This is a genomic window from Mycobacterium sp. P2_H7, from assembly GCF_056403275.1.
This window is the reverse complement of sequence record NZ_JBFUFU010000001.1, coordinates 1-55690: the sequence shown is the minus strand read 5'-3', so window position 1 is coordinate 55690 and position 55690 is coordinate 1. Positions and strand designations below refer to the sequence as shown.

Annotated in this window: 59 protein-coding genes, 3 pseudogenes and 1 riboswitch (1 of these 63 cut by a window edge); of the genes and pseudogenes, 26 read left to right on the top strand and 36 right to left on the bottom strand. The window is 68.4% G+C overall.

What is annotated here, in order from left to right; genetic code table 11:
- On the top strand, positions 1 to 269 hold the end of the coding sequence (locus tag AC1DY7_RS00310; RefSeq protein WP_477491651.1) for an AAA family ATPase. It extends 1888 nt beyond the left edge of the window; the window shows 269 of its 2157 coding nt (coding positions 1889-2157); the start codon falls outside the window, past its left edge; the stop codon is at positions 267 to 269.
- Here the strand turns inward: AC1DY7_RS00310 and AC1DY7_RS00305 are convergent.
- Both AC1DY7_RS00305 and AC1DY7_RS00300 read right to left on the bottom strand, forming a co-directional pair.
- Positions 266 to 709 carry an SRPBCC family protein gene (locus AC1DY7_RS00305; protein WP_477491943.1) on the bottom strand — a complete coding sequence of 148 codons (444 nt, stop codon included), beginning with the start codon at positions 707 to 709 and terminating at the stop codon, positions 266 to 268. The two genes, AC1DY7_RS00310 and AC1DY7_RS00305, sit on opposite strands and share 4 nt — an antisense overlap.
- Positions 704 to 1273 (bottom strand): annotated as a pseudogene (locus AC1DY7_RS00300) (TetR family transcriptional regulator); the annotation flags it as partial. The gene AC1DY7_RS00305 and the pseudogene AC1DY7_RS00300, both read right to left, overlap by 6 nt.
- Before the next feature lie 21 nt (positions 1274 to 1294).
- Here AC1DY7_RS00300 and AC1DY7_RS00295 point away from each other — a divergent pair.
- The 8 genes from AC1DY7_RS00295 to mnhG all read left to right on the top strand — a co-directional run bounded on the left by AC1DY7_RS00295 (position 1295) and on the right by mnhG (position 8266).
- A complete protein-coding gene (locus AC1DY7_RS00295; protein WP_477491650.1) occupies positions 1295 to 1645 on the top strand; it encodes a hypothetical protein in 351 nt (116 codons plus the stop codon).
- Positions 1646 to 1701: 56 nt separating this feature from the next.
- On the top strand, positions 1702 to 2121 hold the full coding sequence (locus AC1DY7_RS00290; protein WP_477491649.1) for a DUF1707 domain-containing protein: 420 nt from the start codon (positions 1702 to 1704) through the stop codon (positions 2119 to 2121).
- Positions 2122 to 2268: 147 nt separating this feature from the next.
- Complete coding sequence (locus AC1DY7_RS00285) at positions 2269 to 5127, top strand: Na+/H+ antiporter subunit A (RefSeq protein WP_477491648.1); 2859 nt, start codon at positions 2269 to 2271, stop codon at positions 5125 to 5127.
- Entirely contained in the window at positions 5124 to 5579 is a 456-nt protein-coding gene (locus AC1DY7_RS00280) for a Na(+)/H(+) antiporter subunit C (RefSeq protein ID WP_477491647.1), read from the top strand. The genes AC1DY7_RS00285 and AC1DY7_RS00280 overlap by 4 nt, the downstream gene beginning before the upstream one ends.
- The gene (locus AC1DY7_RS00275; protein WP_477491646.1) at positions 5576 to 7135 is read left to right on the top strand and encodes a Na+/H+ antiporter subunit D; all 1560 of its coding nucleotides are present in this window, start codon (positions 5576 to 5578) and stop codon (positions 7133 to 7135) included. The genes AC1DY7_RS00280 and AC1DY7_RS00275 overlap by 4 nt, the downstream gene beginning before the upstream one ends.
- Complete coding sequence (locus AC1DY7_RS00270; RefSeq protein ID WP_477491645.1) at positions 7132 to 7653, top strand: Na+/H+ antiporter subunit E; 522 nt, start codon at positions 7132 to 7134, stop codon at positions 7651 to 7653. The genes AC1DY7_RS00275 and AC1DY7_RS00270 overlap by 4 nt, the downstream gene beginning before the upstream one ends.
- Positions 7650 to 7943, top strand: a complete 294-nt coding sequence (locus tag AC1DY7_RS00265) for a monovalent cation/H+ antiporter complex subunit F (protein WP_477491644.1) — start codon at positions 7650 to 7652, stop codon at positions 7941 to 7943. Before AC1DY7_RS00270 ends, AC1DY7_RS00265 begins: the two co-directional genes overlap by 4 nt.
- Positions 7940 to 8266: a monovalent cation/H(+) antiporter subunit G gene (mnhG, locus tag AC1DY7_RS00260; protein ID WP_477491643.1), complete on the top strand. Its 327-nt coding sequence runs from the start codon at positions 7940 to 7942 to the stop codon at positions 8264 to 8266. Before AC1DY7_RS00265 ends, mnhG begins: the two co-directional genes overlap by 4 nt.
- Here mnhG and AC1DY7_RS00255 read toward each other — a convergent pair whose 3' ends face one another.
- From AC1DY7_RS00255 to AC1DY7_RS00230, 6 genes are read right to left on the bottom strand one after another with little or no spacing between them, the layout of a single operon-like run.
- A complete protein-coding gene (locus AC1DY7_RS00255) occupies positions 8267 to 8884 on the bottom strand; it encodes an LON peptidase substrate-binding domain-containing protein (RefSeq protein WP_477491942.1) in 618 nt (205 codons plus the stop codon).
- Positions 8885 to 8895: 11 nt separating this feature from the next.
- Positions 8896 to 9324 carry a hypothetical protein gene (locus AC1DY7_RS00250; RefSeq protein ID WP_477491642.1) on the bottom strand — a complete coding sequence of 143 codons (429 nt, stop codon included), beginning with the start codon at positions 9322 to 9324 and terminating at the stop codon, positions 8896 to 8898.
- Positions 9321 to 10481, bottom strand: coding sequence for a glutamate--cysteine ligase (locus AC1DY7_RS00245; RefSeq protein ID WP_477491641.1), 1161 nt, complete (start codon positions 10479 to 10481; stop codon positions 9321 to 9323). Before AC1DY7_RS00245 ends, AC1DY7_RS00250 begins: the two co-directional genes overlap by 4 nt.
- Complete coding sequence (gene sodC / locus AC1DY7_RS00240; RefSeq protein ID WP_477491640.1) at positions 10438 to 11109, bottom strand: superoxide dismutase[Cu-Zn]; 672 nt, start codon at positions 11107 to 11109, stop codon at positions 10438 to 10440. The genes AC1DY7_RS00245 and sodC overlap by 44 nt, the downstream gene beginning before the upstream one ends.
- A gap of 10 nt (positions 11110 to 11119) precedes the next feature.
- Positions 11120 to 11584, bottom strand: a complete 465-nt coding sequence (locus tag AC1DY7_RS00235) for a LytR C-terminal domain-containing protein (protein ID WP_477491639.1) — start codon at positions 11582 to 11584, stop codon at positions 11120 to 11122.
- 19 nt (positions 11585 to 11603) lie between these two features.
- Positions 11604 to 11912 carry a DUF3263 domain-containing protein gene (locus AC1DY7_RS00230; RefSeq protein WP_477491638.1) on the bottom strand — a complete coding sequence of 103 codons (309 nt, stop codon included), beginning with the start codon at positions 11910 to 11912 and terminating at the stop codon, positions 11604 to 11606.
- A 128-nt stretch (positions 11913 to 12040) separates the two neighbouring features.
- Here AC1DY7_RS00230 and AC1DY7_RS00225 point away from each other — a divergent pair, with 128 nt between their 5' ends.
- Genes AC1DY7_RS00225 through AC1DY7_RS00200 form a run of 6 tightly spaced genes read left to right on the top strand, consistent with a single transcriptional unit; the run spans position 12041 to position 19689 of the window.
- Positions 12041 to 12634 carry a peptide deformylase gene (locus AC1DY7_RS00225; protein WP_477491637.1) on the top strand — a complete coding sequence of 198 codons (594 nt, stop codon included), beginning with the start codon at positions 12041 to 12043 and terminating at the stop codon, positions 12632 to 12634.
- A complete protein-coding gene (locus tag AC1DY7_RS00220; protein ID WP_477491636.1) occupies positions 12634 to 13512 on the top strand; it encodes an N-acetylglutamate synthase, CG3035 family in 879 nt (292 codons plus the stop codon). Before AC1DY7_RS00225 ends, AC1DY7_RS00220 begins: the two co-directional genes overlap by 1 nt.
- Positions 13505 to 14911, top strand: coding sequence for a DUF3375 domain-containing protein (locus tag AC1DY7_RS00215; protein WP_477491635.1), 1407 nt, complete (start codon positions 13505 to 13507; stop codon positions 14909 to 14911). The genes AC1DY7_RS00220 and AC1DY7_RS00215 overlap by 8 nt, the downstream gene beginning before the upstream one ends.
- Positions 14908 to 15576, top strand: coding sequence for a DUF4194 domain-containing protein (locus AC1DY7_RS00210; RefSeq protein ID WP_477491634.1), 669 nt, complete (start codon positions 14908 to 14910; stop codon positions 15574 to 15576). Before AC1DY7_RS00215 ends, AC1DY7_RS00210 begins: the two co-directional genes overlap by 4 nt.
- Entirely contained in the window at positions 15569 to 18928 is a 3360-nt protein-coding gene (locus AC1DY7_RS00205) for an ATP-binding protein (protein ID WP_477491633.1), read from the top strand. Before AC1DY7_RS00210 ends, AC1DY7_RS00205 begins: the two co-directional genes overlap by 8 nt.
- A complete protein-coding gene (locus tag AC1DY7_RS00200; protein ID WP_477491632.1) occupies positions 18919 to 19689 on the top strand; it encodes an exodeoxyribonuclease III in 771 nt (256 codons plus the stop codon). Before AC1DY7_RS00205 ends, AC1DY7_RS00200 begins: the two co-directional genes overlap by 10 nt.
- On the opposite strand, the gene AC1DY7_RS00195 is transcribed toward AC1DY7_RS00200, so the two are convergent.
- The 9 genes from AC1DY7_RS00195 to AC1DY7_RS00155 all read right to left on the bottom strand — a co-directional run bounded on the left by AC1DY7_RS00195 (position 19679) and on the right by AC1DY7_RS00155 (position 28630).
- Positions 19679 to 20314, bottom strand: coding sequence for a class I SAM-dependent methyltransferase (locus AC1DY7_RS00195; protein WP_477491631.1), 636 nt, complete (start codon positions 20312 to 20314; stop codon positions 19679 to 19681). The two genes, AC1DY7_RS00200 and AC1DY7_RS00195, sit on opposite strands and share 11 nt — an antisense overlap.
- A complete protein-coding gene (locus tag AC1DY7_RS00190) occupies positions 20311 to 20637 on the bottom strand; it encodes a hypothetical protein (protein WP_477491630.1) in 327 nt (108 codons plus the stop codon). The genes AC1DY7_RS00195 and AC1DY7_RS00190 overlap by 4 nt, the downstream gene beginning before the upstream one ends.
- Entirely contained in the window at positions 20634 to 21389 is a 756-nt protein-coding gene (locus tag AC1DY7_RS00185; RefSeq protein ID WP_477491629.1) for a MerR family transcriptional regulator, read from the bottom strand. The genes AC1DY7_RS00190 and AC1DY7_RS00185 overlap by 4 nt, the downstream gene beginning before the upstream one ends.
- A gap of 9 nt (positions 21390 to 21398) precedes the next feature.
- The gene (locus AC1DY7_RS00180; RefSeq protein ID WP_477491628.1) at positions 21399 to 22883 is read right to left on the bottom strand and encodes a flavin-containing monooxygenase; all 1485 of its coding nucleotides are present in this window, start codon (positions 22881 to 22883) and stop codon (positions 21399 to 21401) included.
- Entirely contained in the window at positions 22883 to 23803 is a 921-nt protein-coding gene (locus AC1DY7_RS00175; RefSeq protein WP_477491627.1) for a ferritin-like domain-containing protein, read from the bottom strand. Before AC1DY7_RS00175 ends, AC1DY7_RS00180 begins: the two co-directional genes overlap by 1 nt.
- A gap of 14 nt (positions 23804 to 23817) precedes the next feature.
- Positions 23818 to 24657 carry an SDR family NAD(P)-dependent oxidoreductase gene (locus AC1DY7_RS00170; protein ID WP_477491626.1) on the bottom strand — a complete coding sequence of 280 codons (840 nt, stop codon included), beginning with the start codon at positions 24655 to 24657 and terminating at the stop codon, positions 23818 to 23820.
- Positions 24657 to 25625: an alpha/beta hydrolase gene (locus AC1DY7_RS00165; protein WP_477491625.1), complete on the bottom strand. Its 969-nt coding sequence runs from the start codon at positions 25623 to 25625 to the stop codon at positions 24657 to 24659. Before AC1DY7_RS00165 ends, AC1DY7_RS00170 begins: the two co-directional genes overlap by 1 nt.
- A gap of 79 nt (positions 25626 to 25704) precedes the next feature.
- Complete coding sequence (locus AC1DY7_RS00160) at positions 25705 to 26502, bottom strand: DivIVA domain-containing protein (RefSeq protein ID WP_477491624.1); 798 nt, start codon at positions 26500 to 26502, stop codon at positions 25705 to 25707.
- 388 nt (positions 26503 to 26890) lie between these two features.
- Positions 26891 to 28630: an MFS transporter gene (locus tag AC1DY7_RS00155; protein WP_477491623.1), complete on the bottom strand. Its 1740-nt coding sequence runs from the start codon at positions 28628 to 28630 to the stop codon at positions 26891 to 26893.
- 222 nt (positions 28631 to 28852) lie between these two features.
- Between AC1DY7_RS00155 and thiC the strand changes: the two genes are divergently transcribed.
- The 6 genes from thiC to AC1DY7_RS00125 are packed head-to-tail and all read left to right on the top strand — an operon-like array spanning position 28853 to position 33540.
- On the top strand, positions 28853 to 30409 hold the full coding sequence (thiC, locus tag AC1DY7_RS00150; protein ID WP_477491622.1) for a phosphomethylpyrimidine synthase ThiC: 1557 nt from the start codon (positions 28853 to 28855) through the stop codon (positions 30407 to 30409).
- Positions 30406 to 31242 carry a bifunctional hydroxymethylpyrimidine kinase/phosphomethylpyrimidine kinase gene (gene thiD / locus AC1DY7_RS00145; protein ID WP_477491621.1) on the top strand — a complete coding sequence of 279 codons (837 nt, stop codon included), beginning with the start codon at positions 30406 to 30408 and terminating at the stop codon, positions 31240 to 31242. The genes thiC and thiD overlap by 4 nt, the downstream gene beginning before the upstream one ends.
- Positions 31232 to 31861 (top strand): alpha/beta hydrolase family protein, encoded by a 630-nt coding sequence (locus AC1DY7_RS00140; protein WP_477491620.1) that lies wholly within the window; start codon positions 31232 to 31234, stop codon positions 31859 to 31861. Before thiD ends, AC1DY7_RS00140 begins: the two co-directional genes overlap by 11 nt.
- Positions 31858 to 32409: a septum formation family protein gene (locus tag AC1DY7_RS00135; protein WP_477491619.1), complete on the top strand. Its 552-nt coding sequence runs from the start codon at positions 31858 to 31860 to the stop codon at positions 32407 to 32409. The genes AC1DY7_RS00140 and AC1DY7_RS00135 overlap by 4 nt, the downstream gene beginning before the upstream one ends.
- Before the next feature lie 19 nt (positions 32410 to 32428).
- Positions 32429 to 32698, top strand: coding sequence for a hypothetical protein (locus tag AC1DY7_RS00130; RefSeq protein WP_477491618.1), 270 nt, complete (start codon positions 32429 to 32431; stop codon positions 32696 to 32698).
- Between the two features lie 8 nt (positions 32699 to 32706).
- Complete coding sequence (locus tag AC1DY7_RS00125; protein WP_477491941.1) at positions 32707 to 33540, top strand: hypothetical protein; 834 nt, start codon at positions 32707 to 32709, stop codon at positions 33538 to 33540.
- A 120-nt stretch (positions 33541 to 33660) separates the two neighbouring features.
- Here AC1DY7_RS00125 and AC1DY7_RS00120 read toward each other — a convergent pair.
- Positions 33661 to 33876 (bottom strand): annotated as a pseudogene (locus tag AC1DY7_RS00120) (SulP family inorganic anion transporter); the annotation flags it as partial.
- 17 nt (positions 33877 to 33893) lie between these two features.
- Between AC1DY7_RS00120 and AC1DY7_RS00115 the strand changes: the two are divergent.
- Entirely contained in the window at positions 33894 to 35159 is a 1266-nt protein-coding gene (locus AC1DY7_RS00115) for a uracil-xanthine permease family protein (RefSeq protein ID WP_477491617.1), read from the top strand.
- On the opposite strand, the gene AC1DY7_RS00110 is transcribed toward AC1DY7_RS00115, so the two are convergent.
- The 13 genes and pseudogenes from AC1DY7_RS00110 to thiO form a co-directional block, all read right to left on the bottom strand.
- Entirely contained in the window at positions 35140 to 36156 is a 1017-nt protein-coding gene (locus AC1DY7_RS00110; protein WP_477491616.1) for an NAD(P)/FAD-dependent oxidoreductase, read from the bottom strand. The two genes, AC1DY7_RS00115 and AC1DY7_RS00110, sit on opposite strands and share 20 nt — an antisense overlap.
- Positions 36153 to 36647: an isoprenylcysteine carboxyl methyltransferase family protein gene (locus AC1DY7_RS00105; protein WP_477491615.1), complete on the bottom strand. Its 495-nt coding sequence runs from the start codon at positions 36645 to 36647 to the stop codon at positions 36153 to 36155. Before AC1DY7_RS00105 ends, AC1DY7_RS00110 begins: the two co-directional genes overlap by 4 nt.
- 4 nt (positions 36648 to 36651) lie before the next feature.
- Positions 36652 to 37740: a type III polyketide synthase gene (locus tag AC1DY7_RS00100; RefSeq protein WP_477491614.1), complete on the bottom strand. Its 1089-nt coding sequence runs from the start codon at positions 37738 to 37740 to the stop codon at positions 36652 to 36654.
- Between the two features lie 49 nt (positions 37741 to 37789).
- Positions 37790 to 38324 (bottom strand): annotated as a pseudogene (locus AC1DY7_RS00095) (MMPL family transporter); the annotation flags it as partial.
- A gap of 53 nt (positions 38325 to 38377) precedes the next feature.
- Positions 38378 to 38650 (bottom strand): hypothetical protein, encoded by a 273-nt coding sequence (locus AC1DY7_RS00090; protein WP_477491613.1) that lies wholly within the window; start codon positions 38648 to 38650, stop codon positions 38378 to 38380.
- Between the two features lie 8 nt (positions 38651 to 38658).
- A complete protein-coding gene (locus tag AC1DY7_RS00085; protein ID WP_477491612.1) occupies positions 38659 to 40074 on the bottom strand; it encodes a M28 family peptidase in 1416 nt (471 codons plus the stop codon).
- Entirely contained in the window at positions 40071 to 41570 is a 1500-nt protein-coding gene (locus AC1DY7_RS00080) for a M28 family metallopeptidase (RefSeq protein WP_477491611.1), read from the bottom strand. The genes AC1DY7_RS00085 and AC1DY7_RS00080 overlap by 4 nt, the downstream gene beginning before the upstream one ends.
- Positions 41571 to 41595: 25 nt before the next feature.
- Positions 41596 to 42291: an ABC transporter permease gene (locus tag AC1DY7_RS00075; RefSeq protein WP_477491610.1), complete on the bottom strand. Its 696-nt coding sequence runs from the start codon at positions 42289 to 42291 to the stop codon at positions 41596 to 41598.
- The gene (locus AC1DY7_RS00070; RefSeq protein WP_477491609.1) at positions 42288 to 43184 is read right to left on the bottom strand and encodes an ABC transporter ATP-binding protein; all 897 of its coding nucleotides are present in this window, start codon (positions 43182 to 43184) and stop codon (positions 42288 to 42290) included. Before AC1DY7_RS00070 ends, AC1DY7_RS00075 begins: the two co-directional genes overlap by 4 nt.
- Complete coding sequence (locus tag AC1DY7_RS00065) at positions 43181 to 43942, bottom strand: SGNH/GDSL hydrolase family protein (RefSeq protein ID WP_477491608.1); 762 nt, start codon at positions 43940 to 43942, stop codon at positions 43181 to 43183. Before AC1DY7_RS00065 ends, AC1DY7_RS00070 begins: the two co-directional genes overlap by 4 nt.
- Positions 43939 to 44703 (bottom strand): thiazole synthase, encoded by a 765-nt coding sequence (thiG, locus tag AC1DY7_RS00060; protein ID WP_477491607.1) that lies wholly within the window; start codon positions 44701 to 44703, stop codon positions 43939 to 43941. Before thiG ends, AC1DY7_RS00065 begins: the two co-directional genes overlap by 4 nt.
- Positions 44696 to 44893: a sulfur carrier protein ThiS gene (gene thiS / locus AC1DY7_RS00055; protein ID WP_477491940.1), complete on the bottom strand. Its 198-nt coding sequence runs from the start codon at positions 44891 to 44893 to the stop codon at positions 44696 to 44698. Before thiS ends, thiG begins: the two co-directional genes overlap by 8 nt.
- Entirely contained in the window at positions 44877 to 45893 is a 1017-nt protein-coding gene (gene thiO / locus AC1DY7_RS00050; RefSeq protein WP_477491606.1) for a glycine oxidase ThiO, read from the bottom strand. The genes thiS and thiO overlap by 17 nt, the downstream gene beginning before the upstream one ends.
- A riboswitch (TPP riboswitch) is annotated at positions 45883 to 45994 on the bottom strand. Its footprint overlaps the gene before it by 11 nt.
- 34 nt (positions 45995 to 46028) lie before the next feature.
- On the opposite strand from thiO, the gene thiE reads away from it, so the two are divergent.
- Positions 46029 to 46664: a thiamine phosphate synthase gene (gene thiE, locus AC1DY7_RS00045; protein WP_477491605.1), complete on the top strand. Its 636-nt coding sequence runs from the start codon at positions 46029 to 46031 to the stop codon at positions 46662 to 46664.
- Here thiE and AC1DY7_RS00040 read toward each other — a convergent pair.
- Positions 46654 to 47136, bottom strand: coding sequence for an NUDIX hydrolase (locus tag AC1DY7_RS00040; protein WP_477491604.1), 483 nt, complete (start codon positions 47134 to 47136; stop codon positions 46654 to 46656). The two genes, thiE and AC1DY7_RS00040, sit on opposite strands and share 11 nt — an antisense overlap.
- Before the next feature lie 92 nt (positions 47137 to 47228).
- Here AC1DY7_RS00040 and glnX point away from each other — a divergent pair, with 92 nt between their 5' ends.
- From glnX to AC1DY7_RS00025, 3 genes are read left to right on the top strand one after another with little or no spacing between them, the layout of a single operon-like run.
- Positions 47229 to 48545 (top strand): protein kinase G-activating protein GlnX, encoded by a 1317-nt coding sequence (glnX, locus tag AC1DY7_RS00035; protein ID WP_477491603.1) that lies wholly within the window; start codon positions 47229 to 47231, stop codon positions 48543 to 48545.
- Positions 48545 to 49504, top strand: a complete 960-nt coding sequence (locus AC1DY7_RS00030) for a glutamate ABC transporter substrate-binding protein (protein WP_477491602.1) — start codon at positions 48545 to 48547, stop codon at positions 49502 to 49504. The genes glnX and AC1DY7_RS00030 overlap by 1 nt, the downstream gene beginning before the upstream one ends.
- A complete protein-coding gene (locus tag AC1DY7_RS00025; protein WP_477491601.1) occupies positions 49504 to 51777 on the top strand; it encodes a serine/threonine-protein kinase PknG in 2274 nt (757 codons plus the stop codon). The genes AC1DY7_RS00030 and AC1DY7_RS00025 overlap by 1 nt, the downstream gene beginning before the upstream one ends.
- Here the strand turns inward: AC1DY7_RS00025 and gloA2 are convergent.
- From gloA2 to AC1DY7_RS00005, 4 genes are all read right to left on the bottom strand, one after another.
- Positions 51774 to 52160 carry an SMU1112c/YaeR family gloxylase I-like metalloprotein gene (gene gloA2 / locus AC1DY7_RS00020; RefSeq protein WP_477491600.1) on the bottom strand — a complete coding sequence of 129 codons (387 nt, stop codon included), beginning with the start codon at positions 52158 to 52160 and terminating at the stop codon, positions 51774 to 51776. The two genes, AC1DY7_RS00025 and gloA2, sit on opposite strands and share 4 nt — an antisense overlap.
- A 2-nt stretch (positions 52161 to 52162) precedes the next feature.
- Positions 52163 to 53278 carry an acetate kinase gene (locus tag AC1DY7_RS00015; protein WP_477491599.1) on the bottom strand — a complete coding sequence of 372 codons (1116 nt, stop codon included), beginning with the start codon at positions 53276 to 53278 and terminating at the stop codon, positions 52163 to 52165.
- The gene (gene pta / locus AC1DY7_RS00010) at positions 53275 to 55338 is read right to left on the bottom strand and encodes a phosphate acetyltransferase (protein ID WP_477491598.1); all 2064 of its coding nucleotides are present in this window, start codon (positions 55336 to 55338) and stop codon (positions 53275 to 53277) included. The genes AC1DY7_RS00015 and pta overlap by 4 nt, the downstream gene beginning before the upstream one ends.
- A gap of 39 nt (positions 55339 to 55377) precedes the next feature.
- On the bottom strand, positions 55378 to 55690 hold a 313-nt coding region (locus tag AC1DY7_RS00005), incomplete at its 5' end, for an HNH endonuclease signature motif containing protein (RefSeq protein WP_477491597.1).

Genomic DNA, 55690 nt, shown 5'->3' with positions numbered 1-55690 from the left:
AGGCCCGCAAGGACATTCTGCGCACGGCAGGCAAGTCGATCCCGCTGGCCCCCGACGTCGACCTGGACGCGCTCGCCGAGGAGCTGGACGGTTACAGCGCCGCCGATTGCGTGGCCCTGCTGCGGGAGGCGGCGCTCAGCGCGATGCGCCGTTCCATCGACGCGGCCGACGTGACGATGGAGGATGTGGCCAAGGCCCGCGACACCGTGCGGCCGTCGCTGGATCCCGAGCAGGTGGCGTCGTTGCGGGCGTTCAGCGAGAACCGCTAAGACGCGCTGACCGCGGCCAAGCGGTCGATCGAGGCCAGCAGTTTGCCCGCCGTCGCGTCCCGCGCTTTGGCCAGCCGCTTCTCGTCGGTCAGCCGGGTCCAGTCATAGGTGTGGGTGACGCGGGTCGTCTCGTCGTCGATCGGCTCGAGCTCCCATCGCCACAGATGTCCCGGCGGTTCCTTGCCCTCCTCCGACGGCAGCCACGCGATCCGCTGGCCTTCCTCGAATTCGACGATGTGGTTCTCCCGGATGGCACCGTTGGTGATCTTCATCTGGAACACGTCGCCGACGGCGTGCACCCGCTGACCGGCGACGGCCTCGGCGAGGTTGTCGTTACCGTCCCAGCGCGGCTGCTGCGCCGGGTCGGCGATCAGTTCGAAGATGGTTGCTGCCGGCGCCTCGATGGTGCGGCTGACGGTGACGATTGTGCTCACGCTCAAGAGCTTACGGATGGAGTCGGCCAGATCGGCCTCCAGCCACGCGGGTGGTCGGCCGACGTGGCGCCGCACGGCGGCGTAGGGCAGATCGACCACCGCACGTGCGACGGCGTCGCGCCGCCGGGCATCCCGGCTGCCGTAGAGCCGCTCGGTGAGCTCGTCGATACGTGCGAACAACGGGGCGTTCATCGCGGCGAGCGTCTGCTGGAACGCCGCGTCGGGAGCGTCGTCGAGCAGATCCGCCGCCCTGATGGTCAGCAGCAGCCGGGCATCGTCGGGAGCGTCGCGGGCGAAGCGGACCGCGGCGACGCCCATCCGCACCGCCAACTCCAGCGCCGCGTCGGCAGATGCGTCCATCACCCCGGCCTGGAATCGCCCGAGGGCCCGCAACCATGCTGCGGCGACGATGCCGTCGCGGTTGCCGAAACGGTGATACAGCGTTCCCGCCGGGGCGCCACTGGCCGCCGCGATCGCCGAGACACTGGCCGCGCGCGGTCCTTCGCCGAGGACGAGTCCGCGCGTGGCATCGAGGATCGCGTCGGTTCCATGCTTCCGCGGAGGCGCCATGATCTAGTACATTCCCTCTATATGAAACGATTGCCCTATATCGATGAGCATGCCATAACCGTCGAACACGACCGGGCCGACACGTGGGCCGCCCTACTGCGCCGCCTCGGCGGCCCGCCGGTCGGCTTCGCCATCGGCGAGCGCACCGCGCCCGAACGCCTGGTCCTGCAGGGGCGCCACCCGTTCTCGACGTATCAGTGGATCTTCGAGCTGGACGAGGTGACACCCGACCGCACCCGGCTGCGGTCGCAGACCTGGGCGGAGTTCCCCGGCCTGCACGGCAAGATCTACCGCGCCCTCGTCATCGGTTCGGGTGCGCACCGCATCGTCGTCCGCCGAATGCTCCGGAAGATCGCCGCCGCGACATCTTGACGGTGCCAAGATCCGGTGCCATAGTGAACTAGTCACTGACTAGATGTGAGGACACCATGGCCACCTTGGTAGGCGATCGGGAACGTGAACGCACCGCAGGCGATCTCGGCCTGGCACTGACGCAGGGCTACCTGCCGATGACCGATTACGAGGATCGGCTGCACCGGGCCTTCGCCGCGCAGACCGCCGACGAGCTGAACGCGCTGACGGCCGACCTGCCGACGGCCCGCCTGCGCCACCATGACCCGCGCCGCAAGGCCGCTTCGCAGCGGGCCGCCCGGCTCGGCATGCAGATCCACCTCGGCGCCTACCTCGCCGGGTCGGCCATCATGCTCGCCATCTGGTTGATCGTCGGATTGACCGTCGGTCAGTGGTACTTCTGGCCGGTCTGGCCCATCCTCGGCTGGGGCATCGGCGTCGCGTCGCACATCGTGCCGGTCTGCTCCGTCCGCCGCGGGGTGGCCCAGCCCCGTTGATCGTCAAGGGCTTTCGCCGCTCTGCCGCTCAGGCTTAGGTCGACGGCAACGGCCCACGTAGACTGCGTGTTAAGACAAAGTCAGTTGAACACGCGGTCAGTTCCATAGCTCTTGGCTGACACCCCGACCCAGTCCGATCGGAGTGCCATGCTCGCCGTCTTGCTCGCCCATGCGGTCGCGACCGCTCTGGCGCCACTTCTGGTGGCCCGGTGGGGTCGAGCGGCGTTCTACCCACTCTCGCTGGTCCCGCTCGGCTCGCTGATCTGGGTGGCGCAGAACTGGCCCAGTGACTCCGACGTCCCCACCCTGAACCTGCCGTGGGTACCGGAACTGTCGATGGACATCACCCTGCGCTTCGACTCGCTGGCCGCGATCATGAGCGTGCTGGTGCTCGGCATCGGCGCGCTGGTGCTGTTCTACTGCGCCGGCTACTTCCACCATCACGACGGCCACACCGAGAAGCGGCTGCCCAGTTTCGCCGCGGAGCTCGTCGCCTTCTCCGGCGCCATGTTCGGCCTGGTGGTCAGTGACAACATGCTGGTGCTCTACATCTTCTGGGAGACCACGACCGTCCTGTCCTTCCTGTTGGTCGGCCACTACGCGGAGCGCGCCACCAGCCGCCGGGCCGCCACCCAGGCGTTGTTGGTGACGACGCTCGGCGGGCTGGCCATGCTGGTCGGCATCATCGTGCTGGGCCAGCTGGCCGGCACTTATCTGCTCTCCGAACTGGTCGCGGCGCCACCCACCGGCACCGCCGCCTCGGTCGGTATCGCGCTGATACTCGTCGGTGCGCTGTCCAAATCGGCGATCGTGCCGATGCACTTCTGGCTGCCCGGCGCCATGGCCGCCCCCACTCCCGTCAGCGCCTATCTGCACGCCGCCGCGATGGTGAAGGCCGGTGTCTATCTGGTCGCGCGGCTGACGCCGGGCTTCGCCGACAACCCGCTGTGGCGGCCGATGGTGATCGGGCTGGGCCTGCTGACCATGCTGATGGCCGGCTGGCGGGCGGTGCGCGAATACGACCTGAAGCTGATCCTGGCCTTCGGCACCGTCAGTCAGCTGGGGCTGATCACCGTCATGGTCGGCGCGGGCGGACCGGACATGATGTTGGCCGGGCTGGCCATGCTGTGCGCCCACGCGATGTTCAAGGCGGCCCTGTTCATGGTCGTCGGCGTCGTCGACCACGCCACCGGTACCCGTGACATCCGCAAGCTGGCCGGGCTGGGACGGCAGTACCCGCCGCTGTTCGTCATCGCCGTTGGTGCCACCGCCAGCATGGCGGCGCTGCCGCCCTTCTTCGGCTTCATCGCCAAAGAGGCCGATCTGGAAACCGTGCTGCACAGCGCGTCGCTCGGCTCCGCGGCGCCGTTCGTGCTGGCCGGCATCGTGATCGGATCGGTGTTCACCACCGTGTACAGCCTGCGCTTCCTGTGGGGCGCCTTCGCGGGCAAAGGTGCGTCGGCACCGAGCGTGCGTGTCGCCGAGATGCACCGGCCGTCGGCGGGTTTCCTGGCCTCCCCGGCCATCCTCGCCGCGGCCGGACTGCTGTTCGGGCTGTTCCCTGCCACGCTGGACGACAAGCTCGACGACTACGCCGACACCATCCCTGGTGAGTCCGATTACTACCTGGCGCTGTGGCACGGCCTCGGGGTGCCCCTGCTGCTGTCGGCTCTTGTGCTGGCCACCGGCGCCGCACTGTTCTTCGGCCGCAACCGGTTACCCCGCAGCCGCATCACCTATCTGCCACTGGGCAACGCCGACCGGATCTACGACGCGGTGATGCGCGGACTCGATGTGGTCGCCGTCCGGTTGACCGCCCAGACCCAGCGCGGCTCCATCCCGGCAACCCAGGCCGTCATCCTGTGCACCCTGGTCGTGCTCCCGACCGTCGCGCTGCTCGCCGGCGCCCGCGACCGGCCCGAGCTGCGGCTGTGGGACTCCCCGCTGCAGGCGGTGGTGGGGGTGCTGATGATCTCCGCCGCGATCGGTGCGACCGTGATGCGCAACCGGCTGGCCGCCGTCCTGCTGGTCGGGGTGACCGGGTACGGCTGCGGTGTCATCTTCGCCTTCCACGGCGCCCCGGACCTGGCGCTGACGCAGTTCCTGGTCGAGACGCTGGTGCTGGTCATCTTCGTGCTGGTGCTGCGCACCCTGCCCGCCGAAGCGGATCGCTCGAACATCAAGCGGCACCGGTTGCCCCGCGCCGCACTCGCGCTGGCCGTGGGTGCGTCGGTCACCGGGCTCGCGGTGTTCGCGATGGCGGCGCGGCGCACCACCCCGATCGCCGCGCTGCTGCCCGACGCCGCGTACTACCGCGGGCACGGCGCCAACACCGTCAACGTGCTGCTCGTCGACATCCGCGCCTGGGACACCATGGGTGAGGTCTCGGTGCTCCTGGTCGCCGCCACCGGGGTGGCCTCGATGGTGTTCCGGCACAGGAGGTTCGGGGCCGCGCCGCGGGTATCGCAGGCGTCGGCGGGGCAGCCCGACATCGGTCCGGTCAGCGCCTACAGTCCGGCCGTCGGCGATATCACCTGGTTGCGCGGCAGCGACCTGCGCGACCCGCAGCACCGCTCCCTGGTGCTGGAAGTCGCGACCCGGCTGATCTTCCCGCTCATCATGGTGCTCTCGGCGTACTTCTTCTTCGCCGGGCACAACACCCCCGGCGGCGGTTTCGCCGGCGGTCTGACCGCGGGGCTGGCGCTGGTGCTGCGCTATCTGGCCGGCGGCCGCTACGAACTCGGCGAGACGCTGCCGCTGGACGCAGGCAAAATACTCGGCACCGGCCTGGCCCTGTCCGCCGGAACCGCAGTCACCTCGCTCTTCCTCGGCGCACCGGTGCTGTCCTCGGCGGTGATCCACCTCGACATCCCGGTGCTGGGCCCGGTCAAGCTGGTGACGGCGTTGTTCTTCGACCTCGGCGTCTACCTGATCGTGGTGGGCCTTGTCCTCGACATCCTGCGCAGCCTGGGTGCCCGTGTCGATGTGGAGATGGTTCGGACATGACCGCTCATTTGCTGCCCCTGCTCATGATCGGCGGCCTCACCAGCGCCGGGGTGTATCTGCTGCTGGAGCGCAACCTGACCCGAATGCTGTTGGGGCTGTTGCTGATCGGCAATGCGGTCAACCTGTTGATCCTCACCGTCGGTGGCGACGCGGGCAATCCCCCGATCCGTGGACGCACCAGCGACGGGCAGAGCACCACCGCGGATCCGTTGGCCCAGGGCATGATCCTGACCGCCATCGTCATCAGCATGGGCATCGCGGCGTTCGTGCTGGCGCTGGCCTACCGGTCCTATCAGCTGACCACCATCGAAGATGTGGAGACCGATCCGGAAACCGCGCGGGTCGCCGAGGGCGCCGACGTCGACGACGACCTGCCTGACGTCGTGCCGTCCCGCGACACCGACGAACCCGACGAGCTCGACGCCCTGCCCGGTGCGGAGGGGTCACGATGAGCCTCTCGCAGATCCTCACCCCGTTGCCGGTGCTGATCCCGACGATCGCCGCGGCTGTCACCCTGTTCGCCGGGCGCACCCCGCGGCTGCAGCAGCTGGTGGCGTTGGGCTCGCTGACGGCGGTCGTCGCGGTGTGCGGCACCCTGCTGTACCTCGTCGACCGTGACGGTACCGCGGCCGTGCAGGTCGGTGGCTGGGGGCAGAGCGAACCCGGGATGGGGCCGCTGGGCATCACCCTGGTCGCCGATCGATTGTCGACGCTGATGCTGGTGGTGTCGGCAATCGTGTTGCTGGCGGTCGTCTTCTACGCCATCGGGCAGGGTATCCGCGACGGCGACGAGCGCCAGCCGGTGTCGATCTTCCTGCCCACCTATCTGATCCTGTCGGCCGGCGTGTGCACCGCATTCCTGGCCGGCGACCTGTTCAACCTGTTCGTCGGGTTCGAGGTGCTGCTGTCCGCGAGCTTCGTGCTGCTGACCATCGGCGGCAGCGCCGACCGGGTCCGCGCAGGCATCGCCTACGTGATGGTGTCCATGGTGTCCTCACTGGTGTTCCTCATCGGCATGGCCATGGTCTACGCGGCGGCGGGCACCTTGAACATGGCCGAACTGGCGGTGCGCCTGGACGACGTGCCGTCCGGTACCCGCACGGCGTTGTTCGCGGTACTGCTGGTGGCGTTCGGCATCAAGGCCGCGGTGTTCCCGCTGTCGGCCTGGCTACCCGAGTCCTATCCCACCGCCCCGGCCCCGGTGACGGCGGTGTTCGCCGGTCTGCTCACCAAAGTCGGTGTCTACGCGATCATCCGGGCCCATTCGCTGCTGTTCCCCGGTGGCGCGCTCGACAATGTGCTGCTGGTCGCCGCGCTGCTGACCATGGTGGTCGGCATCCTCGGCGCGCTGGCCCAGAACGACATCAAACGGCTGTTGTCGTTCACCCTGGTCAGCCACATCGGCTACATGGTGTTCGGCATCGCGCTGTCCAACCAGCTCGGAATGTCCGGCGCCATCTACTACGTGGCACACCACATCGTCGTGCAGACCACGCTGTTCCTGGTGGTCGGGCTCATCGAGCGGCAGGGGCTGGCCGCGGCCAGCCCGCTGCTCGCTTTCGTGTTCGTCATCCCCGCGTTGAATCTCGGTGGCATTCCGCCGTTCTCCGGGTTCATCGGCAAGGTCGCACTGCTGGAGGCCGGTGGCGCGGCCGGTTCCCCACTGGCCTGGGTGCTGGTCGGTGGCAGCGTGGTGACCAGTCTGCTGACGCTGTACGCGGTGACGCGGGTGTGGACGAAGGCCTTCTGGCGGGCGCGCGCCGACGCCCCCGAGGGCAATCTGGCCGCGGCCACACCGATGGCGTTGATCGACGACGCCGACGACATCGAATTCGTCGACCGTGACGATGTCGGCCGGATGCCGGTGGGGATGTTGATTCCCACCGGAGCCTTGATCGCGGTCGGGTTGGTGCTCACCGTCGCAGCCGGGCCCATCTTCGCCTACAGTGAGCGTGCCGCGGCCCAGGTGCTGGACCGCGGGCAGTACATCTCGGCGGTGTTGCGATGAGACGCCTGACGCTACGGGTCTGGACCCTGCTCTGGCTGACGTTGGTATGGATCCTGTTGTGGGGCACGGTGTCCGCGGCCAATGTGCTCAGCGGCCTGGCGATCGCCCTGGTGATCACCTTGCTGCTGCCGCTGCCCGCGGTGCCCGTCGAGGGCCGGTTGCGGCCGCTGTCGTTCGCGATGCTGGTCGCCTACGTCAGCTGGTCGCTGGTGGTGTCCTCGACCCAGGTGGCCTGGCTGGCGATCAAGCCGGGAGCGCTTCCGCCGACGGCCGTCCTGCGGGCCCATCTGAACATCAAGTCCGATCTCGTGCTGGCGTTGGCGGTCAACGTGCTCAACCTGATTCCGGGTTCGATCGTGCTGGAGATCGACCAGACCCGCAGGCTCATCTACGTGCACGTCATCGACGTCGGTTCGCAACGGGCGGTGGACCGGTTCTACCGCCAGACCGCCACGGTGGAACGGCTGATGGTGGCGGCGTTCGAGCGGGACGCGGATTGGCAGGGTGCGGCTTCATGAATTGGGTTTGGATCATTGCTGCGGTGATGCTGTCCGCCGCGGCGGCGGTGACGATGTTCCGGCTGCTGTCCGGGCCCAGCACCCTGGACCGGCTGGTGGCCCTGGATACCTTCGTGGCCGTGTCCATGTGCGCGATCGGCACCTGGGCGGCATTCAGCCTGGACACCACGGTGACCTACAGCCTGACCGCGCTGGCGTTGATCTCATTCGTCGGCTCGGTCAGCGTGGCCCGGTTCCGCGTTCCTGACGACGGTCCCTCCGACACCGCAGACAAGGACGACCGCTCATGATTCTGGATGTGCTCGCCGCAGTGCTGGTGCTGGGCGGTTCGGCGCTCGCGTTGACCGCCGCCATCGGTGTGGTGCGCTTCCCGGACACCTTGTCGCGCATGCACGCCGCGTCCAAACCGCAGGTGCTCGGCCTGCTGCTGGTGCTGGCCGGAGCGGCAATCCGGTTGCGCGGCAACGCCGATGTCGGCATGGTCGTCCTGGCCGGGCTGTTCACCCTGATCACCGCGCCCGTGGTCGCGAATCGGGTGGGTCAGCTGGCGTACCGGGAGCAGAACCTGAAGGACTCGCTGGCCGCCGATGAGTTGGGTGAGTTGTCGGAGTAGCTATTCCGATAGCTGGAATTCCACCATCGCCCGCAGCGTTTCGACGGCTTCCTGCAGCACGGCCAGCCGGGCGGACGCCGACGGCGCGGACAGCACCGCGTAGCGGTCGGCCTGCCCGATCGGGATCCGGGCGGCCAGCGCGAACAACCGGTCCCCCGCTTCCTGCGCCGGCTCGACCGAACCCAGCAGTTCCTCCCGGGTCGGCAGTCCCTCGTTGCGCGCCGAGGCCACCAGCGAGAACACGCTCAGCACAGTGTCTTCCACGTCGATGATGTCGGAGCCGGTGACCGGAGCCCCCGGCTCGTCGGGCCAGTGCACCGTCTCGGCACGCGGGTACGGATCGTCGTCGAGCCAGCGCGTCACCCGGAACCGGTAGCCCAGTTCGCAGCGCAGCCGGTACCGGCCCTCACCCTGGTCGGCATGCTCGACGATCCGAGCCAGCACCCCGACGTCGTTGCGCGCGTCCCCGCCACCGACTTCGCGGCCGGCGGCGATCAGCACCACCCCGAACGCTCCGTCGGCCGCCAGGCAGTCGGAAACCATTGCCGAATAACGGGGTTCGAAGATGCGTAGCGGCAGCTGCTCGCCGGGCAGCATCGCCACCTCGAGCGGGAACATCGGTGTGGGGCTCACCGGAAGCCCTGGCCCGCCACCGCATCCTTGACCAGGGTGGTCTTCGGGGTGAACGCACACATGGCGCTGGCCAGCCCGAGCCACAGTTCCGGATTCATCTGGATCAGCTGATTGTCTTTGCCGATGGCGTCGATCACCTGACGCTGCTGGGTCTTGTCCATGGTCTGGTAGTCACCGCACGTGGTGGCGGCCATACCCGTCGGCGGCGGCCCACCCGTGCTCGGGCTGGGGAAGGTCGGGATCGGCAGGTTGGGGAACGACGGGATCGGGATCTGGATCGTCCTGGAAGGCTTTGTCGCCGTGGGTGTCTGGGCTGCGGTCGCGGCCGGATCGGCCATCGGGGTTCCCGTGATCTCGTTACTACAGCCCGCCAACCCGACGGCGGCGACCACCGCCACCATCCCGACCAGAGCCGAAACCTTCATAGCACCAATTCCCCGATCAGTCCGTCGACGACGGCCCGCAGGTCTCCGTCGTGTTCTTCGGCCACCCGGCGCTGCCGCTGGTAGGACCCGCCCAACCGGTAGATCGCCTCGACGCGGGCGAGCTCGTCGGCACAACCCAGCGAGGCCGCCACCGGGTCCAGCCGGGTGAGCAGATCGTCGAGGTCGTCGGTGACGAGGCGCTCGTTACTGTCGGCGTCCAGGATGATCTCGGCGTCCAGCCCGTACCGGGCGGCCCGCCACTTGTTCTCCTGCACATGCCACGGCGGCATGGTGGGCAGCTGTTCACCGGCGTCCAGGCGGCGGTCCAGGTCGACGATCAGGCAGTGCGTCAGCGCCACCAGCGCGCCAAGCTCCGCCAGGTTGGACACGCCGTCGAACACCCGCACCTCGATGGTGCCCAGATGCGGCGAAGGCCGGATATCCCAACGGATCTCGTTCATGTGGTCGATGATGCCGGTCTTCTTCTGGTCCCCGACGAACCGCTCGAAGTGCGACCACTTCTGGAAGTGGAACGGCAGGCCGGCCGTCGGCAACTGCTGGAACATCATCGCGCGGTTGCTGGCGTACCCGGTGTCCTCACCGTCCCAGTAGGGCGACGACGCGGACAGGGCCAGCAGGTGCGGGTACTGGTTGAGCAGTGAGGTGATGATCGGCATCACCTTGTGCGCCGACGAGATGCCCACGTGCACATGCACGCCCCAGATCAGCATCTGCCTGCCCCACCACTGGGTGCGCTTGATCAGCTCGGCGTAGCGCGGACCTTCGGTGAGCTCCTGCATCTCCCACTCGGCGAACGGGTGGGTGCCCGCGCAGAACAGCTCCATGCCGCGGGACCGGACGATCCGCTGCACCGTGGCCAGCGTGCCGTCCAGGTCGTTGATCGCCTCCGGGACGGTGTTGCAGATCCCGGTGACGATCTCGACGGTGTTGCGCAGCAGTTCCTTGTGCACGTGCGGGGTTTCACCGACCTCGTCGATCACCGCGGCGGCCCGGTTGGCCAGGTCGCGGGTGACGGGGTCGATGAGAGCGAACTCCCACTCGACACCGAGAGTCGGCCGGGGTGACCCGGCGAAGTCGATACGTGCCCTGGCGCTATTGCGCGGCGATGACACCGCAAGCCACCCGCTTGCCGGCATCGCCGGTCGCCATGGTGGTCTCGTCCGGACCGGGGGTGCCGTTGACCTGCTGGTAGCGCTCGGCAGGAATGTTGGCGAAGTTGTCGGCCTTCTCGTGGATGACGATCGCCGTCTGGGTCCCCGAGAGCAGTTGCTCGGCGGTGAACGCGTCCGTCGTCGTCACCACCTTGCCGGAGCCGTCACTGCGCACCTGAAGCGAGCTCAGGTCGCCGCTGGCCGGATGCGTGGTGTGCCCGGGCACCTGCAGGTGCGCACCGGCGCTGGTGAAGTCGCCCTCACACTTGCCGACCGAATGGATGTGCAGCCCATGGAAACCCGGGGTGAGCTTGCCGGGGGCGGTGGTCTCGACGGTGACGGTCGCGACGCCGTCGGCGAAGACGAAATCGGCGGTCGCGACGGCGGTGCCGTCGGCCAGCTTCAGCTGTGCGGTCAGTGTTTCGCCGGATACGGCGGCGGGAGTCTCGGCCTCGCCGTGGCCGGCCGCAGCCGACGGGGCGGGCGATCCGGTCCAGACGGGCGGCGGGGTGCCGGGCTGGGTGGCAACGGGCTCGTAGGGCGAGCAGGCACTGGCGATCGGCGCAATGACCGCGGCAGCGGCGAGTAGACGAAGCGAGGCTGAGATCGGCATGCCCGAGAGCCTAGCCGGTGACCGCCACGATCACGCCTGGTGGTTGCTCTGCGAGTCCGGGTACCCGCGGTTCGACGGGAACGTTGAGAAGCTTGCCCACCTCTTCGGCGGCTTCCTTCTCCCCGGGCGCCTCACCGAAGTACGCCGTCGTGGCGGTGACACCCTCCAACGTGAGGTTCCCGGTCTCGGTCACGTTCCACTGCGCGTCGCGCAGTTTGGTGGCGGTGTTCTCGGCGGCACCGGCCACCTCGGAGATGTTGAACACCCGCACATCGGCCTTGGCCGGCGCGGCGTCCGCCGAGGTCTTCGTCGGTGTGGCACTGGTGGTCACCGTCGCCGAGGTCGAACCACTGCTGTCGCTGTCGTCGTCGGGGCCCATGTACTGGAACGCGATCAGCAGGAAGACAACACCGAGGAACAACAGCACCATGACCATGGCGCGCAGGGGCAGCCCGGAGGAGTCTCGCTGATTCATCGGTGCCCAGACTAGCGGTCTAGGTGACCTCGAAGCCCAACCGCCGTGCGGCCTTGGCCTTCTGTCGGCTGGCACGCACCCGGCGCAGGCGCTTGACCAGCATCGGGTCGGCGGCGAGCGCCTCCGGCCGCTCCACCAGTGCGTTGAGCACCTGGTAGTAGCGCGACGGCGACAGCCCGAACAGCTCTTTGATGGCTTCTTCTTTTGATCCCGCGTACTTCCACCACTGGCGTTCGAAGGCCAAGATGTCATGTTCGCGGCGGCTCAAACCGTCCGCGGGCTCGGAACCATCCCCGGATTGCTCAGTCCGCGCAATAGCGCCGTCCATATTGCTCCTTGGGCCCTTCCGACTTCACCGTGAATCACAAGACTGTTGTTCGGCGCTCATTCAATCACGGCAGCGGTAGCGCGGGCGTGATCGTTACCCGCGAGTCGGCTGACTTAAGCTTGCCAACCGTGGCTGTTGTTCCAATTCGCATCGTGGGCGATCCCGTACTGCACACCTCGACCAACCCGGTGCCCGTCGAACCCGACGGTTCGCTGCCCGCGGCGCTGGCCGATCTGATCGCCGACATGTTCGAGACCATGGACGCCGCAAACGGGGTTGGCCTGGCCGCCAACCAGATTGGCCGCACCGAGCGCGTGTTCGTCTACGACTGCGCCGACGAGCGCGGCAAGTCGGCGCGTCGCCGTGGCGTCGTCGTCAACCCGGTGTTGGAAACCTCCGAGCTGCCCGAGACGATGCCCGACCCCGACAACGACGACGAAGGCTGCCTGTCGGTGCCGGGCGAGTCGTTCCCCCGGGGCCGCGCCGACTGGGCCCGCGTCACCGGCCTGGACGCCGACGGCACCGCGATCACCCTCGAGGGCAACGGCCTGTTCGCCCGGATGCTGCAACACGAGACGGGTCACCTGGACGGTTTCACCTACCTGGACGGGCTGATCGGCAGGCACGCCCGCGCGGCGAAGCGGATGGTCAAGGCCAACGATTGGGGCGTGCCCGGGCTGAGCTGGCTGCCGGGCGAAGATCCCGACCCGTTCGGCCACTAGTGCCTTCGGTCGGTGACCGGGTCTCGCTGCGCTATCGCCTACCCGATGGCCTCACCGACGTCGTAGGTGAGTTGGAAACCACGAGCCCGCTGGTCACGGTGCGCACCAAGTCCGGCGAGACGGTCCAGATCAACCCCGCCGACGTGGTGTCCGTGCGCGAACTCTCGCACGTCACGGTGCGCAACTCGCAGATCCGCGACCTCGAGCACGCCGCGGCCCTGGCCTGGCCCGGCACCGAACAGCACTGGCGCGACGGCTGGCTGCTGCGCGCCGGTGGCGGCCACACCAGCCGGGCCAACTCGGCGGTGCCGCTGCTGTTCGAGGCCAATGTGCACGCACTGCCCGCGATCGTCGACTGGTACGCCGCGCGCGACCTGCCCGCCTGGCTGGCCCTGCCCGAACGGCTGCTGCCCGTCAAGAACCCCGGCATCAAGGACACCCGGGTACTGGTGCGTGAGGTCGAACCCTCTGACACCTCGGACGTGACGTTCGCCGCCGATCCCGACGCCGAGTGGCTGCGCCTCTATGAACGCCAGGTCCCGGCTGACGTGCTGACCGCCGTCATCGACGGCGAGGTGACCTTCGCCGCACTCGAGGGCGTCGCGGTCGGCCGGGCCGCGGTGACGACGGCGCCGGACGGCACCCGCTGGGCCGGGCTGTCCGCGGTCCGGGTCACCGAGCAATCGCGGCGCCTCGGCCACGCGCGCACGGTATGTTCGGCTCTGCTCGGTTGGGCGGCCACCCGCGGCGCCACCCGCGCGTACGTGCAGGTGCTCGCCGACAACGAGCCCGCCGCCACGCTGTACCACTCGATGGGTTTCCGCCTGCACCACACGCTGCGGTACCTGCGCGCAGAAAGTCTCCTGCCCCATGCATGAGTTGCTCCAACTCAACCGGGACGTGCAATCGTCACGCGCGGTCCGGCTGCTGGCCACCCAGAATCTGGGGGTCTACGCCACCCTGATGGAACGCCACCTGCTCGACGGTGTCGTCGCCGAGACCGATCTGGTGGTCCGGTTGGACCGCGACCTGGAGACCCTCGACGAGGGTGAGCAGTCCGGGCTGACGCTGATCAAGACGTGGGCCAGCCAGGGCTGGCTTCACCGGGTGCTCAAGGGTGACCGCAACGTCTGCTACCTGACCCAGGACGCCCGCCGGGCCCTGGACTTCGTCCGCGGGATGCGCCGCAATGACTCCATCGCGACCGGCGGCTCGATCAACGGCATCGCGTCGCGGCTCAAGCAGGTTGCGGTGCGCGTCGACAACGATCCGGACCGCATCCGCGCCGGCATCGAAGCCGAGATCGGGGCGCTGCACCACGAACTCGACCAGTTGGACGCGGGGCTGCGGCCCGAACCCGACGTCACGTCCATGTACGACGAAGCCCGGGCCATCGCCCTGCAGATGGAACGGTTGATCACGGATATCGGCTTGTACGGCACCATGATCGAACAGGCCACCCAGGCGCTCGACGACCCGATCGAGACCAACATCGAGTACCGCGACCGGCAGCGCCGGATGTACGCCGACTACCAGGAGGCCTGGGAGTCGGCCGGCCGCGATTCGCACCGGGCGTTCCTGCGGATGATCAACGACCCCGACCAGCGCTCCGCCTTCGAGGGCGATATCGCGGCGGTCGCCGGCGCCCTGCCCGACCTGGATCCGGCGCTGCGCAAGGTGATGGCCGGCTTCTTCGAGTTGGTCGGGCATCAGATCGACGAGGTGGAACGCATCCAGCAGCGCTGCGCGCAGCGGGTCAAACGGTTCACCGCCTTCGGCACGCTGGAGCAGAGCCGCGGCGTGGCCCGCCAACTCAACGAAGCCATCGGCGCGGCCAGGGCCCTGCTGAAGGTGTCGCTGACCGATTCGCGTCTGGACATCGACGTGCCGCTGGCCCGGCACACCATCAGTTCGGTCGGCGCGCTGAGCTTCCGCATCAACGACCTGTCGGCCCCCAAGCCGGCGGTCGTCGCCGACGGCGATGTCGACCTGTCCACCTTCGCCTCGCTGACCACCCAGGTCGATGCGCCGGCGATGTCGGCCATGATCAACACCGCCCTGCGCGACGCCCCGCTGTCCCTGCCCGAGGCGGTGTCCCTGTTGGACACCGCGTATCTGGGCCATGTGATCGTGTTGTGGTCGTGGGCGCTCAAGCAGCCCGGGCAAAGCACGTCCGAACCGGTACGAGTCCGGTTCCATTCGCTCGACGGCCGCGACCGCGAGATGGAGGTTCCGCGCCTGATGTTCACCGAACCGATCGTGGGGGTTGCGTCGTGAGCGAACCGCCGGTTGATTTCGCCTCCCTGCCCGAGGTCGACCGCACGGGCCGCCCCACCCAGCCGCAGCAGCGCCGGCCCCGCTTCGACGGGGACGTCAGCGCGCTGCCCGACCGCGCGTGCTGGGCGTTGCAGCACCTGCTGACCCGCCGCTACGTGAGCAACGAGTCCGACAGCGACATCTACAGCTGGATCAAGGAGTACCGCGCCGACCTCGCGGTCCGGCTGTCCGAACTCGACCTGCAACTGCAGATCGTCGAGAGTGTCGAGATCGCGTTCATCGAACAGGCCCGCTACGAATCGGCGCGCGGGGTCAAGCTGCTGCGCCGCGAACCGCTGGGCACCTACGACTCCATCCTGGGGCTGCACCTGGCCCAGATGATGCGCGCCGGCGGCGACACCAGCTTCGTGATCAGTCGCGACGAGATCCACGGCCTGTTCTCCGGGGTGCTCAACGACACCGACCGCGACGCCGTCACGTTCACCGCCCGCGTCGACGCCGCCATCGCGCGGCTGGCCGGCCTGGAGATCCTGCGCAAGACGCGGGACGACGAGGACAGCTACACCGTCAGCCCGGTGATCAGCGCCATCATGACGGCTTCGGTGATCACCGAGTTGCAGCAGCAGTTCGAGGAACTGCGCAAGGGAGGCGCCACCGATGAGTGAGCAGTTCCATCTGTCCCGGCTCCAGGTCATCAATTGGGGTGTGTTCGACGGCTACCACTCCATCGGCTTCGGGCCCGGCGGCGCCCTGATCGCCGGGGCCTCGGGCAGCGGCAAATCCTCACTGCTGGACGCGATCTCGCTGGGGTTCCTGCCGTTCAACCGACGGAACTTCAACGCGTCCGGTGACAACACCGCCGCCGGCTCCAGCGCGGGCCGGCGCACCGTCGACAAGTACGTGCGCGGCGCGTGGGGACAACGCAGCGACGCAGGCAGCAGCCAGGTGATGTACCTGCGCGGGGACGGCACCACCTGGTCGGCGATCGCCGTCACCTATACCAGCAACACCGGGCGCGCCATCACCGGCCTGGTGCTCAAATGGCTCACCGGCGAATCCCGTTCGGATTCCTCCAGCCGCTACGTGCTCGGCGACGGCGATCTGGATATCGAAGAGGTCTGCAACCGCTGGGCCGCAGGGCGTTTCGACGCGAATGTCTTCAAAGATTTCCGGGGCGAGCGAAGCGACGGGATAAACGGCTGGCGATTCTCCAGCAAAGTCGAATCGCAGTATCTGGCGCAGCTCTATTCGTCCATCGGGATCCGAGCCTCCGACGCCGCCCAGCAGCTCCTCGGCAAGGCCAAGTCGCTGAAAAGTGTTGGCGGGCTGGAACAGTTCGTCCGCGACTTCATGCTCGACGAACCCGACAGCCTGGCCCGGCTACCCGAGGCCCTCAAGCAGATCGATCCCCTGGTGGAGGCCCGCGAACTGCTGGCCGTCGCGCAGCGCAAACGCAAGATCCTCGGCGACATCGAGACCATCCAGGTGCGCTACGCCTCGGAATCCAGCGATCTGGGCATCATCGATCTGGTCGATCTGCCGATGGTGCGGGCCTACACCGATCACGTGCGACTGCGGGATTCCCCGGCCCAGGTCGAGAGCCTGGACACCAGCATCACCCAGTTGGACAACGAGTACGCCGACCTGACCCGCCAGCTCAATCTGGCCAAGGCCGAGGGTGATTCGCTGAACGCCCAGATCAGCGGCGCCAGCGCCAACGTGGGTCCGCTGCAGGCACAGGTGACCGCGGCCGAGTCCCAGGCGGAGGAGGTCTCCCGGCGCCGCGCGGCCTTCGAGGAACTCGTCACCGCGCAGGGTATCGAGATCCCGGACAGTGCGGACGAGTTCTGGGAGCTGCGTGAGGATCTGACCAAGCAGGCCACCGAGATGCTGGGCAAGCTGGAGTGGGGTCGCGAGGGCTCCACCGATGCCGAGTACGCCCAGAAGTCGGCCCGCATCCTGCGCGACAACGCCGCCAAGGAACTCAAGCGGGTCGAGCAGGTGGGTTCGGCACTACCCGAGTTCGCCGTCACCATGCGCGACCACATCTGCTCGGCGATCGGCGTCGATCCGACCGAACTGCCTTATGTGGCTGAGCTTTTCGACCTGCGGGCCGACCAGCAGCGCTGGCGCGTCGCGGTGGAGAAGGTGCTGCGCGGCGTCGGCCTGCGGCTGCTGGTTCCCGACCGTCACCACGCCAAGGTGCTGAAGTTCGTCAATGAGACGAACATGCGCGGCCGGCTGGCGCTGCACCACGTGCGCAACAGTGCCAGCGGGACCGTGGCAGAATCGAACACTTTGGCGGGCAAGCTCTTCCTGGTCAACCCCGATCACGCGTGTGCCGCCGAGGCGCTCGACGTCATCGCCGCCGCCGGTGACCACATCTGCGTCGACACCCCGGATGTGTTCGCCCGGTTCCGCCGCGCCGTCACCGACGCGGGCCTGTACAAGGACTCCGACCGGCTGGCCATCAAGGATGACCGGCGGCCGCTCAAGCCGTCCGAGTTCATCTACCAGGGTGACATCAGCGCCAAACTGGAGGCACTGCACACCGAGCTGGCCGAGGTCGAGGACACCTTCGCGCGGGCCCGCAAGGCGGCCGATGACATTGCGGCGCAACGCCAGCAGTGGCGCGACCGGGCCACCGCATGCAAGGCCATCTACGAACAGTTCCCGCAGTGGAGCCAGATCGACATCGAGACGGCCGACGGGCACGCCGACCGGCTGCGCGACCAGTACGAACTGCTGCTGGCCGACCATCCGGACATCGAGGCGCTGAGCGCCCGGGCCGAGGAATGCTGGACGGGCATCCAGACGCTGATGACGAAGCGCGGTGCGATCCAGACCCGGCGCGACGACCTGGACGGCCGGCGCACCCGGCTCCTCGAGCTGGCCGACCGGCTGGCACCCGCGGCAGTCTCCGAGCCCGCGACCGAGCTGCTGCGCCGGTACGCGGCAGAGGTACCGGTTGCCCTGGAGTTGCTCAACCCCGAACCGCACCGCGACGCGTTGTTCTCCGCGATCCGCCGCGAACGCGACCAGCTGACCGAGAGCCGCCGGCGCTCCTACGACGAGTTGTCCCGCATCATCGCCACCTTCGACACGTCGTTCCCCGACGCGATTCCCAACGACTCCGATGATCTCGACGAACGGGTGCACGACTACGTCGCGGTGTGCCGTCACATCGACGAACGCGAACTTCCGGATGCCTACGACCGGATGATGCGGCTGATCACCGAGCAAGCCCCGGACGCCATCCTGACCCTGCACCGGGTGGCCGAGCAGGAGACCCGGCGGATCAGCGAGCAGATCGAGCGCGTCAACGGCGGTTTGAGCGCGGTCGAGTTCAACCGCGGCACCCGGCTGACGCTTCGCGCCATCCCGCGCAGCCTCACCGCGGTCGCTGAGCTCACCGAGATCGTCAAGGCCATCTCCCGCCGGGTCACCGAGGTCAGCATGGGTGACAAGAAGGCCATCCTGGACCAGTACGCGGACATCCTGCGCCTGCGAAACCGGTTGGCCAGCACCGCACCCGAGGACCGCAACTGGACGCGCGACGCGCTGGACGTGCGCAACCGGTTCACCTTCGACTGCGCCGAATGGGATGTGCGCAGCGACGAGTTGATCCGCACGCACAGCAACGCCGGCGACAACTCCGGCGGCGAGCAGGAGAAGCTGATGGCGTTCTGCCTGGCGGGCGCCCTGAGCTTCAACCTGGCCAACCCCGAGAGTGGCGACAACACACCGGTTTTCGCGCAGCTCATGCTGGACGAGGCGTTCTCCAAGTCCGACCCGCAGTTCGCCTCCCAAGCCCTGGAGGCGTTCCGCAAGTTCGGATTCCAGCTGGTCATCGTGGCCACCGTGCAGAACGCCACCACCATCCAGCCCTACATCGACGGGGTGGTGATGGTGTCCAAGACCGAGGCGACCGGCCGCAACGCCCGTCCCGTCGCCTCCGTCGCCACCAAGACCATCTCCGATTTCACCGCCCTGCGAAAGGATCTCGCGTGCGTGTAGCCACCTGGAACGTCAACTCCATCCGGACCCGCGTCGACCGCGTCACCGACTGGCTGGCCCGCGCCGACGTGGACGTGCTGGCCATGCAGGAGACCAAGTGCACCGACGCGCAGTTCCCGTCGATGCCGTTCGCCGCGCTGGGCTACGAGGTCGCCCATGTCGGACTGAACCAGTGGAACGGGGTGGCGATCGCCTCCCGGATCGGCCTCGACGACGTCGAGATCGGGTTCCCCGGCCAACCGTTGTGGGACGGTCTGGCCGAGGCGCGGGCCATCGGCGCGACCTGCGGCGGGGTCAAGTTGTGGAGCCTCTACATCCCCAACGGCCGCACGCTCGCCGACAAGCACTACACCTACAAGCTGGAATGGCTTGAGGCCCTGCGGCTTTCCTCCGCAGCCTGGCCCGGTCCGGTGGCCCTGATGGGCGACTGGAACATCGCCCCCACCGACGAGGACGTCTGGGACATCGAAATCTTCCAGAACTCCACGCACGTCTCCGAGCCGGAGCGGGCCGCATTCCGCGCCTTCACCGACGCCGGGTTCGCGGATGTGGTGCGGCCTCACACGCCGGGCCCGGGTGTGTACACCTACTGGGATTACACCCAGCTGCGCTTCCCCAAGAAGCAGGGCATGCGGATCGACTTCATCCTGGGCTCACCGGAATTCGCGTCCCGCGTCACGCACGCCGAGATCGTCCGGGAAGAACGGAAAGGCAAGCAGCCCAGCGATCACGCGCCGGTACTGGTGGACCTCACGGTCTGACGCCGACGGTGATCAGATCCGAGATGGGCGTCCAGATGGGCCTGCGCACCCGGTGCTGATCGGCGATGGTGAAACCGGCGTCGGTGAACAGGGTGCGCATCTCCTGCTCGCTGGGGTTGTGCGCGGGATTCCACAGCGCGGCGGACAGGGCGTGCAGCGGGAGCGCCTGGCGGGGGCTGATGGTCGTGACGGCCACCAGGCCGCCCGGGGCCAGCACCCGGCGGAACTCCTGCAGCGCCGCCGGCTGATCGAAGAAGTGGAATGCCGACGTCGTCACCACCGCATCCACGAAGCCGTCCTCGAACGGCAGCTCCTCGGCGGGCGCCGACTTCCAGCGCACCCGGTCGGAACGTTTGCGGGCCTGCGCGAGCATGCCGTCGGACATGTCGATGCCGTACACCTCGTCGGGCTGCAGCTCACGCTGGATCCGGTCGGCGAGAATGCCGGTCCCGCAGGCGATATCGGCGATCTGGCGGGACCCGTGCTGCCGTAGCTGGGCGATGACCTCGTCCTGGGCGGGTTGATACACCCAGCGCTGCAGGCACTGCTGGTTGTAGGCCGGGGCCGCGAAACTCCAGAAGCGGGTGACGGCGTCGTTGAAGCCTCTGCGTTGCGTGGTCGTCATGACTGGGTTCGCTTTCCGCCGGGAATTCGGTCCACCACCCAGCCTAACCGCGCCACGGTGCTCTCCAGCGGGTCGACCACTTCGGCCAGCCGCTGAATCCTGGGCAGCGTCTCGGCGATGGAATTGGCGCCCGCGGCGATCTTCTCCGCCGAGGCGTCGATCCCGCTGGCGGCCTCGGTCAGGGATTTGATCTCGGCGGCGATCATCTCCGCGTGCCGGTTGATGCCCGCGGCACTCTCACTGAGCTCGGCGATGTTGTCGGCGATGAACTGGGCCGACCGCCGCAACTCGGAGATGTCCTCCAAGACCTTGAGCCTTTTCATGTCTCCTGCTCCCCCTGCTGGTAACGCCGCAACTCGGCACGCACGGCTTCGTCCAGTGCGCGGTCCAGGCTGGCGTGCGCCGAGCGCCGGGCCACCCGGCGCATGGCGTCGATCAGGTCTGCGGCCCATGCCAGTTCCGCTTCGTTTCCGGGATACCAGCCGGTGCCGCGCTGCCGGACCACTTCGGTGTGCCCGGCGCCGGACAGCGACTGCGCCGCCTCGTCCAGCTTCTTGTCCACCGCGGCGGTCGTCTTGAGGATCGCGGCCAACGGCATCCCGCGGGACACCAGCTTCCCGAAGTCGTCGATGACCCGCCGGTCCCGCACCAGATACGTATCCGCATCCTCGCCGGCCCCGCTCGGTTCGACGACACCGTTGGCGACCAGACGCCGCAGGGTGGCGGCGTTCAGCGGGCCCAGCAGAGCCTCGAGTTGTGCGCGTGTCATGGTCTCGGACACCGGATGTGACCAGGGCTCGGTCACCAGCTCCCCCAGATCGGTCAGATCGAGCACCTCGACCAGACCCTCCCCGCGCTGCAGTCCGGTCAGGAATTTCAGGATGTGCTTGACCGTGAAACCCTCGCTGAGCAACCGGATGATCGCCTGCAGTTGACTGAGATGCTTGTCGGTGTAGATGGCGACGCGGCCGCGGCGCTGCGGCCGCGGCAGCAGCCCACTCTCCTGGTAGACGCGCACGTTCCGGGTTGTCGTCCCCGCCACGCGAGCGAGGTCGTCGATCCGGTACTCGGTCACCAGCGAATTCTATGCGGTCAGGACGGGGGCACTGCTGCTATCCGCCACGGTGATCCGGTAGTCGGCGAGGTCCAGCGTCTTGAGTTGGTTGACGTACTGGGTGGCGAACCCGGGGAACATCGTCGCGTTGAACCCGTCGTCGGTCAGGTACCAGCTCTGGCAGCCGGAGTTCCAGGTGGTCGACTCCAGCCTGCGCTGGATGTCCTCGTTGTAGCGGGCCTGCACCTCGGGCCGGACGTCGAGTGCCTTCCAGCCGAACTGCAGCAGCTTGGCGATCGCCCCGGTGATGTAGTCGATCTGCGCCTCCATGTACACCAGCGCCGAGCTGTGGCCCGGCCCGGAGTTCGGGCCGAAGGTGAAGTACAGGTTGGGATAGCCCGACACCGCGACGCTGCGGTAGGCGTAGGCACCCCGGCTCCACTCCGATGCCAGATCGCGCCCGTCGATGCCGGTGACGGGGAACGGGGTTCCGGCCTTGGACACGTCGAACCCGGTGGCGAACACGATCGCGTCGAACTGGTGCTCGATACCCTCGACCGTCCGAATCCCGTTGGGCGACAACCGCGATATCGGCCAGGTCACCAGCTTGCAGTTGTCGGCTTGCAGAGCCGGGTAGTACTCGCTGGTCATCAGCAGCCGCTTGCAGCCGGCCGAGAAGTCCGGCTTCAGCTGCCTGCGCAGCCACGAATCCTTGACCTGTAGACGCAGATTCGCCATGCTGACGGCCTCTACCACGCGGGTGAAGGGGGTGTCCCACACCACGCCGAGCGCCACCGATTCGTGGCCCCAGAACCAGGCGGACCGGATGAGCTTCTCGGCCAGTGGCGCCTTGGCGTAGATCCGTTTTGCCCAGTCGGCGGTCGGGGTGTTGACGCGCGGCAGCACCCAGCCCGCGGTGCGCTGGAACACCTTGACCGACTCGGCGACCTTCACCAGTTCGGGGACGATCTGCACGCCGCTGGCGCCGGTGCCGACGACGGCGACCTTCTTGCCGGTGAAGTCGTAGTCGTGATCCCAACGGGCACTGTGGATTTTCTTGCCCTCGTACGTCTCGATGCCCGGGATGGCGGGCAGGCTCACGTTCGCCAACGGGCCGGAGGCGATGATGACGGCCCGGGCGCGCACCTCCGGGCGGCCCGTGAAGGACACCGTCCACTCCCCCGCCACCTGGTCGTAGGTCACGCCGGTGACGTTGTGGTCGAAGCGAATCGAGTCGTCCAGGCCTGCGGACTCGACCATGCTGTCGATGTACTGCAGGATCTCAGCACTGCCCGAGTAGGTGTGCGACCAGTCCGGGTTGGGCGCGAAGCTGTAGGAGTACAACCGCGACGGGATGTCGCAGGCCGCACCCGGGTAGGTGTTGTCCCGCCAGGTGCCGCCGACGCGGGTGTCCCGCTCGTAGATGACGAAGTCGGTGACGCCTTGTTCCTGGAGCCGGATGGCTGCGCCGATTCCGGCGAAACCGGCACCGATGATCGCTACCGAAAGGGTCATCATGCCACCGGCTCGTAGGTCAGTTCCTGCGACCACGTCGGGGTGTTGCGCACCAACGATATCGGGATGGCGCCGGTGACCTTCACCAGAGAGTCGGCCATCCAGTGGTACTTCGAGCTGCGGTCGATCACCTTCTTGCTGTGCCACGAGATGAACCGGTACATCGGCACCCGGTGGACGAATTCGCTTCGCTCACCGACGCTCCGGAAACGGCGCATGGCCTGGTAGAGCCGTTCCTCGTTGACGCCCATGGCCACGATGTTGTCGCGCATCTTGTTCAGCAGCGGGAAGTAGCTGAGGGTGCCGATCACCAGCGCGGGGTTCAGCCAGCTGCCGACGAATTCGACTGCCAACTTGCGCATTCCGGCGTGGCCCAGGATATCCATGACCTCGAAGTCCACCGCCAGGTGCCGGGACTCGTCGGAGTTGATCCGCTTGAACACCTCTTGGGCCACCGGGTCTTTCACCTCGTCGGTGATGAATTTTATCAACGCACCGTCGAGGGCAACCTCCAGCATCGGGATGACGGTGCCGAGGATCGACAGGGACATGCCATCGGCGAACTTGTCCAGCCACGTGATGACCAGCTGGACGTTGACGCTCGGCGGCGGGACTTCGTCATTCTCGAGCATGCCCCACCGGCGCATCAGCGCCAGTTCGGCGTTGGCGTGCTTCTGCTCCTCGGCGTGGAAGTGCTCGTAGATGCTCTTCAGCGTCGGGGTCGGCGCCTTCTTGGCCAGGGCCGCGAAGCCACGGGCGCCGACGTTCTCGATCCACATCAGATCGGTCATGAACGGCTTGAGCTTGGCCCACAGGTCGGCGTCGATGAGCTCGGCTCCCGGTGCGTCCCAGTCGATGTCGACCAGGGCCCATTGCTTGTCCTTGATCTTCTGCAGCATCTCGTCGAGATCCATCGCCATGATTGCCGGTCCTTTCAGTTGTCGGGGAGAAGGCGGCCGAGCAGGCCGGCGCCGCGGACGTAGAGAGCGGGGAAGTGCCGTTTGAGGTGCCAGATGACGGTGGCGTCCAGCTGCGGCACGACGTAAAGCCGGCCGCTGTCGTGGGCGTCGAGGGTCCGGGCAGCGACATTGTCGGCGGACAGGCCGGTCCAACGGGCCAGCTGCTGGCTCAGGTTCATCGAAGCGGGGGTGATGCGACCGTCGGTGAAGACATTGGTCTTCACAAAAGTCGGGCACAACACGGTGACCGCGATATCGGTGCCGGCCAGTTCGGCGGCCAGGGTCTCCGACAGCGACATCACGCCGGCCTTGGAGACGTTGTATGCGGCCATCGACGGGGCCGCGGCGAAGCCCGCCGCCGACGCCACGTTGATGATGCCGCCGCGGCCGGCCTCCCGCAGCAGCGGGGTGAAGACCTCACATCCGTAGACCACGCCCCACAGGTTGATGCCGAGCGCCCAGTCCCAGTCGTCGAAACCGATGTCGCCGACGGGTTTTCCGCCGATCCCGACGCCGGCGTTGTTGATCACGCACGTCGGCGCGCCACCGAAGATCTCCTGCGCCTGTTTGGCCAGCAGTTCGATCGCGCTGCGATCGGACACATCGCACTGCACGGCATGCCCCTTGCCGGTCCAGAGCCGGTCGATCAGGGCCACCGTCTCCGCCGCCCGGTCGGCGTCGATGTCCGCGCAGATGACCTCGCCACCCCGCCGGGCGAGCTCGAGGGCGAACGACCGGCCGATACCGCTGCCCGCGCCGGTCACCACCGCCTTGGCGTCCTTGGTGCGTTTGGGACCACCGAACAGGTTGAACATCAACAGATCTCCTGGAGCTCATCGGAAAACGCGTCGGCGATGAAGTTCGCCGCCCGCCGTAGCGCGACCTTCGCCTCGGGTGCCAGGTTCGGCAGCGCCTGGAACACGTGCACCATGCCCGGCCACACCTCGAGGGTGCTGGCGCCGCCCGCCTTGCGGAGTTCGGCATCGAGGTGACGCGCGTCGGCGCTGAGCATCTCGAAGTCGCCGACCTGGATCAGCATCGGCGGCAAGGCACGCGCCGCCGCGAAGTCGAGCCGCAGCCGCGGATGGTCCGGGTCTTGTCCGTGCGTGTAGAGGCCCACCATCTTGCGGGCGGCACCCGCCGACATGGCGGGATCGCGGCGCGAGGTCTCCTGCTGCTCGGCGAGCCCGAGGGTGAGGTCGATCAGCGGGGAGAACAGCACCACGCCGGCCGGCTGGAAGGCCGCGTCGTCGGCGTGGGCGAGCAGCATGTCGCAGGTCAGATGCCCACCCGCGGAGTCCGCCCCGATCACGATGTCGGATCCCGCGTAGCCCTGGGCCAACAGCCACCGGTATCCCGTTTCGACGTCCTGCGCGGCCGACGGGAAGCGGTGCTCGGGGGCCAGCCGGTAGTCCACGACGTAGAAGGGCAGGCCGGTGGCCTCCGACAAGCGGGCGACCAGCTTGCGATGGGTCTTCGCCGAACAGATGACATACGCGCTGCCGTGCACGTAATAGCCTGCCCGCCTACCGAATTCGACGCCGGGGCCGAGCACCCACTCACCCTGCGCTTCCGGGATGATCTTCGTCCCCGCAGGCATGGACCCGCCCGCCGCCATGATGGTGGCGATCAGCGTGCGCCCGAACCAGACGCCGGGCTTGTTCATCGGGATGGCGCTGGTCAGCGCGCCCAGCGTCCAGCGGGTGGCCGTGGCCGAAACCACCGCACGCAGCGATGCGCGGGTCGGTATGTCGCCGCGGTTAGGAAGAACACTGTCCGTCACGCCAAATAGGTCATCACCAACTGTGTCATTTGTCAATGGCACAGTTGGTGGCGGCAGTCTCTCCGCAGCGCCTACGGCATCAGAAACGCCAGTTGAAGCGCCAGAAAGCGGCCGATACGAGCAGCAGCCCGGCGCCGCCTGCCGCGAACATCCAGGCGTGCTCGCCCACGAAGTAGGTGAGGGCGAGCGCCAGCACGCCGAACACCAGGAACGTCCGCCACGTCCAGTGCCCGCCGTCGCCGGATTCTTCGAAGAAGGCGAGCGCGTGGTCGACGAAGGTCTGCGGCGTGAACTCGTCGACAAGGTCCGGGCCCGCACCGAGCTGCTCGGCCAGCGACACCCAGTCGTCGTCGGTCATGAAGTATTCAGGCTTCTTCGATTTCGTCCGGCGGCGCCATTCCTTCGGGGCCAGGTGCGGCCGGATGGTCAGGGTCCGCACGCCGGGAGCTTCGACGATCATGACGGGAATGCCGCCGTGATTCGCGGGCCGCACCGTCACCTCGGCAAGCATCGCCGTGCCGAGCAGTTCGTTGCTCGCACTGTCCATCACCCGCAACGCTCCCCCGTCGACCTCGGCCACGACGGCCGGCTGCAAGCCGGCGGCACCCCGCAGGGCGTACAGGACGTAGTGGGTTTTGCGGCCGGGACCACCCAGAGCCAGCTGCGCCTCTACGCGAGCCAGGTAGGCGTCGACCTCCTTCTCGCTGTACCCGCGCCGGCCGATGCGCGGTTTCGAGAAGACCGTGTCGCGGACCTGCTCGGCCGTGAGATTCGGCCGTGCCGGGTCACGCAGTGCGGCCTGCACCCGCTCCACGAAGGCGTCGACCTCGTCCTCGTCGTAGCCCCGGGAGCCCGCGGGCGGTGGGGAGAAGGCCATGACGCACTCCAAGGATCGGGAGTCCAGAATCCCGCGCGCGACCGAAGAGATCAACATCGCCGAAGCAGACTGATTCCCATGACAATCACCGCTACATCACGAACCGTTGCCAACGGCATCGTCGTGGCACTGCTAACGGTCAGATAACGCCCAGGAGATAAGTGGTTTGCGCGCGGGCAAGGTACCCGTCGGCGTTTGCTATGCTCGCGCACAGGGGGTTGAAATGAGACGATCTGCGCATACGTGCAGTTGCCTGAATCCCAACGAATGCGAATGCGCAGCGTTGGTGGATGACCGGCCCGGTTTTTTGATCGTCTGGCTGGTCGGCGCCCTGCTGGTGGGTTTGTCGCTGATGGCGCTCTTGGTCTGGCTCCTGTTCGCCTGACCGTCACGCCGCGTTGTCGGCGCCCTGTTCCGTCCCGTAGCGGCCGGCACTGAACAGCGAGGCGATCGCGCCGATGACCATCATCACCGCGGCGGCGCTGAACACAACCACCAGTCCGGAATGGAACGGCTCGGTGATCAACTGCGGGAAGAAGGTCTGCCCGGTCAGCACGTCGGCGTTCACACCCGGGTGCTGCAGCGCGCCCGAGGGCGCGAGCAGTTCGGCCATCGGGTTGTACCCGAGGAAGGCGGCGAACAGGCTTCCGACCGGTGGCAGGTTCGCCACCTCGTGCGCCACCTGCGGCGAAACACCTTGGGCGGTAAGACCGCTGGACATGGCCGCCGGAAGTGTGTTGGCCAGGCCGATGATCATCAGCGAGAAGAAGATACCGATGGACAGCGAGTTGCCGCCGTTGAAGAACGTGGAGCGCACGCCGGAGGCGGCGCCGCGCTGGTCGGCAGGGACGCTGGACATGATGGCCGCGGTGTTGGGCGCGGTGAAGATTCCGCCGCCGAGTCCGTTGAGGAACACCAGGACCGCGAACATCCAGTAGTCGAAGTTCACCGGGATGAGCAGCAGGGCCACGAAGGTCGCGGCCATCAGCAGCATCCCGCCGACGGTCAGCGGCCGCGCGCCCATGCGGTCGGACAACCAACCGGCGACCGGCGCCGCGATCAGGAACCCGACGGTGACCGGCAACAGGTAGATGCCCGCCCAGAGTGGCGTGGACTCAAAGGTGTAGCCGTGCAGCGGCAACCAGATGCCCTGCAGCCAGATGATGAGCATGAACTGCAGGCCGCCGCGGCCCATCGACGACATCAGCCCGGCCAGGTTGCCCATCCCGAACGCCGCCGACTTGAACAGCCTGATGTCGACCATCGGGGAGGCGACATGCAGCTCGACGAAGCAGAACGCCACCAGCAACAGCAGCCCGACCGCGATCGAGCCGAGCACCCACGGGCTGGTCCAGCCGGTGGTCGAGTCACCGTAGGGCTGGATGCCGTAGGTGATGCCGATCAGCAGGATGGTCAGACCGAGCCCGAACGTCAACGTGCCCGCCCAGTCCAGCCGGCCCGACGTCCGGGAACCGAGTTCGCGCAGTGACCGGTAGCTCCAGATGGTGCCGAGCACACCGATGGGGACACCGACCCAGAAGACGGCCTTCCAGTGCCACTCGGACAGGAACCCGCCGATCAGCAGGCCCAGGAAGGAGCCCGCGACGGCGGCCACCATGTTGGTGCCCAGCGCCATGCCGCGCTGGTTGGCGGGGAAGGCGTCGGTGAGGATCGCCGACGACGACGCCATCAGCATGGCGCCACCGATGCCCTGGATGACGCGCCAGGCGATGAGCCACACCGCGCCGCCCCCGAGATGGAACGGGTCGAAGGACAGCGCGATGGCGGCGACGGTGAAGACGACGAATCCGAGGTTGTAGATCTTCACCCGGCCGTACATGTCGCCGAGCCGCCCGAACGGGACCACCAGCACGGCGGTCACCACGAGGTAGCCCATCAGCATCCACAGCAGGTAGCCGACGTTGCCCGGGGACAGCGGGTTCAGGCCGATGCCGCGGAAGATGGCAGGCAGCGAGATCAGCACGATCGACGCGTTGATGGCCGCCAGCAGGATGCCCAGGGTGGTGTTGGACAGCACCACCCACTTGTAAAACGGGTGGTCGTGGTCCATCCGCGTGCGGCGACGTGCGGTTTCGGCCTCGGCGGTCAGCTCAATCTCGGTCGTCATCAGCCTTCAGCTCTACGTATCGGAAAAAACATATATTAGCTATCCAAACGATCTCCCGGCAATTCACATTCCTCGCCGCGTGGGCTAGCTTGGAATCCGTCCAACACGGGAGCGCACCCAAGTGCGCTGAGAGGACGGCTGGAAAAATTCTTCGCGCCGCGAAGAAAGGGCCGTCGACCGTATGAACCTGACCGGGTAATGCCGGCGTAGGGAGATCTGTTGATGACCGTTTTTGTCGATTCCGTGACCACCGGCCCGATCGCCGGCAGCTCCAAGGTCTACACCGGGCAAGGCGTGCCGTTGCGCCGCGTGCACCTGACCACCGGCGAGCATTTCGACCTGTACGACACCTCCGGCCCGTACACCGACGAGCACGCCACCATCGACCTGGAGAAGGGCCTGCCCCGCAGGTCCGGCATCGTCGAGGACAAGGGCACCCAGCTGCAGCGGGCCCGCGCCGGTGAGATCAGCGCCGAGATGGCGTTCATCGCCGAGCGCGAAGGCGTGCCGGCCGAACTGGTCCGCGACGAGGTGGCCCGTGGCCGCGCGGTGATCCCGGCCAATCATCGTCATCCCGAATGCGAGCCGATGATCATCGGTAAGGCGTTCACGGTGAAGGTGAACGCCAACATCGGCAATTCGGCGGTCACCAGTTCCATCGCCGACGAGGTCGACAAGATGGTGTGGGCCACGCGCTGGGGCGCGGACACCATCATGGACCTGTCCACCGGCCGCGACATCCACCTGACCCGTGAGTGGATTCTGCGCAATTCCCCGGTGCCGGTCGGCACCGTGCCGATCTACCAGGCACTGGAGAAGGTCGACGGCGATCCCACGAAGCTGACCTGGGAAGCCTACCGGGACACCGTGATCGAGCAGTGCGAGCAGGGCGTCGACTACATGACGGTGCACGCCGGGGTGCTGCTGCGCTACATCCCCCTGACGGTCGACCGGGTCACCGGAATCGTCAGCCGCGGCGGTTCGATCATGGCCGCCTGGATGCTGGCTCATCATCGGGAGTCGTTCCTGTACGAGAACTTCGGCGAACTGTGCGAGATCCTGGCCCGCTACGACGTCACCTTCTCCCTGGGCGACGGGCTGCGGCCGGGATCGATCGCCGACGCCAACGACGCCGCACAGTTCGCGGAACTGGAGACCCTCGGCGAGCTCACCAAGATCGCGAAATCCCATGGCGTGCAGGTGATGATCGAGGGTCCGGGGCACGTGCCGATGCACAAGATCGTGGAGAACGTCCGCCTGGAGGAGGAACTCTGCGAGGAGGCGCCGTTCTACACGCTGGGCCCGCTGGCCACCGACATCGCCCCGGCCTATGACCACATCACCAGCGCGATCGGGGCGGCCATCATCGCCCAGGCCGGCACCGCGATGCTCTGCTACGTCACGCCCAAGGAACATCTGGGGCTGCCGAACCGCAAGGACGTCAAGGACGGGGTGATCGCCTACAAGATCGCCGCGCATGCCGCCGACCTGGCCAAGGGCCATCCCCGCGCCCAGGAACGCGACGACGCACTGTCGCTGGCGCGCTTCGAGTTCCGCTGGCACGACCAGTTCGCCCTGTCGCTGGACCCGGACACCGCCCGCGAATTCCACGACGAGACACTGCCCGCCGAACCGGCCAAGACAGCGCACTTCTGCTCGATGTGCGGGCCGAAGTTCTGCTCGATGCGCATCACCCAGGACATCAGGGACGCCATGGCGGAGAAATCCGAGGAGTTCGCGCAGCAGGGCAATCGCGTGTATCTACCCTTGACCACATGAACTACCTGCCGCTGCCCCTGCCCGGGCAGACACCGCACCGGGTGATGACGATCGCCGGCAGTGATTCCGGCGGTGGTGCCGGCATCCAGGCCGACCTGCGCACCTTTGCGATGCTCGGGCTGCACGGCTGCGTCACCGTGGTGGCCGTGACGGTGCAAAACTCACTGGGCGTCAAGGGTTTTCACGAGATCCCACTCGACGTGATCGCCGGCCAGATCGAGTGCGTCGCCGGCGACATCGGCATCGAGGCCGCCAAGACCGGAATGCTGGCGTCGGCGGACATCATCGGCACGGTGGCCGACACCTGGCGGGGACTCGACGGGAACATCCCGCTGGTGGTCGACCCGGTGTGCGCCTCCATGCACGGCGACCCGCTGCTGCACCCGTCGGCACTGGATTCGGTGCGCCATGAGCTGTTCCCGATCGCCACCCTGGTGACGCCCAACCTCGACGAGGTGCGGCTGATCACCGGGATCGACGTGGTGGACGCGGGCACCCAACGCGACGCCGTCAAGGCCCTGCACGCGCTGGGCCCGACGTGGGCACTGGTCAAGGGTGGGCATCTGCGCTCCTCCACACACAGCCCCGACCTGCTCTACAACGGCACCGACTTCTACGAATTCGACGCCGAACGCATCGACACCGGCCACGACCACGGCGCGGGCGACACGCTGGCCGCCGCCGCCACCTGCGCCCTGGCGCACGGCTACACCGTGCCGGATGCGGTCGCCTTCGCCAAGCGCTGGGTCACCGAATGTCTGCGCGCCGCATATCCTTTGGGTCAGGGCCACGGCCCGGTCAACGCCCTGTTCCGGTTGCAACATGAGTCTTGACGCGATCGCCGGGGTGGCCCACGAGCCGACCGGAACGCCGACGGGGACCGTCCTGCTCACCCATGGCGCGGGCGGCAGCCGGGACGCCCCGCTGCTGATCCGGATCTGTGACGAGTGGGCCCGCAACGGCTTTCTCGCGGTCCGCTACAACCTGCCCTACCGGCGCCGGCGCCCCAAGGGCCCGCCGTCGAATTCGGCGAAGGCCGACCAGGAGGGCATCACCGAGGCGATCACCTGGGCGCGGGGCCTGGGCCACGGCCCGGTGCTGGCCGGCGGGCATTCCTACGGCGGGCGGATGACGTCGATGGTGACGGCAGCCGCGCAGAACGACACAGCAGCCGGTCCCGATGTGCTGACGCTGTTCTCCTATCCCCTGCATCCGCCTGGTAAGCCGGAGCGTGCCCGCACCGAACATCTGCCGCAGATCACCGTCCCGACGGTGTTCACCCACGGCACCTCCGATCCGTTCGGCAGCATCGACGAGATCCGGGCCGCCGCAGACCTGCTCGGCGGTCCGGTGAGCATCGTCGAGGTCACCGGCGCCCGTCACGACCTCGGGTCCAAGACGCTGGACGTTCCCGTGCTCGCGGTGGCGGCCGCGGTTATCGTCATTCCATGACGCAGCCGCCCTATGGCCCGCCTTATGGGGCGCCCCCACCGCCCCCGCAGCCGTACTCGTACGGCTACCCGTACCAGGGCCCGCCCCCGCAGCCACCCAAAACCCGATGGGGCCTGATCATCGGGATCGTCGCCGGCGTCGTGGTGCTGCTCGGCGCGCTCGGGGTGCTCTTGTTGGTGCTGCTGATGAAGAACTCCGACGTGGTGGACGCCGACGAGATCGGCGTCGGGGACTGCCTCACCGAACTTCCGTCCGACTCGAGCCTGGTCGCGTCGGTCAAGACCGTCGAATGCGCGGAGCCGCACAAGGGTGAGGTGTTCGCCGTCATCACCGTGCCCGGCAACGACTTCCCCGGCCAGGCCAAGATCGTCGGCTATCAGGACAAGTGCCAGCCGGCGCTGCAGACGTACTCGTCGGCGGCGATGGACGATCCGGAAGTGGGCATGTTCGTGCTCTATCCCACCGAGGCGTCCTGGAAGCGCGGCGACCGTGCCCTCACCTGTATCGCGACGACCGATGACCCGAGGTCCGGATCGCTCAAAGAGTGACTGCGGTACCGTCGGTCCCGTGTCCGAGAAGAAGAAGTCCCCGGCCGTCGTCCTGAGTGGACTGGCCCTCGCGGGAGCCGGCGTCACGCATTTCGTCGCCCCCCAGGTGTTCGAGCCGATGACCAAGCCTGCGTTCCCGCGCGACACCGATCGCCACATCAAGATCAACGGCAGCATCGAGACCGCCATCGGCGTCGGCCTGCTGATCCCTAAGACCCGCAAGCTCGCCGCCGTCGGCGCGCTGGGCTACGTCGGGTATCTCGCCGCCAACGCCATCCGTAACCGCTGATCGGTCTGCTGGCCGCCTTGGCGGCCTGCCTCAGCTACGGAACCGCCTCGGTGCTGCAGGCCTACGGGGCGCGCAGTTCCCGCGATCCCGCCGACACCGGCGGGCCGTCCCTACACTCGACGGTCACCGCGGCCGTCACGCCGGCGTTCCTGGCCGGCATGGTGCTCGACGGCCTGGGCTTCCTCGGCAGCCTCGTCTCGGCCCGGCTGATCCCACTGTTCCTGTCGCAGACCATCATCAGCGCCAATCTGGTGGTGACCGCGCTGCTCGGCATCGTGGTCCTCGGGGTGCGGTTGCGTGGCCGGGACTGGCTGGCCATCGGCACCGTGGTCGTCTCGCTGCTGATCCTGGGCTTCACGACGGGCCACCTCGGCACCGGGACCGGGCCGGCCGGGTTGCACTGGGCCCTGCTGGTCGCCGCGCTGGTGATCCTCGCGGCCGGGTTGATCCTCACCCGGTTTCTCGGCGCCCGCGCGGCGATACCCGCGGGCCTGATCGCGGGCGTGCTGTACGGCACCATGGCCGTCGCCGTGCGGGTGGCCGACGGCATCGACCCGTTCGACGTGCACTCCCTGCTGACCGATCCCGCCGCGTGGACCATCGCCGTCGCGGGGCTCGGTGGGTTCTATCTGTTCACCGTCGCACTGCAACTCGGTTCGGTGAACGGGGCGGCCGCCGCGCTGGTCGTCGGTGAGACGGTGGTGCCGGGCATCCTCGGGGTGCTGCTGTTCGGCGACACCGCGCGCCCCGGCTTCGGCTGGCTGGTCGTGCTGGCGTTCTGCGCGGCCGTGGCGGGCGCGGTGGCCGTCGCCGTCTCCGGCAAGGTCGACAATTCGGCCTGATCAGCGGTGCCGGAACGCCTCGACCGCGGTGGGCAACGTCGGGAAGATGCGGTCCTCCCCCACCCGGGCAAGGAAACCCGCGGCTTTCAGGTCGTCGAGCAGGTCCTGTTTGACGCGGGCCGTCGACTCCTGCCCCACCGACAATTGGCGGGAGGACCCCAGCACGGCGTACACCGCGAGGGGCACCAGCGATGCCCACAGGCCCGCGACGGGTGGCAGCCCCGCGATGGTGGCGTAGGCCATCACCTGGGGCACCAGATACGCCGCGACGGTGACCCCGGCGAGCACGTCACCGCGCAGCCACTCCCTCTGATACTGAGCGCGGCGAACGTTCATGGTGTGTAGTCAACGACGTGAGTGCACTCAGTTGGAAGTATGTCGAACCCCGGGGTGACGCGCAGTTCGTCGTCGCACCCGACGAGCGGCTGAGCTGGCCGAGGACCATCGGCATCGGCGCCCAGCACGTGGTGGCCATGTTCGGCGCCACGTTCCTGGTCCCGGTGCTCACCGGCTTCCCGCCTGCCACCACGCTGCTGTTCTCCGGGGTCGGCACCATCCTGTTCCTCGTCATCACCGGCAATCGGCTGCCCAGTTACCTCGGTTCCAGCTTCTCGGTGATCGCACCGGTCACCGCCGCGGTCGCCTCGCACGGAACCGGCAGTGCGCTGGGCGGTTTGGTGGCGGTCGGCCTGTTGCTGATCGTGATCGGCGCAATCGTGCACGTGGTGGGCACGCACTGGCTCGACGTGTCCCTGCCGCCGGTGGTGACGGGTGCGATCGTCGCGCTCATCGGTTTCAACCTGGCACCCGCGGCGAAGAACAATTTCGAGAAGGGTCCCCTGGTCGGCATCGTCACGCTGGTGCTGTTGGTCGGGACGCTCGCGTTCTTCAAGGGCCTGATCGGCAGGCTGGCGATCTTCCTGGCCGTGGTGCTGGGCTACCTGCTGGCGCTGGCCCTCGGCGAGGTGGACACCGCCGCCATCGCGGCGGCACCGTGGATCGGGCTGCCGCATTTCCAGACGCCGTCGTTCAATCTGGCTGTGTTGCCGTTGTTCCTGCCCGCCGTGATCGCGCTGGTCGCCGAGAACATCGGCCACGTCAAGTCCGTCGGCCAGATGACCGGAACCGACCTGAATCCCGTGATGGGCCGGGCGCTGGCCGCCGACGGTGTCGCCACCGTGCTGGCCGGTGCCGGCGGTGGATCGGCGACCACCACCTACGCGGAGAACATCGGCGTGATGGCGGCGACGCGCATCTACTCGACCGCGGCGTACTGGGTGGCCGCCATCGTCGCCGTCGTATTGTCGTTGTGCCCCAAGGTCGGTGCCACCATCTCGGCCATCCCGCCCGGCGTGCTGGGTGGCGCTACCATCGTGCTGTACGGACTCGTCGGCGTGCTGGGTATCCGCATCTGGCTGACCAACCACGTGGACTTCTCGCTGCCCGTCAACCAGATGACGGCGGCCATCCCGTTGATCATCGGGATCGCCGACTTCACCTGGCAGATCGGCTCGTTGACGTTCACCGGGATCTCGCTGGGCGCCATCGCCGCCCTGCTGGTGTACCACGGGATGCGACTGCTGGGCGCGCCCAGCCAGATCAGTCCCCGAGAAGATTGACCACGCGCGAAAACACCCCGGGCACTGCCGCCGACACGGGGGTGATGCCGGCCCGCACCGGACGGATCGCGGTGGCGTGCAACAGGGCAGCGGTCAGGAAGCGGTAACGCCGGGTCAAGGTGCGCCATCGCCGGTCGTAGTCGGCCGTCCGCCCCGTGACGACGCAGTCGACCAGCACCTCTGCCGCACCGAAGGCCAGCCCCATGCCCTCGCCGGTGAGGGCGTCGACGTAGCCCGCGGCATCGCCGACGAGCAGCACCCGCCCCGCGGTCCGGGTGCGCACCTTCTGGCGCAGCGGCCCGGCCGCCCGGTCCGGTCCGTGCGGCCGGCCGGCGATCCGATCGGCCAGTGCCGGAAACTCTTTCAGGTGCGCCTCGAATCCGCCGCGGCTCGATTTCAGGATGGCCACGCCGACGGTGTCCTCGTTGACCGGGGTCACATAGGCTTCGGTCTCCGCACCCCAGTGCACCTCGACGCAGTCCGACCACGGGGCGATCTGCACGTGCCGCCGGATGCCCCAGCGCCGCTGCGCCGCTTCGCCTCCCGACAGCCCCAGTTCGCGGCGGATCGGCGAGTGCAGGCCGTCCGCCGCGGCCAGGTACCGGGCGCGAAAGCCCGCCGCCGACACCGACTCCGCATCCTGGGTGATCGCCCCGACATCGCCGTGCACCACCCGCACCCCGGCCGTCTCCGCCGCGCCGGCCAGGGCCGCATGCAGCACCGTGCGGCGGACCCCGCGACCGGGACCGTGCCGGAACCGGGCTTCGGCGCAACGCTTTCCGTCGAGGTAGCGGATTCCCCGGAACGGCCGGCCCTCGGGTTGCACGCCGAGGCGTTCCAGGTGCAGCAGCGAATGGGGCATCAGCCCTTCCCCGCACGCCTTGTCGATGGGGCCGCTGCGTTGCTCGACGACGACGACCTCCAGCCCGGCGCGGGCGGCGTGCACCGCGGTGACCAGCCCGGCAGGGCCGCCGCCCGCGACCAGCAGGTCGATCACGACAAACTCTGCAATGCCGTGTTCTCGACACGAATTCTGGTGCGCAGCAATGCCGCATTGGCCACTGAGAACACCAGCGCCGTCATCCACGCCCCGCCGACCAGCGGCAGCGCGGCCCCTTCGAGCACCACGGCCACGTAGTTGGGGTGCGGGATGAAGCGATACGGGCCACCGGCGACGCGCGCCGCGCCCGGCACCACGACCACCCGGGTGTTCCACTGCCTACCCAGCGTGGTGATGCACCACCAACGCAGGACCTGCGCGGTCGCCACCACCCAGAACGCCGGCCAGATCCAGCGCCGCCGGAACCGGGCCTCGGCGACCGCGCCGGCCAGCAGACCGGTGTGCAGGGCCACCATCACCGGATAGTGTCCGGCCCCGAACTCTTTGCCGCCGTTGGCTTTACTCCATGTCAGATTGCGATTGGACACCACCAGTTCGGCCACCCGCTCGACGGCCACCAGCAGGATCAGCGCCAGGAACCCGCGCACGCGATCAGCGCCAGCGCAGCAGGACGAGTTCCGAGCAGAAGCCCGGACCCATGGCCATCAGCACCCCGGGCGTCCCGGCCGCCGGCCGTTTGCGGATCGTGTCCCGCAGCACATGCAGCACCGACGAGGAGGACAGGTTCCCCACCTCGGCCAGCGACTGCCAGGTCAGGTCCAGCGCGTCCGGCGGCAGATCGAGGGTGTCGATGATGGCCTCGATGACCTTTGGGCCGCCCGGATGGCTCACCCACGTGCCGATGTCGCCGACGGTGAGATCATGGGTACCAAGGAAACTCGTGACATCGTCACCCAGGAAGCGACTCACGAAGCCGGGCACCTCCGCGCTGAGCACGATCTCGAACCCCTTGGTGCCGATATCCCAGCCCATGGCGTGCAGCGAGTCGGGATAGAGGTGGCTGGTCGAGTCGAGCACATCGGGCCCGGTGGGGTTCATCCGCTCCGAACGCCCGCGCCCGACCGCCACCACCGCGGCGGCGCCGTCGCCGAACAGGGCACCGGCCACCAGCGTCGGCATGGACGGATTGTGTTTGCGGGTAAGCGAACAGAGCTCCACCGAGACCAGCACCGCCACCTTGTCCGGCGCCCCGCGCAGGTAGTCGTTGAGCCGGGCGATACCGGCCGCGCCCGCCACGCAGCCAAGCCCGAAGATCGGGATGCGCCGCACATCGGGCCGCAGACCGACCCTGCCGGCGATGCGGGCGTCCAGCGACGGGACCACCGCTCCGGTGACGGTGGTGGTGATGATCAGGTCGACGTCCTCGGGCCGCAGGCCGGCCTCGTCGAGCGCACCGGTCAGCGCAGCACACCCGAGATCGGTTGCGTGCTCGATGAACAGACTGTTCGCGTCGCCGAAATCGGAGAGCCCGGCATACTCCTCGAGCGGCCGGACCAGATACCTGCTCTGCACCTTGGCACTCTTGTGCAAGGCCCGGACGATGCCCTCGTGCTCTTGATAACCGGGCAGGGCCAACAGTGCCTCGGTCACCTCGTCCTGGGTGTATCGATGTGGCGGTAGGACCCCGTGGACCCCGGCGATGGTGCTGTAGCTGGACACTTCGGTGAGGCTAATTCCCATAACAACTACACGGGGTGCTACGCCATCCGGTTCAATCCGGTTCCTGGAATCAGTCTGTGAAGCCGAACCGATCATGCAACCGCGCCAACGGTTTCGGCGCCCACCAGTTCCAGCGGCCCATCACCTGCATGAACGCGGGCACCAACATCATCCGCACCAGGGTCGCGTCCATCAGTACCGCCAAGGCCAGACCGAGGCCGAACATGCGCATGAATGACACATTTGCCGCAACCAGGGCCGCAAATGAGATGGACATCACCAGCGCCGCCGCGGTGACCACCCGACCCGTCCTGGAAGATCCATACCAGCGCACCGAAGGTTGCTGACAGCGAAAGCACATTCAGGACAAGTGCTTTCACCGGCAGCACCACACTTCCGGTGAGCAGGAACAACAGCACAAAGGTGCTGATCGCGATCAGCCCGAGTACCAGGGGCAGGCGCGCGGTGATCGCGTGCACACTGTCCCTGTTGATCTGGGCCGCCCCGGTGATCAGCACCTCGCGACCGGCAGGCGGTGCCACATCGTGCAGTCTGTCCAGCTGCGCCTCCGAGGCATCGGAGAACAACGAGGCCGAACTCGACAGCTGCGAGGGCAACCGGGCGAGCTTCTCCACCCGCTGATGTTGCCCGACGGCCGTCAGCTTTGGGGAGCTACCTCGTCGATCTCGACGTGCGCCCGGATCCGCCCGGCCTCGTCGGTCCACCCCTTGGACTGGGCGTAGCCGATCATCGCGGCCAGCTTCTGCTGCCAGTCGGCGTCCCCACCCCGCCCGGCGAGTTCGGTGAGGTCGCCGGGGTCTACCCAGGAGTGCGCCGCGGCCACCACGACGACCTTGAACGCGGTGAAATCCTCGGGCTCACAGAGTTCGACATGCGGCGGGGTGGTCTGGGTGTCGACGCGCAGGTACACGGCACTCCTCAGGGTTTGTGGTGGCGGCTGTCGCGGGCCGGGACGCCGTTGGCTCCGTCGGTGGACTGTGCGTAGGTGCCGACGGCGAACGCGATGGCAGGGCCGGTGATGGACAGCGCGCGATGGTCGACGTTGTCGAGGCCGTCGCGGGGACCGCCGGTATTGGGGTCGAACGGTTGACCGGCCTTACCACCCCACAGCCGGGCCTGCACCGGCGTCTTCTTCTGCAGCGCACCGGTGGTGACGCCACCCGCGGGGATCCCGGCGGCCAGGAACGGGCCGTAATCACTGAGCCGGTCCAGCGGCTGATCGGCGGGCCGGACGCCGGCGAGGTTCAGATATCCGGCCAGGGTGCGTTCGATTCCCGCCGAACCTTCCGGGACCGACGTGATGTCCGGGTTGGGCTGACCGGACTGGTCGCCGTCGTAGGTGAAGAACCCGGCATTGGGCGAACCCAGCATGTCGGCGTCCAGATAGACCGCGATGTCGTCGAGCTCATCGGCTTTCAGCCCGGCGAGGTATTTGCCTGGGGCACCGAGGGTTTCCGAGCCCCAGAACGCGAACCGCACCGCGTTGGCGACGGCAGGCGAGGAGCCCAGCGCGGTCGCGGTGGCCAGCAGCGCCGCCACTCCGGTCCCGTTGTCGTTCATGCCGGGGCTGCCCAGCGCACTGTCCAGGTGCGCCCCGGCCACGATGACGTTGCCGTGCTCGCCGGTGCGGGTCTGGGCGGTGACGCTGCGCGATCGCGCGAGACTCGCCGCGCCGTTGAGCGTCAGTCGCACGGGGGCGTTGGTGCGGCGCAGCGCGGCGTCCACGGTGCGGTCGATGATCGCGACCGGAAACGTGAGCTGCTTGTAGTAGCCCGCCGGGAACAGGCCGGGCACGGCCTCGGTCGCCACCATCAACAGGCCGACCGCACCGGCGGCCCGCGCCGCGTCCTGCTTGTCGACCACCGAACAGCCCAGCGCGTCGACGATCACCAGCGCGCCGCGCACACCGGGGGCGGTGCCGTAGTCCGCTGCCGCACAACCCGATGGTTTCGCCGGCCGCACGCTCGGGCCGCTCAGGCCCGCCGGTGGCGTCGGCGTCAGCGGCGAACCCTGATCGACGGGAAAGCGCTTGCCCGCGACCTCCAGCGTCGGGGTGCCCGGGTTACCTGTCTTGAGCCACTCGAACTCCGGGGTCTGTACATCGAAGCCCTTGTCGCGCAACACTCCCGCGATGTAGTCGACTGCGGTGTCATGGCCGGGCGTGCCGGGTTCCCGATTGCCGATGTCGCTGAGCTTCTGCAGATGCGCGTACATGGCGTCGGCGGTCACCTTGCCCGCCAGGTACTGGGCCGAGATCTCCGCCGACGGCGGGGGCGGCGGCGAGCACGCACTCATTGCCAGTGCGGCGCACGCAGCGACGACGAGGCGCCTCATGAGCCGGACAGCGTATGGCGGGTGCGGTCGCCCCGGACCGGAACCCCGTTGCGGCCGCGCTGATCCTGCGCGTAGAGCCCCACCGCGTACGCGACGCCCTTGCCCTGGATGTCCAGGGAGGTGCGGTCGATGTGCTCGAGCGTGTCGGTCGCCTTGTGATAGTTCGGGTCGAACGGCTGATTGGCCTTGCCGCCCCAGAGCTGCGCCTGTTCCTCGGTCATGTTGTCCTCGGCGCCGGAAAACAGTCCGCCGGAAGGTATTCCGGCCTTGGTGAAGCCGTCATAGTCCGACCTGCCGTCGAACGACGTGTCCTGGGCGGTCTTGCCCGCGCCGTCCAGGTAGGCCACCAGGGTGCGTTCGATCCCGGCGGAGCCTTCCGGCACCCTCGGCACGCTGCCGTCCTTCTCCGGCGGCAGGGACTGGTCCCCGTCGTAGGTGAAGTAGCCGGGGTTGGGCGAGGCGAGCATGTCGAAATTCAGATACAGCGCAATGTCTTTGAGCTGGTCCACCCCGAGCGTCGAGATGTAGTTGCTCGAACCCAGCAGGCCCAGTTCCTCGGCACCCCAGAAACCGAAGCGCACCGCGTTGGGCACATTCGGCGAACTGCCCATCTGCAGTGCGGTTTCCAGCACGGCGGCGGTACCCGAGCCGTTGTCGTTGATACCGGGTCCCTCGGGCACGCTGTCCAGATGCGCCCCGACCATCACCACGTCGGCGGGCGAACCCGTCTTGGTCTGGGCGATGACGTTGCGGGTGTGCTCGACGTTGACCCCCGCTTTCATCGTCAGGGTCACCGGTCCCGGGGCGCCGCGCMGCCGGGCGCCCTCGGCCTTGGTGACGCTGACGACCGGGATCTTGACCTCGGTGTCCTCACCGAGGGTGCCGCCGAATTCGTCGCCGTCGACATTGTTGGCCACGATCAGCGCCACCGCTCCGCGCTTGGCCGCGTTGGCCTGCTTGTCGCCGAACGGGCAGGCGCCGCGGTTGACCAGGACCACCGCGCCTTCGAGCTGCATGCCGTCGTAGTCGGCCTCGGCGCAGCCCGGACTGTCGTCCACGCGTGCGACCACCAGCGGGCCGCGCACCCCGTCACCGTTGGTGCCGATCGTGTAGTTGAGCGGTTTGGCCGCCACCCGCGCTCCCGACACCGTCAGCGCCGGATCCTCGGCGAACGGCAGGCGCACCTCGAACTCCGGGGTCTGCACATCGAATCCCTTGTCCCGCAAGGTGTTTGCCACGTAGTCGACACTGGCCTGGTATCCCGGCGTGCCCATCGCCCTGGTGCCGTCGTGGGCGTCGGCGATCTCCTGCAGCTTCTTCAGATGCGCCATCATCGCGTCGGCGGTGACCCGGTCCCGCAGGGAACCCGCGTACTCGGCGTTCGGCGGGGCGGGCGCCGGCGCGGCCGTGGGCTGCGGCGCGGGTGCATGCGCGCACCCGGCCAGGACGGCCGCGACCGAAACGAACGCCGTTGCCGCATGTGATTTGAGCCCCATAGGACCCCACGGTAGCCGACGCGTGTCAGGCGTCCCGGCGAGTCACCACCACGGCACCCACCGCGAAGACGGCGGCGGACACCGCGGCGAAGTACAGCGCCGACCCGGCGGGCCCCCACCACATGGTGAAAGTCTGCAGCCACGTGACGCCGGTGAACGCATTCGCGTTGGCGAAGGGCAGCAGCGGGCCGATCCGCGCCCCCAGTTGTGGGCTCACCCCGAGCAGCGGTTCCAGCACGAACGGCAACAGCAGCAGGACGGCGACGGCGGCGGCGGTGTGCCGCACCACGGCGCCGAGCCCGACCGCCAGCACCGCCCCCAGCACCGCGTAGAGCGTCACCGCGCCGACGACCCGCCAGTGCGGCCCGCCGGCGGTCAGCACGACCGACCCGAGCGTCGCGAGCGCACTCACCACCCCGGAGAACCCCGCGGCGACAAGCGCTTTGGCGGCCAGCACCCGGACGCGGTTCGGGGTGACCAGGAAGGTGGTGCGGATCATGGCCGTCCGGTACTCGCCGGTGACTGTCAGGGCCGACAGGATCATCAGGACGGGGACACCGAACATGGCCGCCCCCGACGCGGCCCGGTCCGGGGCCAGCGGGCCATAGGACGCGTAGGCCTGCAGCTCGGCCATCCCGAGGCTGAGCACCAGGACCGTCACGGCCATCCACGCCGGGGCACGGGTGGTCCGCAGTTTGAGGTACTCGGCGACGATGGTCATGCGCCGGCCCGGTATTCGGTGGCGTCGTCGGTGACGTTCAGGTACGCCTCCTCCAGGGAGGCGCGCGTCGCGGTCAGCTCGTGCAGGGTGATGCCGTTCCGGGCGGCCAGTTCGCCCACGACCTCGGTCGTGGCTCCCGCGACCCGCAGGGCGGTGTCCTCCCGCGTCACCGAGATGCCGTCTGCGGCCAGCACCCCGGCCAGCCGATCGGCCTCCGGACTGCGGACCAGGACGTCGGCCGATGCGGCCAGGAACTCGTCCATCGACGCGGTGCTGATCAACCGCCCGCGGCCGATCACCACCAACCGGTCCGCGGTGTTGGCCATCTCGGCGAGCAGATGACTGGAGACGAACACGGTGCGTCCCTCGTCGGCCAGTGTGCGCATGAAGGTGCGCACCCAGCGAATGCCTTCGGGGTCCAATCCGTTGACCGGTTCGTCGAACAGCAGCACCTGCGGGTCGCCCAGCAGTGCCGTCGCGATACCGAGGCGCTGGCTCATGCCCAGCGAGAAGGCCCCGGCGCGCTTGCCTGCGACGTCGGTGAGTCCCACCGCGTCGAGGACCTCGTCCACCCGGGCGGCGGGGATCCGGTTGCCTGCCGCGATCCAGCGCAGGTGCGCGCGGGCCGTCCGATTCGGGTGCACCTGGCGCGCGTCCAACAGCGCACCGACGGTGCGCAGCGGGTGGCGAAGTTCGTGGTAGCGCTTGCCGAGCACGGTCGCCGTGCCGGCGGTGGGCCGGTCCAGCCCGAGGATCATCCGCATCGTGGTCGACTTGCCCGCGCCGTTGGGGCCGAGAAACCCTGTGACGACGCCGGATTCGACGGTGCAGGTCAGGTCGTCGACGGCGGTGGTGTGCCCGAAGCGCTTGGTGAGGCCGGTCAGTTCGATCATGATGCCTGCTGCACGATCAGGTCGGCGACCGCACGCATCCCCGCGGCCGTGGGATGCAGCGGGGCAGGGCCACGACCGGGCAGCGGCAGCACGATCCAGCTCGGCTTGGTGGTCCAGGGTTGGCGCGACCACGGGTGGTGCTCGCGGCTGGCGGCCCCGGCGCGCACCACTTCACACCCCGTCTCGGCGGCCGCGTCGGCGGTGGCCCGTTCCAGGCCGTCGGCGACACGGTGCCCGAGGGCGAACAGGTCGGCGGGGATCGGGGGCGACGTGGTGTCCGCGGGCGGCAGCAGGGTGAGGTAGTCGACGAACAACACCCGCGCGCCCGGCGCGCACTCACGGATGGCGGTGCCCACCCGGACCAGGGCGTCGCGCACCGTCTCGAGCGCGGCGTCGCGGGCGTCCTCGTCGAACATGTCGCCGACCGGGGTCATCCGGCGCAGCAGGGACGGCAGCGCGGCGACGGACAGCAGCGGCACGTAGCCGACGTCGTTGCCGCCGATGGTGACCGTCACCAGCGACTCGGATCCGTCGAGGGCCTCGATCTGCGGCGGCACACCGTGTTGCTCTTCGTACAGGATGTGCGCGGTGGTGGCCCCGGAGAACGTGACGTCCACCAGATCCAGCCCCAGCCGCGCGGCCGTCAGGTGTGGATAGTTGCGGGCCGAGCGCATCGCCAGCACCGGCGCGCCGGGCGCGCGCGGCGTGATGCCGGGACCGGCGGCCATCGAGCTACCCAGCGCCACATAGCGTCTCACGGGGTGGTCGGACTCGATGCCTGCGCCCAGAACCGCTTGGGGATCCGGCCCGCCTGACGCGCCAGACGGCCGGCGGTGACGGCGGCGGCCATCGCGGCGGCCATCACCGGCGGATCGGCCGCCCGGGTGACGGCGGTGGCCAGCAGCACGGCGTCACAACCGAGTTCCATGGCCAGCGCGGCGTCACTGGCGGTGCCGATGCCGGCGTCCAGGATGACCGGAACGCCGGCCCGGTCCACGATCATCTCGATGTGGTGCGGGTTCGCGATCCCGAGTCCGGTGCCAATCGGCGAGCCCAGTGGCATGACGGCCGCGCAGCCGGTGTCCTCCAGCCGCTTGGCCAACACCGGGTCGTCGTTGGTGTAGGGCAGCACGACGAAGCCGTCGTCCACCAATTGCTCTGCGGCCCTGACCAACTCGATGGCGTCGGGCAGCAGGGTGCGCTCATCCGCGATGACCTCGAGTTTCACCCATTCGGTGCCCAGCGCCTCGCGGGCCAGCCGGGCGGTCAGCACGGCCTCGGCCGCACCGCGACACCCCGCGGTGTTGGGCAGTGGGGTGATGCCCAGGCGGTTGAGCAGATCCAGTACCCCGGTGCCGCTTTCGGCGTCGACGCGGCGCATGGCCACCGTGGTCAGCTCGGTGCCCGACGCGATCAGCGCCTCCTCCAGCACCGCGAGGTTGGCGGCGCCGCCGGTGCCCATGATGAGTCGCGAGCCGAACTCGCGGCCCGCGATCGTCAGCTTCCGGACGTCAGCCACCCTGCACCGCCGTCACCACTTCCACCCGGGCGCCATCGGTGAGCGCGGTGTGCCACGCCGAGCGCGGCAGCACCTCCCAGTCGACGGCCACCGCGATGCCCTTCTCCGGAAAACCCAAGTCGCTCACCAGTTCTTCGACCGTGATGGCGTCTCGGACGTCGGCCTCTTCGCCGTTAACCAGTAATTTCATCATGTTCCCAACGCTTGTCCAGTTCGAGGGCAATCCGCTCCGCCGTCCACGGCGCCAGCAGGAATCCGTTCCGTCCGTGCCCGGTGGCCACCAGCGTCCGTTCGTCCAGTCTGCCGACGATCGGCAGACCGTCGGGTGTCATCGGCCGTAATCCCGCGGCGCACTCGGCCAGTTCGTACTCCCCCAGCGCGGGCATCACGGCGCATGCGTCGTCGAGCAGGTCACGCACCCCGGTCACCACCGGGGCGGTGTCCCGGCCGTGTTCGTACTGGGTCGCGCCGATCACCACACCGTCGGCCCGCGGCACCAGGTACACCTGCCTGCCGTGCACGCGGGCCCGCACGACGCGCTGCGGCGCCGGCATGCAGCCCTTGCGCCAGCGCAGGCGCAGCACCTCACCCTTGACGGGGCGCACCTGCAGACCCGGCCACAGCGCCGGGGCGTCGATCCCGTTGGCGATCACCCGCAGCCCCGGTACGTCGGCCAGGTCCGTGACGGGCGGTGCCCACTGCACACCGAGGCCGTCGCAGGCCACCTGCAGCGCATCTACCAGCAGCCGGTTGTCCACCGCCAGTTCGGTCTCGGCCACGAAGCCGTGCCGGATGCCCTGGGCCAGCAGCGGCTCGATGTCGCGGGCCGCCGTCGTCGGGCTGACCGGCTGCCCCTGCGCGGAGAGCCAGTCCGCGACGGTGCGCAGGTCAGCGGCGTCGGCGCGGTCGACGGCCACCACCAGCGATTCGCGCGCGGTGACGACGTCGTCGGGCAATCCATTCAAGAAGCCGGTGTGCCACAGCTTGAGCGACTCCAGGCCCAACGCGAGCTGGGCGTCCTCCCCCGGCCAGCCCTCGCTGTGCGGGGCGAGCATGCCGCCGGCCACCCAGGAAGCACCGCGCGCGTCGGTGCGGTGCACCCGGACCGACCAGCCGTCCTGGGCCGCACGACGGGCGATCGACAGGCCGATGACGCCGCCGCCTATCACGGCAAGAGCACGTTCAGACATTCCCTCTCCCTTCGCCGGCATGACCCGGATCAGGTGTAACGGTCAGGGCCGGTGACTGGCCCACTCTCAGCCCCGTTCCCGGGACTCCCGTGTCGGCTGTCCAGCGTACTCGGCCGGGTGGCTAGCCTCGGTGCGGTGGATCCACGTAAGCGTCTCGCCGACGCCGGCCTGTACCTGTGCACCGACGCCCGGACCGCGCGCGGTGATCTGGCCGAATTCGCCGACGCCGCGCTGGCCGGCGGGGTCGACATCATCCAGCTCCGGGAGAAGGGGCTGGAGGCCCGTCAGGAGCTGGCGGCCCTGGAGATCCTGGCCGACGCGGCCCGCAGGCACGGCGCCCTGCTCGCGGTGAACGACCGGGCCGACGTGGCGCGTGCCGCGGGGGCCGACGTGTTGCACCTCGGCCAGGACGACCTGCCGCTGGATGTCGCCCGCGAGATCATCGGCGACCGTCCCGTACTCGGCCGGTCCACCCACGACGAGCAGCAGGTGGCGACGGCACTGACGGAAGCCGTCGACTATTTCTGCACCGGGCCCTGCTGGCCCACCCCGACGAAACCGGGCCGCCCGGCGCCGGGTCTGGACCTGGTCCGGCACACCGCCGCGCTGGCGCCGGCCAAGCCGTGGTTCGCGATCGGCGGGATCGACGCCGACCGGCTGCCCGAGGTGCTGGCCGCGGGCGCCCGCCGGATCGTGGTGGTGCGCGCCATCACCGAGGCCGACGACCCTCAGGCCGCGGCACGTCAGCTCAAGGCAGCGCTCACGGTGTGATCAGCGGGATGGTGGCGGTGACACTGCGCAGACGGTCCCAGCTGGCCGCGAAACCGGGATGCAGCGGCAGGTCGGTGACCTCGGCCTCCGGCACCCAGCGCAGCTCCGAGCTCTCCCGGTTGGGAATGGTGGTCAGCATCTCGACGGCGTCGGCGATGACCGTGGTGTACGACCAGCCCGGCACCTCGTGGGTGACCACCGAGATGCGCACCGTCATCTGTTCGAGAACGAGGCCGGCCTCCTCATGAGCTTCGCGTACCGCCGCCTCCTCGACCGATTCGTGGCTGTCCCTGGCGCCGCCGGGCAGGCCCCAGGTGCCGCCCTGGTGACTCCACGGGGCGCGGTGTTGCAACAGGACGGCGGCCGCCCCACCCGGACCGGGCGCGCGCAGCAGCAAGCCGGCCGCACCATGGCGGCCCCAGAAATGCCCACCGCCCTCGGACAACACCCATCCGTCACCGTCGCCACGCACGCGTTCAGGATAAGGGGCCGCGAATTCCCACACGTCACACCAATCTCTCTTAGACTTTCATTAATCACGTCTGGAGGGAGGGTGACGCACCCGTGACCGTGGAGTTGGCGCATCCGTCGACCGAACCGCTGGCGTCACGGTCGCCGGCCACCCCTGCGCACCCCAGATGGTGGTTCCTGTGGACCACGCCGGGCCGGATCCTGACCATCGGCATGGTGCTGTCCGCTCTCGTCATCGCCTGCGCCTTCGCGACGTCACGCACCGTCGATGACCGCCAGCAGGCGCTGACCACCGTGCTCAACCACACCGAACCGCTGTCGTTCGCGGCCGGCCAGCTCTACACCACGCTCTCGGTCGCCGACGCCGCCGCGGCGACGGCGTTCATCGCGGGGGCCGAACCCACCGCGGTCCGACAGCGCTACGAACAGGCCATCACCGATGCCTCGGTGGCCGTCACCCGGGCCTCCAGCGGATTGACCGACGAGCCGATGATCCAGCTGCTCGGCCGGGTCAACGGGCAACTGGCCATCTACACCGGGCTGGTCGAGACCGCCAGGACCAACAACCGGGCAGGCAACCCGGTCGGTTCGTCGTATCTGTCCGAGGCGTCGGCGTTGATGCAGACCCAGATCCTGCCCGACGCCCAGCGGCTCTACGAGTTCACCTCGGCGCGGGTCGACTCCGAGACCGCCGCCTCGGCCCGCATCCCGGCCTCGGTCATCATCGTCGTGACCGCGACCATCCTGTTCGGGCTGTTCGCCAACCGCTGGCTGGCCAGGCGGACGCGGCGCCGGGTGAACATCGGTTTTGTCGCGGGCGGACTGGCGGTGCTGATTATGGTGGTCTGGGTGGGTACCGCACTGGTCATCTCGACCACCGACAGCCGGAGTGCGAAAAACACTGCGGCGCAATCGTTGAAGACGGTCACCACGATGGCCATCACGGCACAGCAGGCCCGCGCCGACGAGACGCTGGCCCTGGTGCGCCGTGGCGATGAAGATGTGCGCAAGCAGTCCTACTATCAGCGCATCGACGCCATGCAGCAGCAACTGTCGATCTATCTGGGCAGTGACGACGTGAACAAGGGCGACCTGGCCGACGCCGAACAACTGCTGCGCAAGTGGCGGGCGGCCGATGACCGGATCAACGCCTACATCGCCGTCGGTGACTACCAGGCCGCCACCCAGGTGGCGCTCGGCGCCGGTGAGGACGACTCCACCCCCGCCTTCGGCAAGCTCGACGAGGCCCTCGCCAAGGGCATCGCGGACAGCCGCAACCAGTTGCGGACCGATATCGCCAACGCCCGCCGGGTGCTGGCCGGCGCGACGTTCGGCGCCGCCGCGCTGAGCGTGATCGCCGCGATCGCCGTCACGCTCGGTCTGTGGCCCCGGTTGAGTGAGTACCGCTAGTGAAAAAGCGTCTACTCACCCTCGCCACGGCCGCACTGGTCGCGGGCTGCTCCCAGAGCGCACCCGCCGCACCCATGCCGGAGGTGACGCTCCCGCCGCCGACCCCGGCGGGCATGCAGCAGTTGGCCCCGGATCCGTCCCCGGACCCGGTCCCCACCAACAACCATTGCGACCGCACCGCCAGCCTGCGCCCGTTCACCGACCGCAAGCAGGCCGAGGATGCGGTCGAGAAGATCCGCAACCGCGGCAGGCTCATCGTCGGGCTGGACATCGGCAGCAATCTGTTCTCCTTCCGCGACCCCATCACGGGCACCATCACCGGGTTCGACGTCGACATCGCCGGCGAGGTGGCGCGCGACATCTTCGGCACGCCGTCCCAGGTGGAGTACCGCATCCTGTCCTCGGCCGACCGGATCACCGCGCTGCAGAACGATCAGGTCGACATCGTGGTGAAGACCATGAGCATCACCTGCGCCCGTAAGGAACTGGTGGCGTTCTCCACCGAGTATCTGTCGGCCAACCAGCGCATCCTGGCGCCACGGGATTCGCAGATCAGGCAGGCCTCGGACCTCGCGGGCAAGCGGGTCTGCGCGGCGACCGGCACCACGTCGATGGAACGGGTCAAGCAGATCGACCCGCCACCGGTCATCGTGGAGACGGTGACATGGGCGGACTGCCTGGTGGCGCTGCAGCAGCGCCAGGTCGACGCCGTCAGCACCGACGACACCATCCTGGCCGGCCTGGTCAGCCAGGATCCGTACCTGCACATCGTCGGCCCGAGCATGGCCGAGGAGCCCTACGGCATCGGGATCGGCCAGGAGAACCCTGGCCTGGTCCGGTTCGTCAACGGCACCCTGGAACGCATCCGCCGGGACGGGACGTGGAACACGTTGTACCGCAAGTGGTTGACGGTGCTGGGACCGACTCCCGCCCCGCCGGTGGCGAGGTACGTGGACTGATGAGCGAGCCCGAGGCAGACGACCCCGGTACCCGGCCGGCCAGCCTGGCCGACCTGGAGGAGTTCGAGGATTTCGAGGACGACTCCGTCGCGACGGTCCGGCCGATGGCCACCCAGGCCGTGTACCGCCCGGACTTCGGCGATACGGACCGGGCCATGCGATCCTCCGGTGGCACCGCCACCACCGAGCCCACCGACCACATGACGACCGCGACCCGGCCCCGGTCCCCCATCCGGCGCCTCGGCGGCGGTCTGGTCGAGATTCCCCGGGTCACCGAACGCAATCCGCTCGCGGCGCTGATGACCAATCCGGTGGTCTCCGAGTCGAAACGGTTCTGCTGGAATTGCGGCAAGCCGGTGGGCCGCGCGTCCAAGGCGGGCCCGGCATTGTTCGAAGGGTCGTGCCCGCACTGCGGCAGCGCGTACTCGTTCCTGCCGCAGCTGAGCCCGGGCGACATGGTGATCGATCAATACCTGATCAAGGGCTGCATCGCGCACGGCGGGCTGGGCTGGGTGTATCTGGCGTTCGACACCAACGTGAACTACCGCCCGGTGGTGCTCAAGGGCCTGGTGCATTCCGGTGACGCCGAGGCGCAGGCCACCGCGATGGCCGAGCGGCAGTTCCTGGCCGAGGTCACCCACCCCGCCATCGTGAAGATCTTCAACTTCGTCGAACACGACGACAAGCACGGCGATCCCGTCGGCTACATCGTCATGGAATACGTCGGCGGAACCTCGCTCAAACAGCGCAAGGGCGCCAGACTTCCTGTCGCACAGGCCATCGCGTACATGCTGGAGATCCTGCCCGCACTCGGCTACCTGCATTCGCTCGGCCTGGTTTACAACGACCTCAAGCCCGAGAACATCATGGTCACCGAGGAGCAGCTCAAACTCATCGACCTCGGCGCGGTGTCCCGGATCAATTCGTTCGGATTCCTCTACGGCACACCGGGTTACCAGGCGCCTGAGATCGTCCGGACCGGGCCGACGGTGCAGACCGACATCTACACCGTCGGCCGCACCCTGGCCGCTCTGACGCTGAACCTGCGAACCCGCAAGGGCCGCTATGTCGACGGCCTGCCCGACGACGATCCGGTGCTGGTCAGCTACGACTCCTTCGGCCGGTTGCTGCGACGGGCCATCGACCCCGATCCGCGGCGGCGGTTCACCAGCGCCGAGGAGATGTCCAGTCAGCTGATCGGCGTGCTGCGCGAGGTGGTCGCACAGGACACCCGGGTGCCGCGACCCGGCCTGTCCACCGTGTTCAGCCCGCCCCGTTCGACGTTCGGGGTGGATCTGCTGGTGGCCCACACCGACGTATACCTGGACGGCCAGGTGCATTCGGAGAAGTTGACGGCCGCCGACATCGTCAGGGCACTGCAGGTTCCGCTGGTCGACCCGGCCGACGTCGGCGCGCCGATCCTGTCCGCGACGGTGCTCAGTCAGCCTGTGCAGACCCTGGATTCATTGCGTTCGGCCCGGCACGGCACCTTGGACTCCGAGGGCATCGACCTGTCCGAATCGGTGGAGCTGCCGCTGATGGAGGCGCGGGCGCTGCTGGATCTCGGTGACGTGGCCAAGGCCACCCGCAAGCTCGACGACCTGGCCGACCGGATCGGGTGGCGCTGGCGGCTGACCTGGTTCCGCGGGGTGGCGGCGTTGCTGACCGCCGACTATGAGACGGCCACAAAGTATTTCACCGAGGTGCTGGACACCTTGCCCGGCGAGCTGGCCCCGAAGGTGGCGCTGGCCGCGACGGCCGAACTGTCCGGCACYGCCGATGAGCGGAAGTTCTACGGCACGGTGTGGCGCACCGACAACGGCGTCATCTCAGCGGGTTTCGGGCTGGCCCGGGCCCAGTCCGCGGACGGCGACCGCGACGACGCGGTGCGCACCCTGGACCTGGTACCCGCCACCTCACGACATTTCACCACCGCGCGGCTGACCAGTGCGGTGACGCTGTTGTCCGGCAGGTCGATCAACGAAGTGTCCGAGCGGCAGATCCGGGACGCCGCCCGCCGGGTGGAGGCGCTGCCCGAAGGGGAACCGCGGGTGTTGCAGATCCGCGCGCTGGTGCTGGGCACCGCGATGGACTGGCTGGCCGACAACACGGCCAGCACCAACCACATTCTGGGTTTCCCGTTCACCCAGCACGGGCTGCAACTGGGCGTGGAAGCATCGCTGCGCAGCCTGGCGCGGGTGGCGCCCACCCAGGCGCACCGCTACGCGCTGGTCGACCTGGCCAACAGCGTGCGGCCGATGAGCACCTTCTAGAGCTCGTACAGTTCCAGCGGTAGATCGTCGGGATCCTTGAAGAAGGTGTACCGGCGTTCGGTGTGGACATCGAAGCGGACCGGTTCCACCGCAACGCCTTTGGCTACGAGCTCGCGCACCGCGGCGTCGAGGTCGTGGACGGCGAAGGCAAGATGGCGCAGACCTTGGGCCTCCGGGGCGTTGGGCCGCGGCGGTGGCGTCGGGAAGGAGAACAGCTCGATCTGCGCACCGTCGGGCAGCGCCAGATCCAGTTTGTAGGAGTCCCGTTCGGTGCGATGCACCTCACGGACGACCGTCAGGCCCAGTGTCTCGGTGTAGAAGCGTTTGGAGACAGCGTAATCCGCGCAGATCACCGCGACATGGTGGATGCGCTGCAGCCGCATCGTCAACCCTCCAACAGGGTGGCGCACGCGCGGGCGATGGCGAGTTCCTCGTTGGTGGGGATGACCAACACCGTGGTCGGTGACTTGTCGGCCGAGATGCGTCGCGCCACCCGCTCGGGGGCGGAGTTGAGACCTTCGTCGAGTTCGATTCCCAGCGCGGACAATCCGGACAGCGCGTCACGGCGGACCAGCGCGTCGTTCTCCCCCACTCCGGCGGTGAAGGTGATGACGTCCGCACGGCCCAACAGCGCCAGATACGCCCCGACGTACTTGCGCAGCCGGTGGATGTAGACGTCGTAGGCCAGCTGGGCGTCGGCGTCACCGGCGTCGATGCGTTTGTGCAGTTCCCGGAAGTCGGTTTCGCCACCCAGCCCGAACACACCGGAGCGGCGGTTGAGCATGGTCTCGATGTCTTCGACCGACATGCCTGCGGTCCGCCACAGGTACATGATGATGCCGGGGTCCAGGTCACCCGAGCGGGTGCCCATCACCAGGCCCTCCATCGGGGTCAGACCCATCGAGGTGTCGATCGGCCGGCCGCCCGCGATCGCCGAGGCCGAGGCACCGTTACCCAGATGCAGCACAATCTGATTCAGGGAATCCAGCGGGGCGTCCAGGAATCGGGCGGCCTGCTCGCTGACGTACCGGTGCGAGGTGCCGTGAAAACCGTAGCGCCGGATGTGCCACTGGTCGGCGACCTCGCGGTCGATGGCGTACTCCGCCGCCGCCGCGGGCAGATCGTGGAAGAACGCGGTGTCGAACACCGCGATGTGCGGTAGGCCGGGCAGCAGCGTGCGGGCCTCCCTGATACCCAGCACCGCCGGTGGATTGTGCAGCGGCGCCAGGGGCGCCAGCTCGTCGATGCGGGCCAGCAGGTCGTCGTCGATCAGCGTCGGCTGGTAGAAGTTGCGGCCGCCGTGCACCACCCGGTGCCCCACCGCCACCAGGTCATCGGTGTGCACGCCCGCCGCGGTCAGGCCGGCGAACACCTGCTGCAGCGCCTCGCGGTAGTCGGTGACGCGCTCCACGATGCCGCTGCACAACGACGTCCCGGAATCGGGCTCCAGCACCTGGTATTTCACGGAGGAGGAGCCCGAGTTCAGTACCAGTACGCTCATTCGCCCTGCGCCTGGATAGCCGTGATCGCCACGGTGTTGACGATATCCTCCACCAGCGCACCCCGGGAGAGGTCGTTGACGGGTTTGTTGAGGCCTTGCAGCACCGGGCCGATGGCGATGGCCCCGGCGCTGCGCTGGACCGCCTTGTAGGTGTTGTTGCCGGTGTTGAGGTCCGGGAAGATCAGCACGGTGGCCTGGCCGGCCACCGGCGAGTCCGGCATCTTGGTGATCGCCACCGACGGTTCCACCGCCGCGTCGTACTGGATGGGACCCTCCACCAGCAGGCTGGGTTCCCGTTCACGCACCAGTTCGGTTGCGGCCCTGACCTTGTCGACGTCGGCCCCGGTGCCCGAGGTGCCCGTCGAGTAGGACAGCATCGCGACCCTGGGATCGATGCCGAACTGCGCGGCGGTGCGCGCCGAGGAGATCGCGATGTCGGCGAGCTGCTCGGAGGTCGGGTCGGGCACGATGGCGCAGTCGCCGTAGGCCAGCACCTTGTCTTCCAGGCACATCAGGAAGATGCTGGACACGGTGTTGACGCCGGGTTGGGTCTTGATGATCTCGAAGGCGGGCCGCACGGTGTGGGCGGTGGTGTGCGCCGCACCCGAGACCATGCCGTCGACCATCTGGTTGTGCACCAGCATGGTGCCGAAATACGAGACGTCGTGGATGATCTCGCGGGCCTGCTCGACGGTGACGCCCTTTTTGCGGCGCAGTTCGGCGTACTGCTCGGCGAACTGGTCACACAGCTCGCTGGTGCGCGGGTTGAGCACCTGCGCGCCGTCCAGGTCGACGCCCAGTTCGGCGGCGCGCGCCCGCACCGCCGCTTCGTCGCCGAGGATTGTCAGGTCGGCGACCCGGTGCGCCAGCAGCCTGCCTGCCGCGCGCAGGATCCGGTCGTCGTCGCCTTCGGGCAGCACGATGCGCTTGCGGTCGTTGCGGGCGCGGTCCTGCAGCTGATAGGTGAACATCTGCGGGGTGACCACTTCGGGGATCGGAATGGCCAGCTGGGCAAGCAGATCCGCGATGTCGACGTGGGTCTCCATCAGCGCCAGGGCGGTGTCGATCTTGCGGGTCGAGGCCGCGGTGACCCGGCCGCGGGCCTTGGACACCGCGCGCGCGGTGTCGTAGGTGCCCGAGTCGGTGGCGATGACCGGCAGCCGCAGCTTGAGGCCGTCGACCAGTTTGGCAACCGCCGGGTGCAGCGCCAGCCCGCCGTTGAGGATCAGGCAGGCCAGCGACGGGAAGTTCTCGGCGGCATGGGCGCCCATCACCGCCATCACCACGTCGGAACGGTCACCGGGGGTGATGACGGCCATGCCGTCGCTCAGGCGTTCCAGCACATGTTCGGCGGTCATGCCCGCGACCAGCACGCTCAGCGCCTCGCGGCTCAGCAGCGCCTCGTCACCTCCGGTCAAGGTGCCGTTCACCGCGTCGCGCAGTTCGGCGACCGACGGGGCGACCAGCAGTGGTTCCTCGGGCAGCACATAGCTTTTCGGGCCCAGCGGTGCCAGCGCGGCGGCCACCTCGGTCAGCTGGGCGGGGTCGCAGCGGTTGGCCACCACCGCCGCCGTGTGCGCATGCTGGGCGCTGAGCTCGGCCAGGCAGAGTTCGACCACCTGGGCGACCTCGGCCGGGGTGCGATCCGAGGCCCGCACCGCCAGCACCACCGGGGCGCCCAGGTTGACCGCGATCCGCGCGTTGACCGCCAACTCGCTGGGGCTGGCGACATCGGTGTAGTCGCTGCCCACGATGACGACGGCGTCGCACTGGTCGGCCACGTGGTGGTAGCGCTCGACGATCTCGGCGATGGCGCCGTCCAGGTCCTCGTGCAACCGCTGGTAGCTGACCCCGACGCTCTCCTGGTAGTCCAGCCCGGCCGTGGTGCGGGCCAGCAGCAGCTCCAGGATGTAGTCCCGCTTCTCGCCGCTTCGTGCCACGGGCCTGAACACCCCCACCTTGGCGACCGTGGCCGCCAACCGCGCCAGGATGCCGAGCGCGATGGTCGACTTTCCGGTGTCGCCTTCGGGTGAGGCGATGTAGATCGCTGACGCTGCCATGGGTAGAGCCAACCAAATGACCGAACGTGAGCCAACTCGTCACGGGTCATCGGTGTCCGCTCCGGGTGGGTTGAGGAGTTCTTCGGGGTGGAAGTGGTGGTTGGTGCAGTCTTGGCTGGTGTCCAGTAGTGGTGGTGGGTGCCATCGGGCGCGGCCGGTGGTGGGGTTGATGGTGGTGGTCCAGCCGGTGTTGTAGGCCAGCAGGTTGTCGGGTCCGCAGCCCAGGATGATGGTGTCGGCATCGGTTGTGCCGCCGGTGGCCCAGTCGTGGACGTGGTTGGCCTGGCAGTGGTCGGCGGGGGCGAAGCACCCGGGTCGGGTGCAGCCACGGTCGCGTGCGATCGCCACCAGG

Excerpts from the sequence above, each read along its gene's own strand:
- AC1DY7_RS00250 (WP_477491642.1), bottom strand. The coding sequence starts at position 9,324 with ATGAAGGTTTCGGCTCTGGTCGGGATGGTGGCGGTGGTCGCCGCCGTC.
- AC1DY7_RS00245 (WP_477491641.1), bottom strand. The coding sequence starts at position 10,481 with ATGCCGGCAAGCGGGTGGCTTGCGGTGTCATCGCCGCGCAATAGCGCC.
- AC1DY7_RS00275 (WP_477491646.1), top strand. The coding sequence starts at position 5,576 with ATGAGCCTCTCGCAGATCCTCACCCCGTTGCCGGTGCTGATCCCGACG.
- pta (WP_477491598.1), bottom strand. The coding sequence starts at position 55,338 with ATGGCAGCGTCAGCGATCTACATCGCCTCACCCGAAGGCGACACCGGA.
- AC1DY7_RS00140 (WP_477491620.1), top strand. The coding sequence starts at position 31,232 with ATGAGTCTTGACGCGATCGCCGGGGTGGCCCACGAGCCGACCGGAACG.
- AC1DY7_RS00075 (WP_477491610.1), bottom strand. The coding sequence starts at position 42,291 with ATGACCATCGTCGCCGAGTACCTCAAACTGCGGACCACCCGTGCCCCG.
- AC1DY7_RS00230 (WP_477491638.1), bottom strand. The coding sequence starts at position 11,912 with ATGGACGGCGCTATTGCGCGGACTGAGCAATCCGGGGATGGTTCCGAG.
- AC1DY7_RS00170 (WP_477491626.1), bottom strand. The coding sequence starts at position 24,657 with ATGTTCAACCTGTTCGGTGGTCCCAAACGCACCAAGGACGCCAAGGCG.
- AC1DY7_RS00205 (WP_477491633.1), top strand. The coding sequence starts at position 15,569 with ATGAGTGAGCAGTTCCATCTGTCCCGGCTCCAGGTCATCAATTGGGGT.
- AC1DY7_RS00180 (WP_477491628.1), bottom strand. The coding sequence starts at position 22,883 with ATGACCCTTTCGGTAGCGATCATCGGTGCCGGTTTCGCCGGAATCGGC.
- AC1DY7_RS00070 (WP_477491609.1), bottom strand. The coding sequence starts at position 43,184 with ATGATCGAACTGACCGGCCTCACCAAGCGCTTCGGGCACACCACCGCC.
- AC1DY7_RS00155 (WP_477491623.1), bottom strand. The coding sequence starts at position 28,630 with ATGACGACCGAGATTGAGCTGACCGCCGAGGCCGAAACCGCACGTCGC.
- AC1DY7_RS00190 (WP_477491630.1), bottom strand. The coding sequence starts at position 20,637 with ATGAAAAGGCTCAAGGTCTTGGAGGACATCTCCGAGTTGCGGCGGTCG.
- AC1DY7_RS00085 (WP_477491612.1), bottom strand. The coding sequence starts at position 40,074 with ATGAGGCGCCTCGTCGTCGCTGCGTGCGCCGCACTGGCAATGAGTGCG.
- mnhG (WP_477491643.1), top strand. The coding sequence starts at position 7,940 with ATGATTCTGGATGTGCTCGCCGCAGTGCTGGTGCTGGGCGGTTCGGCG.
- sodC (WP_477491640.1), bottom strand. The coding sequence starts at position 11,109 with ATGCCGATCTCAGCCTCGCTTCGTCTACTCGCCGCTGCCGCGGTCATT.
- AC1DY7_RS00215 (WP_477491635.1), top strand. The coding sequence starts at position 13,505 with ATGCATGAGTTGCTCCAACTCAACCGGGACGTGCAATCGTCACGCGCG.
- AC1DY7_RS00015 (WP_477491599.1), bottom strand. The coding sequence starts at position 53,278 with ATGAGCGTACTGGTACTGAACTCGGGCTCCTCCTCCGTGAAATACCAG.
- thiO (WP_477491606.1), bottom strand. The coding sequence starts at position 45,893 with ATGTCTGAACGTGCTCTTGCCGTGATAGGCGGCGGCGTCATCGGCCTG.
- thiS (WP_477491940.1), bottom strand. The coding sequence starts at position 44,893 with ATGAAATTACTGGTTAACGGCGAAGAGGCCGACGTCCGAGACGCCATC.
- AC1DY7_RS00280 (WP_477491647.1), top strand. The coding sequence starts at position 5,124 with ATGACCGCTCATTTGCTGCCCCTGCTCATGATCGGCGGCCTCACCAGC.
- gloA2 (WP_477491600.1), bottom strand. The coding sequence starts at position 52,160 with ATGCGGCTGCAGCGCATCCACCATGTCGCGGTGATCTGCGCGGATTAC.
- AC1DY7_RS00255 (WP_477491942.1), bottom strand. The coding sequence starts at position 8,884 with ATGTTCCCGCTCGAGGTGGCGATGCTGCCCGGCGAGCAGCTGCCGCTA.
- AC1DY7_RS00295 (WP_477491650.1), top strand. The coding sequence starts at position 1,295 with ATGAAACGATTGCCCTATATCGATGAGCATGCCATAACCGTCGAACAC.
- AC1DY7_RS00135 (WP_477491619.1), top strand. The coding sequence starts at position 31,858 with ATGACGCAGCCGCCCTATGGCCCGCCTTATGGGGCGCCCCCACCGCCC.
- AC1DY7_RS00265 (WP_477491644.1), top strand. The coding sequence starts at position 7,650 with ATGAATTGGGTTTGGATCATTGCTGCGGTGATGCTGTCCGCCGCGGCG.
- AC1DY7_RS00235 (WP_477491639.1), bottom strand. The coding sequence starts at position 11,584 with ATGAATCAGCGAGACTCCTCCGGGCTGCCCCTGCGCGCCATGGTCATG.
- thiD (WP_477491621.1), top strand. The coding sequence starts at position 30,406 with ATGAACTACCTGCCGCTGCCCCTGCCCGGGCAGACACCGCACCGGGTG.
- AC1DY7_RS00100 (WP_477491614.1), bottom strand. The coding sequence starts at position 37,740 with ATGGGAATTAGCCTCACCGAAGTGTCCAGCTACAGCACCATCGCCGGG.
- AC1DY7_RS00160 (WP_477491624.1), bottom strand. The coding sequence starts at position 26,502 with ATGGCCTTCTCCCCACCGCCCGCGGGCTCCCGGGGCTACGACGAGGAC.
- AC1DY7_RS00290 (WP_477491649.1), top strand. The coding sequence starts at position 1,702 with ATGGCCACCTTGGTAGGCGATCGGGAACGTGAACGCACCGCAGGCGAT.
- AC1DY7_RS00270 (WP_477491645.1), top strand. The coding sequence starts at position 7,132 with ATGAGACGCCTGACGCTACGGGTCTGGACCCTGCTCTGGCTGACGTTG.
- AC1DY7_RS00175 (WP_477491627.1), bottom strand. The coding sequence starts at position 23,803 with ATGGCGATGGATCTCGACGAGATGCTGCAGAAGATCAAGGACAAGCAA.
- thiC (WP_477491622.1), top strand. The coding sequence starts at position 28,853 with ATGACCGTTTTTGTCGATTCCGTGACCACCGGCCCGATCGCCGGCAGC.
- AC1DY7_RS00195 (WP_477491631.1), bottom strand. The coding sequence starts at position 20,314 with ATGACGACCACGCAACGCAGAGGCTTCAACGACGCCGTCACCCGCTTC.
- AC1DY7_RS00285 (WP_477491648.1), top strand. The coding sequence starts at position 2,269 with ATGCTCGCCGTCTTGCTCGCCCATGCGGTCGCGACCGCTCTGGCGCCA.